This window comes from Halonotius roseus (genome assembly GCF_006861655.1).
GTDB lineage: Archaea > Halobacteriota > Halobacteria > Halobacteriales > Haloferacaceae > Halonotius > Halonotius roseus.
Genome location: NZ_SESI01000002.1, coordinates 334,250 through 387,372, shown reverse-complemented (window position 1 = coordinate 387,372; position 53,123 = coordinate 334,250). Strand labels below are relative to the sequence as shown.

Below are 53,123 nucleotides of genomic sequence, written 5' to 3'. Positions count from 1 at the left end.
TCGACGAGGATGACGGTATCGAGGTCGTCGGCATCGAAGCCGTGTCGCTCTTGGAGGGCGCGGCCGACAGCCGACTGCAGCGGCGCAAACGCGATCTTGCCGGTTGGATCCCGCGGGATAATCTCCTGGACGATCCGATCACAGAGGTTACAGACGCCATCGAACAGCAACACCGGCCGGCCGCCAAGCTCGGCCAGCGGATCGTCGTCGGTTGTCGCCGGTTGGTTGCTCATTGGGTACCTCCAGTCCACCGACTGCTTGTGCCGGCGGTCACATCAACCCCGGGGCTGTAGTACAGAACCGGCTCACCCTCTGGGTGTTTGAACCCGTCAGCGCGGAACAGCGTGTTTGTCTCGATGTCGGCCTCAGCCGGGTACAGCGTCCATGACTCGTGGTCGACGTCGGTGTAGCGCATCGTTCCGTCCGACGCTTCGGTGTAAAACCGGTAGCGTTCCGTGAGAAACCCGGCCAGTGGGTCGTCGCTTGACTCGAAGGCCTCACCGCTGGGCCCGTAGGTCGCGGTGTAGCGAGCCGGCCGCGTGCCGGGATGGCGGCGGCGACTGTCGAACCGGACTCGGTCGCCGTCACCCTCAAGACTGATCTTCGCGTAGTAGTACGGCAGATGTTGGGTCACGCGCGCGCCGATGACGCCGGCGATGCCCTGGGCGTCGAGGCTGAAAAAGTAGACCCCCGGCTCGCCATCGCAGGTGACGTAGGTGCGGAGGTTGATCTCCGGCAGCGGCTGGCCGACCGCGGCCGGCAGCCCCTGTGGTCGGACGGCGACGTTGGTGAACGGCACAACCGAGAGCCAGCCGGCACCGTCGTAGGTGTCGACAGTGAGCCCCTCGGGAAGCCGTTCGGCGATCGACTCGGGGTCGACCCGCCAGTTTTCAAACAGCAGGTGTCGCCACCCCATCGCCAGTGAAATGCCCATACGATCTCTTTGTGCTGTAGCAACATAGGGAATTCGCTCAGGCGATAATCGACTGCCTGCAGTAGGATCACCGGCAGCGTCTGCTGTCGGTGTCGATACATCGATGACGCTACCGAATCATCGACGACGCCACCGCAACCACAGATGACGCCCGGCGCGTGGTGGCGGTGTTCAGATAAGAACGATCAAGCAGGCGGGCCGGCTGACCGACCAGCCGACTTCCTGGTGGACTGAAAGGGCGAAACGCTCTCGACGAACCCGGCCGACGCAAGCACTACAGTGAGCGAAGCGAACGAAGCGCGCAGCGAGGCCTGGGAGTCGAGAGCGTTGAGGGCTTTCTACACCTGTTGCGCTCACACGACTACTTATCTGAACACGACCTATCTGAACACGACCGGTCGCTGACACACAAAACCTATCCGCCGCGCATCGTAGCCCCGAGTATGTTGATTCACTCAGCCCCCTGTGGCTCGAAGCACCTGCCGGCAGCGGCACCGGTACGACGCGTGAGCCCGCCCTCGGACGTATGACCGGGGATCCGTCGCTCGCTCGGCTCCGTTCGTCGGCCGACCGGCTGGCTGCTGCTGGCGGGCCGCTCGCGCCGGCTACCGCCGCGGCTCGTCGTCGACTCCGTGTCGACACCCGCGCGCTGGCGGCCATGCGGATCCTGCTGGGGGCGATTCTCCTCATCGATCTTGCCCACCGCTCCCCAGCGATCGCAAAATACTACACCGACAGCGGGGTCTACCCGCTGGCTGTTCACGAGGCAACCTACACGCAGTTCGCTGGGCTGTCGATCCACGCGCTTTCCGGCTCGCTGTGGTTTCAAGTCCTGCTGTTCGTGTTGGCCGGGCTGTTCGCGCTCGCCTTCGCTGTCGGCTACCGAACGCGGCTCGTCGGCTTCTGTTCGTTCGTCCTGTTGGTCTCTCTCCACGCGCGCAACCCGGCGGTGCTCAACGGCGGCGACATCCTCCTGCGGACGCTGCTGCCGCTCGCGCTGTTGACACCGCTCGGCGAGCGGTGGTCGATCGACGCCGTCCGCCGGGGTGAGTATCGTGAGACGGTGATGAGTGCGGCGACGACCGCCGTGCTCGCCCAACCGCTGATCGTCTTCACCCAGAACGCGGTGCTCAAACACCAGGGAGAGACGTGGTATGCCGGTGAGGCTCTCAAGATCGCCTTTGCCAACGACGAGATGACGGTGCTGCTGGGCAACTATCTGAGTGCCTACCCCACGCTGTTGGAAGTGCTCAACTACGGCTGGGTGACGCTGCTGGCCGGCTCGATTGTCTTCCTCTTTCTGACCGCTGGGCGGCTCCGGGCGGCGGTCGCACTTGTCTACATCGGTGCGTTCCTCGGGATGGTGCCGACGCTGATGGTTGGGCTGTTCCCCTTCGTGTTGACGGCCTCGGTGATCCCGTATCTGACGCCGCAGTTCTGGGACGCCGTCGTCCGCGTGCTGCCGGATGGGGTGACGAGATCACCGCCGGCGGGTCGGCTCGGCTGGTGGTTCGGTGGGGAGCCGATCGAACGCCGGCTTGCTGACACGCTTCGCGGTCGGGGGCGCGGCGATGTCGTTTCCTTCAGTCGAGCCTACGCAGCCTCGCTGCTGACGGTGCTGGGTGTCCTCGCTCTCGTCTTCGTCCTGCTGTATGGTGTCGGCCACGTCGCCGAGTACGATCCGCCATACGAGGATGAGGCGACGGCGATCCTCGATCAGTCGTGGGGGTTGTACGCGCCGAACCCGACTGACTCCTACAGCTGGTTTGTCACCAACGCCACCCTCGACAACGGGTCGACGGTGGCGGCCTTCCGGGACAGCCCCTCGTTCGACCGCCCGCCGGATGCGGCGACGACCTACGAGTCGTTCCGCGAACGGAAGTTCATGTCAGCGGTGAGCAGCGATAATGACGGAGCCATCGGGCGGGGGTACGCCGAGTGGGCCTGCCGAGAGGCGGCCAGTCGCTACGACCAGCCGGTCGAATCGATCACGCTCTACCGGATGATCCAGGATAGCCCCGTTGACGGCGAGTACGATGAGCCGTTCCGTCGCACGCTTATCCGCCACGACTGCAACGCCGGCTGACCGTCCCGATCAACCGCCGCGCCCCGACCTATCGCTCGCGGACGTGTCGTACCGTGGAGGCGACCCCGCGGGTCGAATCGACCATCTCCGGGCCGCTCATCTCCGCGCGGCCGACGGCGAAGGCGGCCGATCCCTCGATGACGACCTCATCGCCCGGCCGGATGTCGTCGCTGGCGTCGACAACGCCCGGTGCGAGCACGCTGCCGTGGGGGACAAAGCCCTCGATATCGACCGTCTTGGTTGGCGCGTCGCTTGCGAGCCAGCGGTCGCCGCCGGCGAGTGTCATCGCTAGCAGGCCGTACTGCGGCACCATCGTCGCCAACTGGTCGCCGTCGTCGGTGCGGATCTGTAGTTTGGGGTAACGGCCGGTCGTTTGGATCTCGATATCGCCAAACAGCGCGTCGCCAGCGGCGTCGCCGAACTGGTAGTCGGCGATGGCCTTGATCGTGTTGTGCTGTCGTTCCCGCTTGGAGAACTTGAGTTCGCCCTCCAACGCGCCAGCAAGGTTCGCCAGCGAGTCTGTATCGGTCGGATGGCCCTTGACGGTGTACTCGAAGTCGAGGTCGATCTCGGGGTCGGCTTCGACGCGCTCGACGATGTCCCGATATCCGTGGTCGGGAACGTGGGCGACGACGCGAGGGTAGTCGTTGCGCCGGAGATACTGCCGGAGCACGCTGGCGACGAACTCCTTTTCGTCTTCCGACCATCGCCCTGTCACAACCGAATCGTAGTGTTGGGCGGGGTAGGTCAGTTCGAGTTCCGGCGGGACGACGCCGATGGGCGAGGTCATCGAGACCGTGTGGCCGCGGTAGCCGATAGCGTCGTGGAACTGGCCGTGGCTCTGGGAATCGCTGTAAGGTTTGCGTGCGGAACACGGAACGAGCACGAGCGGATTATCGAAGCGGTTGCGGTACCGACTCGTCACGCGCTCGGCGAACCGCTGGATCTCGACGCGCCGTAATGTGTCGCTCGTCGCCGCCGAGATCTCGCTGGTTCGCATCACCGGTGTCCGAGTTTCGAGATAGCTGTACTGGTCGTCAAACTCCCGAAACGCGGCGGTCAGCCAGTTGTCGTGGCGCGCTTGGCCTTCGATGTAATCGCGCAATCGGCCGGCACGGATGCGTTCGCGGACGCGCCGCAACTCTGCGTCGAGGGCGGCAACGTTGTGCTCAATGCAGTCCTCGCGGTCGAATGCGTCGCGGGGTTGCTGGCAGGCTGGGCAGCTACAGGGGAGTTCGTCGAGATCCGCAAGAAATGCCTCGTCGTCGCTGGTGAGATATTTCGCCTGGCTGCCTTTGACCTTCGCCAGTTTTGCGTCGACCCCATCAACACCAGCGTACGCAAGCAGGGCGACGTTGCGCGGGGTGGCAACGCCCGACAGCACGAGGGCGGTGTCGGCCGGTAGGGCCTCTTTCGCGCTGATGATCGCATCTTTGAACCCTTCGCCGTGGCCGACAAAGCCCGACGCGTCGCTGAGGATGTAGGCGTCGGCTCCCTGTGGTGTCGGGTCGTCGCTGGCGACGACCGCAGCGGTCGGAAACTCGGTGTCAGCGTGGTCGGTGCTGAAAGCGTCCTGTACTTCCTCGCGGGTGCCGGCCGGCAGCGACCGGTGCGGGAGGATCGTCAGCGACTCATCGTCGCCATCGGGAACCTCGCGGTCTGCGTTCCACAGACTCCCGCTGTCAACGAGTACGTCGTCGAGGCGGGCCGGCGTCGTCACCGACTCGGTGAGTCGGAGCTCACCGATCCGGGCGGCTCCGTCGCGGTCGAGGACTTCAAAATACTCGGTCATTGCCTCTCGTCGACCGCCGACGGGCAACTATCTTGCCTTTGGAATCGACCACACTGGGCGCGTGGGCCGAGTGTTTTTCGCACTGCCGCCCAACAGGTCGGTATGGATCGGCTTGCCGGCGCGTGGAACGAGGCCGAAACCGAAGCCTTCCTGGATTCGGCGACGGTGCCGCTGCGGCTCTCCTGTCACGCCAACGGCGAGTCGCTGTGGATGCTCTCGCTGTGGTTTCTGTATCGGGATGGTGCCTTCTGGTGTGCGACCAGTGCGACCGCCGACGTTGTCGACTATCTCGCCGATGACGACCATGTCGCCTTCGAGATCTCGACCAGCGATCCGCCGTACAAGGGGGTTCGCGGCAACGGGGCCGCCACCGTCGAGGCCGACCCCGAGAAGGCGTTGCTTCGGGAGCTGCTCCAGCGGTATCTCGGCGGTACCGACTCCGACCTCGCCGACCGGCTGCTGTCGCCCGAGCGCGACGAGGTCACAATCCGGATCGACCCCAACCGGCTGTACACGTGGGATTTCAGCGACCGGATGCCGGAAGCCTCTCCCAATGAGTGACTGGGTGCTACCACCACCGCGGTCGGAGCGTTACCGTTAGGCCGCCCGCGCCGCAACCGATCGCATGGCCGACGACCACGGGGGGTTCGAGCACATTCGTGACACCGTCGACGGGCACCCGATGGTCAATCTCATCACCTACGCGTTGCGGTACTGGCCGCGGCTGCTCGTCGGTGTCACGACCGCGGTCATCACCCGGTTTGCCCGACTGGTTCCGGCGTTGATCGTCGCGGCGACCATCGACCGTGTTGTACTCGGCGGGGCCGATCCCGGCTTGCTGACCGACGTGGGGTTGTTGCCGACCGGGGCGATCGTCGGCGAGGCCGCCCGGCTCGAACTCCTTCGGCGACTCGTCGTCATCGCGGCGGTGGCGTATCTCATCAGATCGGTCACCCGGTTTGCCTCGCGGTATCTGCTCCAATCAACCGCCCAGAAGGTACAGCGTGATCTCCGCAACGACGCCTACGACCACCTCCAGCGGCTCTCGATGGATTTTTTCGTCAACCACCAGACCGGCGCGATGCTGTCGGTGCTCAACAGCGACATCAATCGGCTCGAACAGTTTCTCAACTCCGAGTTCCGCCAACTCATCCGCGTCGTCGCCACGGTTTCAGGGATCACGATCATCCTGTGGAGCTACTCGCCGAAGCTTGCCGCGATCGCGCTGCTGCCGGTGCCGCTGATCGGCCTCGCCAGCGCGGGGTTTCTCACGTGGATCGAGCCGCGCTACCAGTCGATCCGCGAGACTGTCTCCCGGCTGAACAGCCGCCTCGAAAACAACATCGCCGGCGTGGATATCATCAAATCCTTTGATCGCTACGAGTTCGAACACGAGCGGGTCGCCACACAGAGCGAGCAGTACCACGACGAACAGATCCGCGCCCTTCGGCTCCGACGCGGCTTTTTCGCCGCCCTCCGGCTGATGACCGGTATCGCCTTTGTCGCCATCCTCTTTGTCGGCGGACGAGATATCATCCTTCTCGGCGACGCCGGTGGGTTGTCGACGGGCTCGTTCGCGCTGTTTTTCCTCTATCTCCGGCGGCTCTACTCGCCGATGCGTCGGATCGGGCGGTCGGCCAACAAATACCAGCAAGCCAAATCGAGTGCCGAACGCGTCTTCGGGCTGCTCGGCCATGCCCCCATGATCGACGATCCCGACGATCCACACGACCCGGCGTTCATCCGCGGCGATATCGACTTCGAGGACGTAACCTTCGGCTACGGCGACCGCGAGCCGGTGCTTTCCGACGTGTCGCTGTCGATCGAGCACGGCGAAACCATCGGACTGGCCGGCGAAACCGGGGCCGGGAAGTCGACGCTGACGAGACTCGTCCCCCGGTTCTACGATGTCGACAGCGGGAGCGTCCGTGTCGACGACGTTGATGTCCGGGAGTATGCCCGCCAGTCGCTCCGACGAGGGATCGCTATCGTCGGCCAATCGCCGTATCTGTTCTCCGGGACGGTTGCCGAAAACATCGCCTACGGGGATCTGGAGACGCTGACCGCGCTCCGCACCGACGGATCGGTTCCGGACGCTGTTGTCGAGGCGGCTGATGCCGCTGAAGCCGATCGATTTATCCAGGATCTCCCGGACGGCTACCGAACCGAGATCGGCGAACGCGGCGTGAAGCTTTCCGGTGGGCAGCGACAGCGGCTTGCTATCGCGCGGGCGATCCTCAACGATCCCGCGATCATCATCCTCGATGAGGCGACCAGCGATGTCGACACCGAAACCGAACAGCACATCCAAGCCAGTCTCTCGCGGCTGATCGCCGACCGCACCGCGCTCGTGATCGCCCATCGGTTGTCGACGATCCAGGATGCTGACCGGATCGTGGTCATGGACGACGGCGAGATCATCGAACAGGGGAGCCACGACGATCTGCTGGCGACAAACGGTGCCTATGCCGATCTGTGGCGGGTACAGGTCGACGAGAACCCGGCGACAGCCGACTAATCCTCGTCGTCGTGGATGGTCGAAAGCGACTCGACGCTCACCCGTTCCGGCACCCGGTCGATCGCATCGTGGTGCCAGTGGTTGATGGCGAGCGTAAACTCGGTGTCGGGGTTGGCCTCGACGAGTGCCCGAACGCCGTCGGCCGCGGCCACCTGGCCCGCGCGGTCGGATCGGTCAGGAACGGCCGCGGTGAATGGATAGCTATCGGAGAGTTCCCGCGGGAAGGGGCCGAACGGCGGGACAACGCGCCACGCTGCATCATAGGTGTCGCCATCGGGCGCGCCACCTTCAGTCAGCAGCAGGCGGTCGGGAACCGCAAGCCGGTCGAGTCGCTCGTGGTGGCGCAGCACCTCGGGTCGCCGCGCGCTCTCGGCGGAGGTATGGAAGAACGTCCCCTTCGAGACCGGATCCTCAGCTTCGAGTTGGTCAGCGTGATCCAACAGCGCGCGGTAGCCGTCGTACATCGCCGGATGGCCGCGGGCGCGGCGGTCAACGAGTTCCAGTAGGTTGCCGCTCCGGATCGCCTGCTTGATCCGCCGGAGCTCCTCGAAGGTCACATGGAGATTGTGCTCGGCGAGCAGTCGGGTTCGGGTGTCGTCGTCCTCGTTTCTGAGGTCGGCGGGCGTTCGCTCACTGCAGATCGGACACGAGCAGGGGAAGTAGTCGAGGTCGTCGAGCTGTTGGGTGCCTGAGACCGTCAGATACCGGCCGGCGCGGGCGTACAGTGCGTAGGCCGCGGAATCGAAGAGATCACAGCCCATGGCGACAGCGAGTGCGAGCATCATCGGGTGGCCCGCGCCGAAGAGATGGACGGGACAGTCCGCGCCAAGGCCGCGTTTCGCGGCGGCGACGGCGGTCACCATATCGTCGTAGCGGTAGCTGTTCATCAGTGGGACGACCGCGCCGACCGGGAACACGTCGAGGTCGGTTGCGGCCGCGTGGGCGGCGGCGTCCTCACGGAGATCGGGATACGTCGACCCCTGTACCGGTGCATTCAGCAGCATCTCGCCAACGTCGATGGCTTCGGCGTCGGCGAGAGCCTGCTGGGTCGTCGCCAACTCTGATTCGGCTTGCTCGCGGCTCACATCCGGCGGTGTCGGGATATCGACCGGCGTCCCGATATCGGATCCGATGGCGTGTTGGAACTCGATGATCTCCTTGGTTGTCACCTCAACATCGCTGTATTCGGAGAGCTGGAAGGAACCCGAGTCGGTCATGATCGCGCCGTCGAAACCGAGCATCTTGTGGAGGCCTTCGTCGAGTGCCTGCTCGCGGAGCGACTCGGTCTCGCGGATGATATAGGAGTTCGTGATCAGGATCTCGACGCCGAACTCGGCTTCGAGGCGGGCGGGCTCGATCGTGAGCCGGTTGGGGTTGATCACCGGCATGAGCGCGGGTGTCTCGATCGTTCGGTCGGCCCGTGGAACCTCCAGTCGGCCGATCCGCCCGGCGGCGTCGGCGTCCCGGATCTCGAAGTGATCGCGCATTGCCCGCGGCTACCGGGGGCTGGGCGGTAAGGATTGCGTTCGCTCTTTCGGTCGATAACCGCAAACAGTCAGTGCGTCAGCTCGTACTGCAACAGCGTCAGTGCCGACCGCCCATCGTTCAGGTCGTCGTTGACAACACTATCGAGATAGTCGTCGTAGTCGACCGTGTCGACGCGGATTGACTCGTTGGCGTCGAGTTGCTGTTCGGCCGTCGGCTCGCAGTCGTAGGCAACGAAATGATGATGCACCGAGTTGGCGATCCCATTTGATGGCTCGGTCGTCAACAGCGGTTCGATGCGGTCGGCCTTGTAACCGGTCTCCTCACGGAGTTCGCGGTGGGCTGCGTCGGCTGGTTCCTCGTCGCCTTCCATCGAGCCAGCAGGCAGTCCGCGGTTGACACGGTCGACAGCCTGCCGCCACTCCTCGATGACGACGATATCGCCGTCGGGTGTCAGCGGCAGAACCACGACCGCGGGCGACTCGTCAACGTAGTGGTAGTCGGTTTCGGTGCCATCTGGCAGCCGAACGTCGTCGCGCCGTACGTCGAAACCCGGGCACGCGTAATCGATGTCGGTATCGAGCGTCTCCCAGCGGAGGGGGTCGTCGGTCATACCGGACTCTCGCTCGGTGGCTGCTAAACGGCACCGGTATCCGGTGTTCGGCGGCGTGTCTCGTCAGTAAGCGTTTACCGCCCCAACGACATCCGGACAGCCATGACAACGTTCGTCGTTGCGACCGATTCGGTACATACCAGCGCGGCCCTCTGTGACTATCTCTTCGACCGTGTCGATGAGGACGACACCGTCTATGCGATCAACTCTCTTCACGACGAAGACGCCGACGCCGAGGCGATCCGCGACGGGAAGGACGCGCTCAACGCCGTCGCCTCGCGGCTGGCGGCGGCCACGACCGTCGAAACCGAGCAGTTCAGCCGCGGCAACGTCCCCGCCGAGGACATCCTCTCGTTTTCCGAGGAAGTCGATGCTGACGAGATTGTCCTCGGCGTCCGGAAGCCAAGCCCCACAAACAAGGCTGCTATCGGGGGCGTCAGCGAACAGGTCTTACTCCACTCTGATCGCCCGATGGCCGTCGTCCCCCGCGAGACCCATCGCTAAACGCCTGCGAGTGTCGGACGACACGAAAGACGCTTGAGGGTCGCCTGCGACCCTTCGGCAAATGGCTACCGCCTTCTTCGATCGCCTCGCCGACCGGATCGCCACCATCGACAGCGTCGTCTCGGTCGGCCTCGACTCCCAGCTGGATCGACTGCCCGAGCACCTCCAAGATCACGACCTCCCGCAGTGGGCGTTCAACCGCCGGATCATCGACGCCACCCACGAGCATGCGGCCTGCTACAAACCGAACGCCGCCTTCTACGAGTCGGCCGACGGCTGGCGCGCGCTCCGGGAGACGATCGCCTACGCCCACGGGAAGGACGTGCCCGTCCTGCTCGATGCCAAACGCGCCGACATCGGCAACACGACCCGCCAGTACGCCGACATTCTCGACGACGTGGACGCGATCACCGTCAACCCATACATGGGCCACGACTCCCTCCAGCCGTTCTTAGATCGCGCCGACAAGGGCGTCTTCGTCCTCTGTCGCACCTCGAATCCCGGCCGAACCGACTTCCAGGATCTCGAACTCGACTCGGGTGGGACGCTCTATGAGCGCGTGGCCGACCGCGCCGTCGCGTGGAATGAGCACAACAACGTCGGCCTCGTCGTCGGCGCGACCGGGCCTGACGAGCTCGAAGCGATCCGCGAGCAGGTGCCCTCCCTGCCCTTCCTCGTCCCCGGCGTCGGCGCGCAGGGCGGCGACGCAAAGGCCGCCGTCGAGCACGGTCTCCGCGACGACGGCGTCGGTCTCGTCAACTCCTCGCGGGGGATCATTTTCGCTGGCGAAGACAAGGGCGAAGACTTCGCCGCCGCTGCGGGGCAGTCAGCCAAACAGCTCAAGCAGCGACTCAATCAGTACCGCGGCGACGACGAATAGGGAGCCCAACCACCGGACGATTCGGAAACTGTTCATCTGCCGCCCCCTGGCGGCCTGCGAAAATCGAAGATTTTCGGGCGACCAGAAGACGGAGTCTTCTGGTAGACTGAAAGGGCGAGGCTCTCTCGGAGAACCCCGACGACGCAAGCACCGCAACGAGCGGAGCGAGTGAGGAGCGCAGCGAGTCGCGGGAGTCGAGAGAGCCGAGGGCTTTCTACATCCAGTTACCGTATTCGATTGGTTGTCCAAATACCACTTAATCGTATAGCCGAGAGATTTTCACCGGTGGAACCCCTACAGCGGGTGTGAACCGAGACGGCCTGCTCATGGGGATCGCGGCGGTGTTTATCGGGATCACCGCGCTCATGCTGATCGCCGGGATCGTCGTCTCCCCGTTTTTCCTGCTTGTCGCCGTCCCCTTCGGCGGCGCGGCCTATCTCATGTGGTATCAGGCCAGCGGCAAACTCGCCGAGCGCATCCGTGCCGACCCGGCCGGCTACGCCCGATCGACCCGCGGCGGTGGCGGCCCGGGTGGCTTCGATGCCGGGCCGTTTGAGGGCCGCTTCACCCGCGAGCGTGCGAACCGTCAGCGAGCACGCGGGCAAGATCGCCGCCGTCGACAGCGCGCTCGCGGTGGTGGAAGCGTCGGCCAGCAGACCGGTCTCTCGAAATCGGCGGCCGCTGACATCCTCGATGTCGACACCGGAGCCGACGCCGAGACGGTGAAATCGGCCTACCGCGAGAAAGTCAAAACCGTCCACCCTGATGCTCCCGAGGGTGACGAAGACGAGTTCAAATCGGTCAAACGGGCCTACGAGACGCTTGGAGAGTAGCCCACGACCACACTCAGTATGGTATCGATCGGTATAGCGTACTCTATTGGCATGTATTGACACGGCACGGAAAGCGTTTTTACCACCCCTTGCTAACGGCTCCCTATGAGCGCGGATCGGGCCGCCTTAGAGCAGGCCCTAGCGCACGGCGAAGAGGAAGGCGGTCACATCGAGTTCAAGGAACGCCTTACTCGCAGCCTCCATCTTGAAGACGGCCGGAAGGAAAGCCTCGTCGCCCAACTCCGCCACCGGGTACTTTCCGGCGACGGCGAGGCCACCTACGTTGTCGGCGTCACCGACGACGGCGGGATCGCCGGAATCTCACAGGACGCCTTTTCGGAAACGATGGACGTACTCTCATTGCTCGCCGAGGAGGCCGATGCCCACATCGACGACGTGGAGACGTGGTCGGCCGGCGATGGCGGCCTCGTCGGCATGGCGACGATCCGCGAGGGCGCGATGCTGGAGGCCGACGACGGCCATATCGTCATCGGCACCGCCGGCCACGTCGATCACGGGAAATCCACGCTCGTCGGCTCGCTGGTGACCGGCGAGGCCGACGACGGCGACGGCGCGACGCGGGGCTTCCTCGACGTGCAGCCCCACGAGGTCGAACGCGGCCTCTCGGCGGATCTCTCGTATGCGGTGTATGGCTTCGATGAGGCCGGCGAGCCGATTCACATGGACAACCCGCACCGGAAAAGTGATCGCGCACGCGTGGTCGAGGAGTCCAATCGGCTCGTATCCTTCGTCGACACCGTCGGCCACGAGCCGTGGCTCCGAACCACGATCCGCGGGCTGGTCGGCCAGAAGCTCGATTACGGCCTGCTCGCGGTTGCCGCCGATGACGGGCCGACAAAAACGACCCGCGAACATCTCGGCATCCTGCTGGCGACCGATCTCCCGACGATTGTGACGATCACGAAGGTTGACGCCGTCAGCGAGGAGCGCGTCGCCGAGGTCGAAAAGGAGGTCGAATCGATGCTCCGGGATGTCCAGCGGAGCCCGCTTCGAACCGATCGCTACAGCATCGAGACCGCCGCCGAGGAGTTGAGCGAGACGGTCGTCCCGATCATCCGGACGAGCGCGGTTCGCGGCGACGGGATGGACGACCTCGATCGCCTCTTCGGCCAACTGCCGAAACGGGCCAGCGACGACCACGGCGAGTTCCGGATGTATATCGACCGCACCTACAGCGTCACCGGCGTCGGCGCGGTCGCCTCGGGGACGATCAACTCCGGCCATGTCGAAGCCGGCGACGAGCTCCTCTTGGGACCGATGGCCGACGGGGCGTTCCGCGAGGTCGAAGTCCGTTCGATCGAGATGCATTACCACCGCGTCGACGCCGCCAAAGCCGGCCGGATCGTCGGGATCGCGCTCAAGGGTGTTGACGAAGCCGAGATCGAACGCGGCATGGTGCTGCTACCGCGACACGCCGAGCCGACAGCGACGCGATCCTTCGAGGCCGAGGTGATGGTGCTCAACCACCCCACTCGGATCCGGGAGGGCTACGAGCCCGTTGTCCATCTCGAAACACTCAGCGAGACGGCGATCTTCGCGCCCGAGGGCGGCAAACTCCTGCCCGGCGACACCGGTACGACGGAGATCGAGTTCAAGTTTCGCCCGTATTTCATCGAGGAAGGCCAGCGGTTCGTCTTCCGGGAAGGCGCGAGCAAGGGGGTCGGAACGGTGGTGTCGACTGACACCGGCGACCAATCGACGCCGGCTGACGACTAATCGGGCGAAGACGCCGTCGCCAACGATTCGAACTCTGCCGCCGAGGTGCGGGTGCCTTTCGTGATCAACACATCGCCGGCCCGCAGTGTTGTGTCCATATCCGGCCCGACGAGCCACCCGTCCTCCGGGCGGCGGATCGCAATCACGCTCGTCGAGACGTCGACAGCCGGCACGCCGCCGACGATCTCGGTGCCCGCAAGCTCGCTGTCGGCGTCGATCTCGACGCGGGCGATGAGCTCATCGCTTTCCTGAACCGCGAGTTCGACGACCGGGTGGACGCCAATGTTGCGCAACACGCCCTCGCTGATCGAGACGGCGGCGTCGCTGATGACCTCGGTGCTGATGCCGAGATGGATCAGCCCGCGCAGCGCGACCGGGTCGTCGGCCTCGGCGGCGGCCTGCAACACCCACGCCTCAAACCGCGACTGCAGGGCGTCGACCTCGACTTCGAGGTTGGCAACCTCTCTGGCCAACGTCTTGTTGTCGAAGAGGATCGCGCCGTAGGCGATATCGACCGCCAGCTCCGAGAGGTTCTTCATCAACACGATGGAGTCGACGGCGCGTTCGAGATCCGCCATCGCCGGCTCGGGTGCCGGCTCGGGGTCGTAGCCCTCGCCGGTCAACCGCTCGTAGACCTCCCCGATCGCCGCCTCGGGGCCCCGGAGCAGCGTCACGTCGCCGGCCTCGATCGTTGTCTCCGGGCCGGGGTTGCGGATCCACTCGTCGCCGCGCCGGACGGCGATAGCGCGGATGCCGGTTTTGGATTCGAGATCGATTTCCTGGAGGGTCTGGCCGACATACGGCGAGTCGTCGGCGACTGTCCCCCGAACCAGCTGTTCGACGGCCGTCGAGAGCGCGCCCCGCATCGACGGCGGGAGGCCGATCTCCTCGATGACGATCTTGGCGATATCGCCGGCGGCGTCGGCGATCGTGTCGGCGGCCTCAACGACGCCCAACACGGGCGCAAGCGCCTCGGCCTCATCGGGGCTGCGGGCCGCCAGCATGAGGCTCATCCGGGCGCGCACCTGCAACACCTGCATCTTCGCTTCGAGCTCCAGCACCTCGTGGGCGATCTGGTCGCTCTGATGGAGCACCGCCGAGTAGGCCAGATCGATGAGGAGTTCGGAGGTATCCTTCATCTCCACGAGCAGCTCCTTGACGCTGACCGGCTCGTAGGAGACCGACTCCTGGAGCCCCTCGGCTTCGAGTGGTTCCATGCGCTACCCCTCCCGTGGCATCGGGTTAAGTGTTCTCACGACCACAGCTATCGTTCCACAGGGGTCGTCTCGCACCGCTCGTCGCTTCGGATCGGGTCGCTACCGCAGCCCGAATGACTCCGCGAGGAGCTCCTCGTCGGTCTCGCCGACGACGTAGGTGTCGCCGTCGACGACATCGATGGTGACCTTCGCGGGCGCGAAGACTGACTCCGGCACCTCGTAGAAATCCCAGTCGGCCTCTTCGAAGATCTCCTCGAAGGGGGTGCCGTACTCCTCGCGGGCGGTTGACGGCACCTCATCGAAGACCGTCGACTCCTCGCCGACCTGGAGATACACCTCGCCACCGTAGGCGAGGGCGTCGTTCGTTCGCGCCATCGCCAGCGACTCGTTGTGGCTAACCGGTGCGACCGGCGCGCGGCCGGTTGCTGTCCGGATCTCGGTTGGTGGATACCCCAGCTCCGAGAGCCGGAACGCCGCCAGCTCGGCGGCGCGGGCGGCCATCGAGACGCTGCCGGCCGTCGAGCCGGCGGCGTAGGTCGGCAGAAAGAGGCTGGGCGGGTCGACGCCCGCGGTTTTGGCGATGTATTCGGCGATCTCATTGCCGGGCAGTTCGTCGCTTTCGACGGTCAACACCGCGAAATCGAACTCGTCGTAGTAGCCGACACGGCCGAACTCAGCCTCGTCGCCGACCAGTGCGCGGGCCGGCCCCGATCCGAGCCCGTCGAAATCGCCGAGATCGAGCTCCCAGCCGGCCTTCTGGGAACACAACAGCGCGATCCCGGGGTGGTCGGTCGTCAACTCGACGTAGGGGATCGGCGCGTCGGCGACCCGATCCATCTGGGTGTACACCGTCGCCATCCCGGCGGTTTGGATATCCGCCAGCATGAGTCCGGCCTCGATCCCGCCGTCGACGTCGACGCCGAAATCGAGGATGGTCGACCCACAGCCGAGCTCTGTCACGTTGAGTCCGAGTTCGTCCGCGAAGTCCAACGCCTCATCGAGGAGTTCGATCGCCGAGCGGTTGATGCTCTCCATACGGGTGGGTTACTCGTCATCTCCTAAAGAGATTCGTCGTCGTCAGAGATTGCTCCTGGCGTATGATCGGTTCGGGCTGGCCGACCCAACTCGGCTTCAACCGCCTCGACCTTCTCGGCGGCCGCCTGGTCGGTGTCGCGTTTGTGATCGATCTTGAGCACCGTACTGACGCGGTCGCCGTCGACGGCCTTGTGAGCGTCGCCGACGGCCGCAAGCAGGGTGTCGATATCGGCTGCCTCGATGACGGTGCCCATCGGGTTCGTCTCGTAGCTCACGTCGTGGTCGTCGAGGGCGTCGACGGCCTTGGCGACCTCGCCGGCCATGCTGTCTTCGATCACCGGGGCGACGCTGAGGAGTGCGATGACGGTCATGGCTGCTATTTCGAACCGGATGCTTCTAACTGTCCTGATGGAAACCGATCAGTGATCGACACGTTGAGGCGCGTTCATGACTAATGGTGTATACGACCGCTTTGCATGACACCGTCTCTCAATGTTGATGAGGAGACGAAAGATCGCCTCGAAGAGCTACAGGCAGAGATCAGGCTGCGAACGGGACGGGAAGTCACACAGACGGAACTCCTCAGACAGATCGTTGACAGGGGTTATGAGTCCCGCGGAGAGATCATCGACTCGTTCAACGAATCGGCAGTGCCGCTCTCCGAGGATGAGAAAGCCGCGATGCAGCGCGGCCGGTTCAGCTCCGGCAACGAAACGACCGAGTCCGATGTCGACGACGTTCTCTACGACTGACTCACTGTAATCGAGCCGTATCGCTCGTGGGCGATGACAGCCTCACACGAAGCGCGAGCGACAGTCGTCGCTCGCAGATATTGTGTTCGACAGAAATGCGTCGGCCGAGATTTGAACTCGCCGAGACGTGCTCACGGCTTCGCCGTTCGCACCCGTGGTGTGGATCACCACGCTCACTGCGTTGCGCGCGTCTCGTCTGCTCAAATCTCGTGAACGCAGACAGCCGGCGACCGTGGTCGCGGCGCGACAAGACGCGCCGCTTGGGGATTGGTCGCCGAAGAAATCATGCGTCGGCCGAGATTTGAACCACGGTCGCTCACTCCGTTCGCTCTCTGATTCAAATCTCGTGGGCGATGACAGCCTCACACGAAGCGCGAGCGACAGTCGTCGCTCGCAGATATTGTGTTCGGCAGAAATGCGTCGGCCGAGATTTGAACTCGGGTTGTAACCATGGCAAGGTTACGTGATACCACTACACTACCGACGCCTTGTGCAACTCAATGTAACCGCCGATGACCCTATAAGGGTTGCGAAACCACCCCACCGAAGGCCCGCGATCTGGCACAGCGACCGCGATCAGTTCGCTGTACGGCCCTCCCGTCGTCGACCTGCTGGACTCCGCTGACGGCCTGTGCCCGGTCGTTATCGCCACTCCTCGGTGTCGGGCCGCGAGCGGAGCTCACCCTTCGCCTGTCGGCTCTTTGGCCAGACTGTGAGCACCAGGACGATCGCGTAGTAGCACCCGACCCCGACGCTCACCACGATTCCCGGCAGTTGGCCGATCGCCGCCGTTTCGATGAGCCCGGCCGGCGTCTCCGCAAAGACGGTCAGCCGGACGAGCCACGCGCCGAACAACACCGAAAACAGGGCAAAGTAGACGCGTTGCAGCCGGCGTGAGACCGCCTCAACGATCGGTGTTTTCACCGCTGGCTTCCGCAGATCCTCGCTCAGTAGCTCCCGCCAGTTGGTCTGTTCGACGCCTTCGGAGTCGAGCGCGTTGGCGAAGACGTTCTCTTCGAGGATCCGCACCCGCGATCGCCAGATGTCGTAAACGCGGTAGCGACGAGTTTCGATCCCCAGAAAGACCGTCACCATCACCACCCCAAGCAGCAGGATGTAGTGTGGCCGAGACGACCCGGAAAACGCCCATGTGAGCAGGCTTGCTGTGAGGACGACCGCCCAGTTGGTCGTTCTGTCGATCCGGGTGCGCCACGCCGTCGCCCGCCCGAGCTCACCACGGTAGGCGTGGCCCATGAGCGATAAAAAATCGGTGCGATCACCGGCTGCCTCACCGGCAACCTCCCGCTCCTCGGGTGACTCCGGATCGAACTCCTCGGATGGCTCTGCCATGCCATTAGATACCGGCAGCCGACAGGTAAATCCCATCGCCGAATCTGGGCCGTTGTCATTGTTGGGTGTCAATTGCTTACACTCGTGTGCGCGCTCGCACACAAAACAAGAAAAAGAGCGACCTGCCAAATTCTACGGCGTCATCACGGCCCGGCCGTCGATCTCACCGTGCTCCAGTTTTCGGCGACCTCGTTGACGGCGTCGAGATCGTCCCGGGTCGTGTGCAGATCGACCGCATCGCGTTCGACCAGCGCGACATGACGCGTCGGAGTGGGAGCCACTCACAAACCAAATTCCGGCGTGTTACGGCCTGAAGAGCGTGTGAACGGCCCACAAGGGGCGGGCTGTTCCGCTATCCTTTTAGGCTCTCGTCGGAAAGCCAGGCTACAGTCTAGCGACGAGACAGACCGATGGACGGACTCACACTACTGATTCCGTCGTCGGTCGTCCGGGAAGCCGAGGACAAACGCGAGGCAACTCGCAAGCTCGGCTACGTTGCCCGTGCGGCAGCGGTCTTCCGGGCCGACCGACTCTGTGTCTTCCCCGATCGGGACGGCGAACGTCGGTGGGGCGAAGACTTCGTCCGCATCGTCCTGCAGTACGCCGCGACGCCGCCGCACCTCAAAGATGAGGTGTGGGGGAAACGCGACGAACTGCAGTTTGCGGGCGTACTTCCGCCCTTGCGGCTCTCGTCGCAGACCACAGCCGATTCGTCCGAGTCGGCTGTCAACCAGGGAATCGTGACCGAGGTCGGACCTGAAGGCCGCGTCCGGGTCACTTGCGGACTGCAACACCCGATCTCTCTCACGGTGCCGCCGTCGATGGCGACACCGGCTGAGGGGGAGCGCGTCACCGTCAGGATCTCTTCGAGAGAACCGGTTCGCGCGCGCCTCGTCGATGAGCCCACACCGGGCTTCGACGTGGCGACTGTGAACCTGTCGGCCGCCCTTGCCGACGCCGCCGGACGACGGATCGCCACCTCCCGTCATGGACAGCGGTTGTCCATCGCGCGACTGGCCGAGTTCCGTCCCGACTACCGGGACGGGCTGACCGTCGCTTTCGGGTCGCCTGGCAGAGGGCTGCCGGAGATACTCGGGATCCCACCCGAGGCAATCTCGGCTGCTGACGCAGCCGGGGCGTCCAAGCCACACGGTTTGGACGACGACCACGTCGACTCCGATCCGGGGTTCGACCGCTGGCTCAATACGATTCCGCGACAGGGCAGCGAGACGGTGCGAACCGAGGAAGCGATGTTCGCGTCGCTCGCCTGTCTCACACTCACGGAGTAAACCACATGCCACAACCAAGCAGACCACGCAAAGGCTCGCTGGGCTTTAGCCCCCGCACGCGTGCGGACTCGGAAGTCCCACGCATCCGCTCGTGGCCTGACGACGACGGTGCACCTGCACCGCAGGGCTTCGCCGGCTACAAGGCCGGAATGACCCACGTTGTCATGGTCAACGACGAGGCGGACTCCTCGCGTGAAGGGATGGAGGAATCCGTTCCCGTCACGGTCGTCGAGGTGCCGCCGATGCGGGCGGTCGCGCTCCGAGCCTACGAAGACACGCCGTACGGACAGAAGCCGGTCAGCGAGGTCTGGGCCACCGAGTTCCACGACGAACTCGATCGCGCCCTTGACCTGCCGGCCGAAGATACCTTCGAGAGCGACTCGGAGGCCCTTCGGAACGAACTCGACGCCGGGAACGTGGACGATCTGCGATTGATCACCCACACCGTCCCCGACGAGAGCCCCAACGTTCCGAAAAAGAAACCCGATATCATGGAGACACGCGTCGGCGGCGGCTCCCTCAGCGACCGCGCCGACTTCGCGCTCGAACTGCTCGAAGACGGCGGCGAACACAGCGTTGACGACGTGTTCCGCGCCGGCGAGTATCTCGATGTCTCCGGGATTACGAAAGGAAAAGGCACCCAAGGCCCCGTCAAGCGATGGGGCGTCCAGAAACGGAAGGGCAAACACGCCCGCCAGGGATGGCGACGCCGGATCGGCAACCTCGGTCCGTGGAACCCCTCCCGGGTCCGTTCGACGGTGCCACAGCAAGGACAGACCGGCTACCAGCAGCGAACCGAGCTCAACAAACGCCTGATCGACATCGGCGACGGCGACGAGGCCAGCGTTGACGGCGGCTTCGTCAACCACGGCGAGGTCGATGGCAACTACGTGCTCATCAAAGGTTCGCTGCCGGGGCCGAACCAACGGCTGCTGCGGTTCCGCCCGGCCATCCGGCCGAACGACCAGCCGCGCCTCGATCCCGAGGTTCGGTACGTCTCAACCGCATCCAATCAGGGCTAACTATGCAGGCAACAGTACGCGACCTGAACGGTGACGACGCCGGCTCGGTCGAGCTTCCGGAGATCTTTGAGACACACTTCCGTCCGGATCTCATCCAGCAGGCCGTCGTCGCCGCACAGGCAAACCGGAAACAGGCCTACGGTGCCGACGAGTTCGCCGGGCTGCGAACGCCCGCCGAATCGATGGGCAGCGGCCGCGGTATGTCTCACGATCCCCGACAGGACGGCGTCGTGAAACGCGTCCCCCACGCCGTTGGGGGCCGCCGTGCACACCCACCGAAGGCCGAGAAGGAACAGGGCAAATCGATCAACAAACAGACACGACAGCTGGCGACGCGCTCCGCGCTTGCCGCCACGGCTGACGCCGACCGCGTCGCCGACCGCGGCCACGAGTTCGACGACGATATCGACCTCCCGCTCGTTGTCGACGACGAGTTCGAGGATCTTGTCAAAACCCAGGAGGTCGTCTCCCTGCTCGAAGCCCTCGGTGTCGCCGACGACATCGAGCGCGCCGACGAGGGGAAGACGATCCGTGCCGGCCAGGGAACGACCCGTGGCCGCAAGTACCAGGAGCCAAAATCGATCCTCTTCGTGACCAGCGAGGAGCCATCGAAGGCCGCCCGCAACCTTGCGGGGGCTGACGTGGCGACCGCCCACGATGTCAACGTCGAGGATCTGGCGCCCGGTACCCACGCCGGCCGACTCACGATCTACACCGAAAGCGCGATCGCGGAGGTGGCCGACCGATGAACTCGATTCTCGAACATCCGCTGGTCACCGAGAAGGCGATGGACGAGATGGACTTCGACAACAAGCTCCAGTTCATCACCCACATCGACGCCGACAAGCCGGCGATCAGCGATGAGATCGAAGAACGCTACGACGTGACCGTCGTCGACATCAACACGCAGATCACGCCGGATGCCGAAAAGAAGGCGACGATCACGCTGAGCGAGGACGACGACGCAACCGAGATCGCCTCCAGAATCGGGGTGTTCTAAGATGGGACGACGAATTCAGGGACAACGACGCGGCCGTGGTGGCCCAACCTTCCGCGCGCCATCACACCGCTACAAAGCCGAACTGTCGCACAAGAAATCCGAAGAGACCGACACGATCTCCGGCGAGATCGTCGACATCGAGCACGATCCCGCCCGGAGTGCCCCCCTCGCAGACGTGGAGTTCGAGGATGGCGACCGACGGCTCATCCTCGCCCCCGAGGGTGTCACCGTCGGCGAGACGATCCAGGTCGGCGTCAGCGCGGAGATCAAACCCGGCAACACGCTGCCGCTGGGCGAGATCCCCGAGGGTGTCCTCGTCTGCAACGTCGAGAGCTCCCCCGGTGACGGCGGGAAGTTCGCCCGCGCGACGGGCGTCTCCGCCCAGCTGATGACCCACGACCGCAACGTTGCGGTCATCCAACTGCCGAGCGGCGAGGTCAAACGGCTCAACCCCGACTGCCGCGCTACCATCGGCGTCGTTGCCGGCGGTGGCCGCACCGAAAAGCCGTTTGTCAAAGCCGGCAACAAATATCACAAGATGAAGTCTCGCGGGACGAAGTACCCGCGAGTCCGTGGTGTTGCGATGAACGCCATCGACCACCCCTTCGGTGGCGGTGGCCGCCAACACCCCGGCAAGCCGAAATCGGTCTCGCGGGACGCCCCGCCGGGACGAAAGGTCGGCGATATCGCCTCGAAACGCACCGGACGTGGCAGCACGGGTGGTAACTAATGAGTACTGAATACCGAACCGGCCGTGAAGGTGAGTTCACCTACCGCGGTCACACACTCGACGAGCTCCAAGCGATGGAGCTTGATGAGGTTGCGGAACTGCTTCCCGCTCGACAGCGGCGCACTATTACCCGTGGACTGTCCGCGGAACACCAGAAGCTGCTGGCAAAAGCCAGAGACAGCACCGAGGAGGAGACGGCGGACAACCCCCTCCGAACCCACCTGCGGGACATGCCCGTCCTGCCGGAGTTCGTTGGGCTGACGTTCGCTGTCTACACCGGACAGAGCTTCGAGCGCGTCGAGGTCAAACCCGAGATGATCGGGCACTACCTCGGCGAGTTCCAGCTCACCCGGAGCTCGGTCGAGCACGGACAGGCCGGGATTGGCGCGACCCGCTCCTCAAAGTTCGTGCCGCTCAAATAACTATGGGAATCAACTACAGCGTCGAGGCCGACCCCGACACCACCGCGAAAGCGATGCTTCGGGAGCGGCCCATCAGCCTGAAGCACAGCAAGGCCATCGCCCGCGCGATCAAGGGGATGCCCGTCAGCGAGGCCCTGGAGTACCTCGATGCGGTCATCGCCGAGGAGCGGTCGGTGCCGTTCAAACAACACAACACCGGTGTCGGTCATCGCTCGGATATCGACGGCTGGGATGCCGGTCGCTACCCCGAGAAGGCCGCCAAGGACTTCAAGAAGCTCCTGATCAACGCCCGCAACAACGGCACCGAACAGGGCTTCGATGGCCCAGCCATGGAGATCGCCCACGTCGCCCCCCACAAGGTGGGCGAACAGCAGGGCCGCACCTCCCGGGCCTTTGGCCGTGCCAGCCCTTCGAACACCACGCTCTGTGATGTTGAGCTGGTGCTTGAAGCACCGGAGGAGGAGAACTGATGGCCGACGAACAGCAGTTCATCGAAAACGGCCTCCAGCGCGCCCAGATTGACGAGTTCTTCACCGAAGAGCTCGACCGGGCGGGCTACGGCGGGATGGATATCGCCAAAACGCCGATGGGCACCCAGATCGTCCTCAAAGCCGAGAAACCAGGGATGGTCATCGGCAAGGGTGGGAAGAATATTCGGAAAATCACCACCACCCTCACCGAGGAGTTCGGGATGGACGATCCACAGGTCGACGTGCAGGAAGTCGACGAGCCGGATCTCAACGCCCGGATCGTCGCCGACCGCCTCGCCAACGCGCTCGAACGCGGCTGGTACTTCCGGAAAGCCGGTCACACCACGATCGACCGGATCATGGAAGCCGGCGCGCTCGGCGCGGAGATCGTCCTCAGCGGCAAGGTCACGGGCGCACGCTCACGCGTGGAGAAGTTCAACCGTGGCTACATCAAACACAACGGCGAACCCGCCCAAGACGTGGTCGACGAAGGCCAGGGTGTCGCCGTGATGAAGCTCGGCACCATCGGCGTGACGGTGAAGATCATCCCGCCGGGAGCAACGCTGCCCGACGACTTCGCCATCCACGAGGATGTCGAGTTCGAGCCTGTCGAGCAGGCGGTCGTCGACGCCGACGATGACGAGAGCGTCGAGGAGCTGCTTGCCGGCGAGCCAGAGGAGGCCGCCCCCGGCGACGACGAGGAGGTAGAGGTTCCCGACGAGGATCCCGCCGAGGCGATCGACGAGGAGATTGTCGAGGAAGTCATCGAGGAGGAGACCGGCGACGACGCGGATGGCGACGACGCCGACGACGAGTCGGCTGCTGACGACGCCGACGACGCCGACGAATCAGCTGACGCCGACGATGGCGACGCTGACGGCGACTCCGTTGCCGACGAGGATCTCGACGAGGACGTGGCCGAGGAGGCCGCCGATCTCGTCGAGGAGATGGAAGACGGTGACGACGCAGACGACAAGGAGGAAGATAACTGATGGCGATCATCCGACCCGAGGAGCTCCGCGACATGACGGCCGCCGAGCGCGATGTCGAGCTCGAAGAGCTCGAAACCGAGCTGCTCAACACGAAGGCCCTGCAGGCCGCCGGTGGCGTGCCTGAGGATCCGACCAAGCTCAAAAAGCTTCGGCGGGCCATCGCGCGGATCAAGACGATCCAGCGCGAAGAGGGCGATCTCGACGCGGACGACGCAGATAGCGAGAACTAACGATGCCACTCACACCCGAGACACTCACGCGACACGAACTCATCGGCGTCCCGATCCGGGTCGCCGACGCGCCCAACCCCGACCTTGTCGGGCTCAGCGGCCGCGTTGTCAGCGAGACGATGCAGACGTTCGTTGTTGCGACTGACTCGGGTGAGAAACGCGTCCCCAAGGCGGGGACGACATTCGAGATGGCAGTTGTACCGACCGCTGACCAGACTGCAGGCGACACAGATGAAGCCGCTGCGGCCGGCGTGGCTGAGGCCACACCGGACACCCAGTCGGGTGTTCGGCCGACCGCAGGGTCTCCGTTCGAACTCGGCGAGGATACTGCGGGGGTTCGCCCCCGTCAGTCTTGGCCGTCGGGATGTTCCGCAAACCCCTTCGCGGGTGGATGCGAGGGCGGAGTCTACGTGACGGTGGATGGACACACCTTGTGTGCGCGACCTGCAGCGCGGACTGAACGCACAGGAGATTCGAAATGGCGATAGGACTTGACGTACCCATGCCCCCGGAACCCGAAAACCCGGAGGCGTATGACTACGAGACGTGTCCGTTCTACGGACAGCTACCCGTTCGAGGCCAGACCCGCAGTGGGACTGTTGTCTCGACGGATATGGCAAAGACCGTCATCGTCGAGCAGGAGTACGACGTGTTCGTGCCCAAATACGATCGGTATATGAAACGCCGATCCCGTATTCCGGCCCACGTACCCGGCGTACTCGACGGACTCGATGTTGGTGACGAAGTAACAATCGCGGAGACCCGCCCGCTGTCGAAGACGAAATCCCACGTTGTCGTCGCAACCGGAGGCGATGCCTGATGGAGGCCCTCAAAGCTGACGTGACCCAAGGCCTCGAAAAGGGCTCGCTGATCACGTGTGCCGACAACAGTGGGGCGCGCGAACTGCGCGTCATCAGCGTGGCTGGCTACTCCGGCACGAAGAATCGACACCCCAAAGCCGGGCTTGCCGACAAGGTGACTGTCTCGGTCACCAAGGGCACGCCCGAAATGCGGCGGCAGGTGCTGGAGGCGGTCGTCGTCCGCCAGCGCAAGCCGATCCGCAGACCCGACGGCATTCGCATGAAGTTCGAGGACAACGCGGCCGTCCTCATCGACGAAAACGAGGAGCCCCGCGGCACCGACATCAAGGGGCCCATCGCACGCGAAGTCGCCGAACGCTTCGGGAGCATCGCATCCACGGCGAGTATGATCGTATGACGACACAACCACACAAACAGCGACAGGCCGACGCGACCGCGTCGCTCCACGAGCGACACAAGCAGGTCATGGCCCCGTTGTCGAGCGACCTCCGCGAGGAGTACGAGCGCCGCAGCGTCCGCGTCAACGCGGGCGACACCGTCGAGGTGCAGCGCGGCGATTTCGCCGGCACCGAGGGTGAAGTTCTCACTGTCGACCTCAAGGACGCCGTCATTCACGTCGAAGACGTGACCATCGAGAAAGCCGACGGGGAGGAGGTTCCCCGGCCGCTCGATGCCAGCAACGTCACCGTGACCACGCTGGATCTTGAGGACGAACGCCGTGAGGCGCGGCTCCGCGGCGAGGAGGATAGCGAATGAGCAACCACCAGAAACGGCTCTCAGTGCCGAACTCGTGGCCGGTCGAGCGGAAGACCGAGAAGTACACGGTCAAAGCAGGGGCTGGCCCCCACGGCGAAGACGGGGTGCCGCTGCTCGTGTTGCTGCGGGACGTGCTGGGCTACGTTGACTCGAAGAAGGAAGCGCGCTACGCGCTCAACCAGGATTCGATCCTCGTCAACGGCGATGCGATCAGCGACGAACGCCGACCGATCGGCATGTTCGACATCATCGCCTTCACCGAACGCGAGGAGTATTACCGGGTCTTCCCCGATGAGGGTGGCCGGCTCGCGCTGACGCCGATCGACGGCGACGCAGCCGGTAGCCGCCTCGGAAAGATCGACCGCAAGGAGCAGGTCACCGGTGGCGACTTCCAGCTGACGCTCCACGACGGCACCAACATCCGCGTCGAGGATGCCGGCGAGTACGCGACGAACGATTCGCTTGTCATCGACAACGACGACAAATCGATCGTCGCCCACTTCACCTACGAGGAGGGCGCGCTCGTCACCGCTGTCGACGGCCAACACGCCGGCGACATCGGCGAGATCGACGAGATCGTTGTCACGCAGGGTAGCGGCTCCAACACGGTGTACGCGAACAACGAGAGCGGCGGCTTCGAGACGGTCGAGGAGTACGTCGTCGTCATCGACGAGAACTTCGTCGACGCCGACAGCGAGTTCGCCGCCGGCAGCGACGCTGCTGCTGGCGCGGACGATGCTGACGACGCAGCCGACGATGAGGCTGCCGACGAGGCCGACGACGCAGACGAGGAGGCTGATGCTGAATGAGCGAGTCAGCAGCAGAGTTCCACCCGATGCGCCAGCCGCGGATCGAGAAGGTCGTCGTCCACATGGGCGTCGGCGAGGGCGGGCGTGAACTGCAGAACGCCCAGGAGATCCTCGAAGAGATCACCGGTCAGGAGAGCGTTCGCACGCTCGCCAAACAGACCGTCCAGGCCTACGACATCCGCGAGGGCGATCCGATCGGCGCGAAGACGACGCTCCGCGACGAGGACGCCGAGGCCTTCCTGGAGACCGCGTTGCCGCTGGCTGATCTCTCCGCAAGTCAGTTCGACGACACCGGCAACGTCAGCTTCGGGATCGCCGAACACACGGAGTTCCCGAGCCAGGAGTACGATCCACAGATCGGCATCTACGGGCTTGACGTGACCGTCACGCTCGTCCGGCCGGGCTACCGGATCTCGAAACGTGATCGGGAGACGCGGTCGATCCCGTCCAACCATCGGATGACCCCCGAGGACGCAGTGGCGTACCTCGAATCCGAATACAGCGTGGAGGTCGACGAATGAGCCAGAGCGAACAGACAAGCGACGACAGCGAGGAGACCACGGAGGTCGCCGACACCGAGACCGGCCAGCAGCTCGAATGCCGGCGGTGTGAGCGCAAACAGGGGCTTGTCGGGAAGTACGACATCAACCTCTGTCGGCAGTGTTTCCGTGAGGTCGCCCGCGATATGGGATTCAGGAAGTACAGCTAACTATGGCAGGCAACGATCCACTGGCCAGCGCGCTTTCCGGCATCGATAACGCCGAAAGTGTCGGCCATCTCGGTATCACCGTACAGCCCGCCTCGAACACGATCGGCTCGATCCTTGAGGTCTTCTACGACCGAGGATACATCGACGGCTTCGAGTTCGTCGACAACGGCAAAGCCGGCGAGTTCGAGGTCGAACTGAAAGGCGCGATCAACGAGTGTGGCATCGTCAAGCCCCGGTATTCGGTTGGGGCAGACGGCTATGAGAAATGGGAGAAGCGGTTCCTCCCGGCCCGCGATTACGGCTCTCTCATCGTCACAACGAGCCACGGCGTCATGAGCCACTACGAGGCCCGCGAACAGGGCATCGGTGGCCAGGTGATCGCATACGTCTACTAACAATGACCAGTACAACAATCACACTTCCGGACGAGGTTTCGGCGACGGTCGATCATCTCGACCTCACCGTCGAGGGGCCGGACGGCAGCGTCTCACGCCGCCTCTGGTACCCCGATATCGACGTTAGCGTCGATGACGGCGAAGTCGTCATCTCGACCGACGCCGAGGACGCCAAGACCACCGCGACGGTCGGCACCTTCGAGAGCCACGTTCGCAACATGGTTCACGGCGTCACCGACGGCTGGGAGTACAAGATGGAAGTCCACTACGCTCACTTCCCGATGCAGGTCGATGTCGAAGGCGACGAAGTCGTCATCGAGAACTTCCTCGGGGAGAAGGCAGCCCGACGGACGCCGATCCGCGGCGACACGGACGTACAGATCGACGGCGAGGAGATCACCCTGACGGGCTCTGACAAGGAGGCTGTCGGGCAGACCGCCGCCGATATCGAACAGCTCACCAAGGTCACCGACAAGGACAACCGCGTCTTCCAGGACGGGGTTTACATCGTCGAGAAGCCGGCGAAGGCAGGAGGTGCCTGAGATGGCTGACGACACCCCCGAAACACTGGAGGACATCAGCGGTGTCGGCCCCTCGAAGGCCGACGCGCTGCGTGCGGCCGGCTACGAGTCCGTCGAGGACATCCAGGCCGCCAGCCAGGGCGAGCTCAGCGAGGTCGACGGCGTTGGCAACGCGCTTGCGGCGCGGATCAAAGCCGGCGTCGGCGACCTTGAGGTCAGCGAGGAGACCGAGGCCGAGGTCGAAGACGACACCGAGGAAGAGGCCGAGGAGGCCGAACCCGACGAGGATGTCGAAACCGAGCTTCGGGCCCGCGGTCACGCCGACAAGACACCCGAGCTCGACGAGGAGACCGAATCGGCCCTACAGCAAAAACGACGCGAGGGCAAACCCGCCTTCAAGCGACAGGACTACCACATGAAAAAGCGCACGCCGGAATCCTGGCGTCGCCCGCGTGGTACCCTCTCGAAACAGCGACGCGGCATGAAGAGCCGCGGGCCGAAGGTCGCCCCCGGGTTCCGATCGCCGAAAGCCGCCCGCGGGCTCCACCCCAGCGGCTTCGAGGAAGTCCGTGTCCACAACACCGACGACCTCGACGATGTTGATGGCGACACCCAAGCGGTGCGGATCGCCAGCAAGGTCGGCGAGCGAAAGCGCGAACGGATCGAGGAGATCTGTGAAGACGAGGAGATCCGCGTGCTGAACCCAACCTACATCGAAGTGGAGGTCGAATCCGATGACTGATCTTGGTTCCCAGAAGCGGCTGGCCGCTGACATCCTCGATGTCGGCGAAAACCGCGTCTGGCTCGATCCCGGCGAACAAGAAGAGATCGCCGAAGCGATCACCCGCGACGACATCCGCGAGCTCGTCGACGAGGGGATCATTCGTGCGAAAGACGCAAAGACGAACTCCCGTGGCCGAGCCCGCGAACGCGCCGAAAAGCGTTCCTACGGCCACCAGACCGGGGCCGGCTCCCGCAAAGGGAAATCCGGGGCCCGCGAGGCACGGAAGGACGACTGGGTTGCACGGATTCGCGCCCAGCGCGCCCGCCTCAAGGAGCTTCGTGAGGAGGGAACGATCGATCGAACACAGTACCGCGAGCTGTACAACAAAGCCAGCGGTGGCGAGTTTGAGAGTGTCGACCGGCTGGAAGCGTACGTGCGAACGAATTACGGCATTGAGGTGAACGCATAATGGCAACTGGACCACGATACAGCGTGCCGATGCGCCGCCGCCGTGAGGGCCGCACTGATTACCACCAACGGTTGCGCCTGTTGAAATCCGGTGATCCCCGTCTGGTCGCCCGGACGAGCAACAGCCACGTCAGGGCGCAGCTGATCACGACCGGCCCCAACGGCGATATCACCCACGTCGCCGCCACAAGCGAGGAGCTCGACGACTACGGCTGGGAGGCCCCCACGGGAAACGTTCCCAGCGCGTATCTGACCGGCTTTTTGCTTGGTAGCCGCGCTGTCGCGGAGGGCCACGACGAGGCCGTCCTCGACATCGGGCTGCGAACGGCGACGCCGGGTAACAAGGTGTTTTCGGTACAGGAAGGAGCGATCGACGCGGGTCTCGAAATCCCCCACAGCGACGACGTGTTGGCCGACTGGTCGCGTAATCGCGGCGAGCATATCGCCGACTACGCCGAGCAGCTCGACGAGCCGCTGTACAGCGGGGAGTTCGACGCCACGGAACTACCCGAGCACTTCGACGATGTGCTTGAGACACTGCAGGAGGACGTATGAGCCAAAGTAACAACGACGGCTGGGAACCGCGCACGCGGCTCGGCCGCAAGGTACAGGACGGCGATATCACGACGATGGATCAGGCCATGGAGTCCGGGCTTCCGCTGAAGGAGCCCGAACTCGTCGACCAGCTCCTCCCGGGGCTGGAAGATGAGGTGCTTGACATCAACATGGTTCAGCGGATGACCGACTCGGGTCGCCGGGTCAAGTTCCGCTGTGTCTGTGTCATCGGCAACCGCGACGGCTATCTCGGCTACGCCCAGGCCCGCGACGAGCAGGTCGGCGGCGCGATCGAGAAGGCCATCGACGTTGCCAAACTGAACATCATCAAGGTCGACCGCGGCTCGGGATCCTGGGAGGACTCCGCCGGTGGCGTCAACTCCCTGACCCGCAACGCCGAAGGGAAGGCCGGCTCGGTGACCGTCCAGATCAAGCCCGCCCCACAGGGCCTCGGGCTGGCGGCAGCCGAAACCGTCCGGAACATCCTTGAGCTGGCCGGCGTCCAGGACGCCTGGACACAGTCTCACGGCAACACCCGGACGACGCTCAATCTCGCCAAGGCAACCTACAACGCCTTGGAGAACGCCGGCGAGGCGCGGACACCACAGCGCGCGCAAGCCGTCCAACAGGAGGCCAACGAATAATGCAGGCGATCGTTCAGCTCCGCGGCGAGGTCAACATGTCTCAGGACGTGCGTGACACCCTGAAGATGCTGAATCTTCACAGCACGAACCACGTCACGTTTGTCCCGGAGACCGACACCTACCGCGGCATGATCACGAAGGTCAACGATTACGTTGCCTTCGGCGAACCGAGCGTCGAGACGGTGGCCACGCTGCTCAGTCGCCGCGGCGAGCCCGCCGAGGGCGACGGTGACGTTGACGACGCGTGGGTCGCCGACAACACCGACTACGCCGATGTCGACGCGCTTGCCGAGGCTCTCGTCGCCGAGGAGACGACACTCCGCGACGAAGGCCTGGCACCGGTTGTCCGTCTCCACCCGCCACGCGGCGGTCACGACGGGATCAAACACCCGGTCGTCGAGGGCGGCCAGCTCGGTACGCATGAGACCGAGGATATCGACGCGCTCCTGGAGGCGATGCGATAATGGGATCGAAAAAACGCAGACAGCGCGGCTCCCGCACCCACAGCGGCGGCTCCCACAAAAACCGGCGCGGTGCCGGCCACCGTGGCGGCCGCGGTCGCGCGGGCCGTGACAAACACGAGTTCCACAACTACGAGCCGATCGGCAAACACGGCTTCACGCGGCCGGATTCGCTGCAAGATTCGGTTGCGGAGATCAGCGTCCAGAAGCTCGATGAGGACGCCGCACTGCTGGCGGCCGACGACGTCGCGGAGACCGACGGTGACGCCTACGTCATCGACGCCCGCGATGTTGCCGATGCCGGCCACGACGTTGACGTGGTGAAGGTGCTCGGCGACGGCCAGGTTCGCAACGAGCTGGTCGTCACCGCCGACGCCTTCAGTGCCGACGCGGTCGCGCTCATCGAGGACGCCGGCGGCGCGGCGGAGCTCACCGAGGCAGGCCAGAAAGCGGAAGATGTAAACGACGACTCTGACGAGGACTAATACATGGGTTGGAAGGAGGCCGCCGAACCGGTTCTCACCCGCATGCCGACAGTGGCACGGCCGGAAGGCCACGTGCCGTTCAAACGGAAGCTCCTGTGGACCGCGAGTGTCCTCATGGTGTACTTCTTCCTGACGAACATCCAGCTGTTCGGCTTGGGTGGCCAAGGCAGCGACATCTTTGGACAGTTCCGCTCGATTATCGCCGGCGGGCAGGGCTCGATCCTGCAGGTCGGGATCGGCCCGATTGTCACCGCCTCGATTGTCCTGCAACTGCTTGGCGGGGCGAACCTCCTGGGCCTGGATACGGATAATGATCCACGCGATCAGATCCTCTATCAGGGCCTCCAGAAGTTCCTTGTCGTCGTGATGACCGCGCTGACCGCCGCGCCGATGGTGTTCAGTGGTGGCTTCCTCCCGGCGAACCAAGCCCTCGGCCAGTCGCTGGGCGTCGGCACCTTCGGGGTGCAGCTGATCATCTTCGCGCAGGTGTTCGTTGGCGGGATTCTCATCCTGTTTTTGGATGAGATCGTCAGCAAATGGGGGGTCGGCTCCGGTGTCGGCCTCTTCATTATCGCCGGCGTGAGCCAACAGCTGATCGGCGGGATCCTCAGCTGGCCGGGTCTCGGCACGACAACCGGGATCATTGCGAGCTGGTATGGGATCCTCTTTGGTGACCTCACGCTTGGCCCGACGTTTACGGGCCAGTGGTTCCAGAGTCTCCTGTTCGATCCGGGGAGTATTCTGGCGATCTTCACGACGCTGTTGATCTTCGTGATCGTCGTCTACGCCGAATCGGTTCGGGTCGAGATCCCGCTGAGCCACACCCGCGTCCGCGGGGCGCGTGGCCGGTTCCCGGTGAAGCTGATCTACGCCAGCGTCCTGCCGATGATCCTCGTGCGGGCCCTGCAGGCGAACATCCAGTTCATCGGTCAGATCCTCTACAGTCAGCTCGGAGAGCTCCCGGCGTGGCTGGGACAGTACCAGACCACCGAAACCGGGAGTCAGGTCATCGGCGGGCTGTTCTACTACATGGCACCGGTTCAGTCCAGACAGGACTGGATGTGGTTTGCCTTCGCAGTCCCCAACGAGCCCTGGCAGATCGGTCTCCGTGTTGCCGTTGATCTGACGTTCATGATCATCGGCGGCGCGATCTTTGCGATCTTCTGGGTCGAAACCACCGGGATGGGCCCGGAGGCAACGGCCGAGCAGATTCAAGACTCTGGGATGCAGATCCCCGGCTTCCGGCGGAACCCGCAGGTCGTCGAGAAGGTCATGGAGCGGTACATCCCGCAGGTGACCGTCATCGGCGGCGCGCTGGTCGGGCTGCTTGCGGTGATGGCGAACATGCTCGGCACCATCGGGAACGTCTCTGGTACTGGGCTGCTGCTGACGGTCTCAATCACGTACAAGCTGTACGAGGAGATCGCCGAGGAGCAGCTGATGGAGATGCATCCGATGATGCGCCAGATGTTCGGCAACGAGTAGGAAATCCTCTCTCGCGGCGGTTTTATTTTCTCTCACAGTGTGGAGCGGTGCGTCTCGGGGGTTGTTTATCAGCTGTTTGAACCAAACACCGCTCTCGTGGTCTCTCAGAGAATCAATATACTGGCCCGCAGATTATTATGCTTCGCCCACATTGGGAGAACCATCATGACCGAGGCCCCAGCCCCGTCTTCCCGAATCCGTCTTGATGGCGGCACCGACCAGCGTGACGTGAACGATGTCGTCGTTGACGACTGGGTTGCGGAGACGACACCCTTCGAGCGCGTCTATGAGAGCATCCGCCGGGTCTACGATCCGGTGTCTGCGGCACAGATCGCCGACCGGGCTCGCGTCTCGCCGACGACAGCACGAAAGCACCTACGAACGCTCGTGAATACTGGGGCGGTGACAACATCGCAGGACGGACAGACGACGCAGTATCGACGATCGGAAACGGCCATTGTCACCGACCACGCACAGTCGCTGCTTTCGGAACAGACCCCCGAGGAGATCGCCGCCGGGATCGCCGACATGAAGCGACAGATACAGCAGTGGCGCGAGGAACACGGTGTCGATTCCCCCGAGGAATTTGCCCGTGACCTGTCTGTTGATGACGCAGACAGCGACGACGGCGCGCTCCTCACGGAGTGGCAAACGACGCGCCGCAATCTCGCACTCGCCCAAGCAGCACTCGCAATCGGTGAAGCGAGTCATACCGGGCAGCTTACCAGCACGGACAGCGGCGACGATGGCAACGACGACACCTCAGCCATCGTATGACCACTGACGAGGAACGCTCTCAGCCTTCTCAGCCAGCCGAGCAGTCCGAGGTGTTTGGCCCCACCGACGCGGGAGCGTTACGCGAGATCCGAGACCTGTTCGTTGAACAGGAGCCGCTGGTCACGACAGCGACACTGGATGATCCACTGAATCCACAGACACTCTCGGTCGCGCTGTCAGATGGCGTCGGGGACGCAGCAACTGCTCGGATCGATATCCGGTGGAGTCTGACCGGAAACTACGCAGCGCACTACACCGACGATCTGGATCGAAACTTCCGGTTTGATTGCCACCCGAAACCCGACGCGCCGAAACGACACTTCCATCCACCACCTGACGCTCCCAGCCGACCCGTTGTGCCGTCCTGTATTACGGTTTCTGAGATCGGCCTTGTCACGCGAGCGATTCTCCAACGCTGGCGATACGCCTACGCCAACGACACCTTCGACGGCCTCAACGACGCGACAAATCCGCCCTGAGATCTTGTTACCGCTACGAGAGATCATCTGAAAACGACCGGCTTCTGTTTGGACTATTACTTCCTGTCTGCCTCGCTACCTGCAAAAAAACACCCGTTAAGTGCGTTCGTCCCCAACCACATATATGACAGAGGCAACCGATTTAGAGACGCTGCGGCGTGGCACGTCGCTGGTCAAACGCGGCTTCGCACAGATGCAGAAAGGCGGCGTCATCATGGATGTCGTCAACCGCGAACAGGCCCGGATCGCCGAGGACGCCGGCGCGGTCGCGGTGATGCATCTCGAATCCGTCCCCGCCGACATCCGCAAACGCGGCGGCGTCGCCCGGATGGCCGACCCCGGCGCGCTCGAAGCGGTCGCCGAGGAGGTCTCGATCCCGGTGATGGGCAAATGCCGGATCGGCCACACCGCCGAGGCACAGATTCTCGAAGCGGCGGGCGCGGATATGATCGACGAAAGCGAGGTGCTCACCCAAGCCGACGACCGCTACCACATCGACAAGGAGGAGTTCACCGCACCGTTCGTCTGCGGAGCCCGAAATCTCCCAGAAGCTCTCCGCCGGATCGATGAGGGCGCGGCGATGATCCGCACCAAGGGCGAGGCCGGCACCGGCGACGTGAACCAGGCGGTCACCCACCAGCGCAACATCCAGCGATCGATCGGCAAGCTCACCGGGATGGCCTACGAGGAGCGCGACGAGTGGGCCCGCGAACACGGCGCGCCGCGGGAGCTCGTCCACGAGACCGCCGAGATGGGCCGGCTCCCCGTGGTCAACTTTGCCGCCGGCGGGATCGCCACGCCCGCTGACGCCGCGCTGATGATGCAGCTCGGCTGTGACGGCATCTTCGTCGGCTCCGGCATCTTCGGTGCGGAAAACCCGCCGGCGATGGGCTCGTCGATCGTTGAGGCGGTCACCAACTACGACGACCCCGAGACGCTGAAGGAGATTGCCAAAGATCCCGGCAAGGGGATGCGCGGGCAGGCGAATGTCGATCTCGACGAGGATGAAAAGCTGCAGGGCCGCGGCGTCTGAATTGCAACAGCAACATTGTTGACGTGCTGTTTTTCGTCGTGCTGTTCGCTTTGTTCTCTCCTTCGCTTCTGTTACTCGCCTCTGAGTGACAACGAGTCCACGAGTTACAGAATCGTCGCGCCGTCGCTGACCTGCGTCTGATAGACGCGGGCGTCGACCTCGTGGTCGTCGAAGGCTGTCAACATCGCCCCGCCGACGGCTCGCCGATCGCCCTCGTGACAGACCGCCAGCACCGACGGGCCGGCCCCGCTGACGGTCACGCCGGTCGCGCCGGCGTCGATGGCGGCCTCCCGCACCGTGTCGTAGCCGGTGATCAACTCGGCGCGAGCGGGCGTCACCAGCGGATCATCCATCCCGCGGCCGACGAGATCAGGGTCGCCGCGACACATCCCGACGGTCAGCGTCGCCGCGTTGCCGACGGTCTCGACGACCTCCGACATCTGTGCGGTTTCGGGGACGACCCGGCGGGCATCCCGCGTCGAGACGGCGATCTCCGGCAGGCAGGCGACAAGCGAGATGTCGGTGCTGACGGATTCGACCCCGTCGGCGGTGGCGATGGTAAACCCGCCGAGGATCGAGGGGGCGACGTTGTCGGCGTGGGCCGTCCCGGAGACGACGGCCTCGCCCTCGGCAGCGATGGGGACAAGCTCGGCGCGGCTGAGCCCCCGGTCGTAGAGCTCGTTGAGCGCGACCGCTGCCCCGGCTGCCGACGCCGCCGACGAGCCCAGCCCCGAGGCCGGCCGGACGCCCTTGTCGATCTCGATGTGGGCCGGCGCGTCCAAGGCCTCAACGACCGCGCCGACCGTGTTCTTCTCGGGATCGGTCGGGATATACTGGCTGCCGACCCCGGTGATGTCGATGGTCGTTCGTTCGGCGCGTTCGACCCGGATGATGTCGGCCGGCCGGTCGAAGGCGACGCCGAAGACGTCGAAGCCGCTGCCGAGGTTCGCGCTCGTCGCCGGTGCCCGAACCGTAATCATGCGTTGGGGTTATCGCAGTCGCCCGAAAAAGGTAGCGAAGCCGGCCGCCGCCGGCCGGTGGCTGCCGTCGTGTGCATCGGCCCGTCACTCGCGGGCGGTAACGTAGACCATCGGTCCGATGACCAACAGCGTCAACCCCAAAAAGAGGTAGACGTTTGGCAGCAGCGACGCCGGCGTCAACACGAAGATCACGCCAAACAGCATCGTGTTGGCACCGATCACCTGTTGTGATTTCAGGGGGAGTGCACCGAGTGTCGTTAGGACGAACCCGAGCAGCAGGATCTGCCCGATGTTGTAGTTGATCAGGATCGCGTCGATGAATAACGGCAGCATGCCTAGTAGGAGGTGTCGCTGAAACGCGCATTAAAGTTCCGTTCTTCGTCGCCGTGCTCCCCGGTGTGTCGGTCGCAAACCTGTGTTGGAACTGTCATCCCTCCGGGCCGGTGATATCCAGTGGCCGGATCCAGCCGTACCAGACGACGACAACCATCCCGCCGTAGCCGGCGATGTAGACGAACTCGCCCAGCGTCGTGAACCCGAGCTGGCCGAGGCTCCACCGGGCGACCCCGGAGCCGGCGACGCCGACGAGCAACACCGTCGCCAACAGCAGGGCATCCGTGCTGAGAAACTCTCGCAACGTCGTCTCTGCCATACCACCTGTTGGGTCGCCAGCCTACTCAACCTCTCGGTTATCGTCGACACCGAACCCCTTCGGCGATCGACTACGGCACCGTCGACACCAACCCTTTTCGGCGATCGACTACGGAACCGGTGTCACCGACAGATCGCGGTTCTCGATCGCTTCGATGATCCCCTCGTGATCCGCGGTCGCCTCGTAGTAGAATATGAGATGAAACCGACCGTCCCGCAGCAGCTGCTGGCACTCCCAGACAAACTCGTCGTCCGCTAAGGTACGCCCGTGGAACTGATTGGAGGCGAACTCGGGGTCGTCGTTGCCGGCGTAGATGTAGCTTTCGCCCTTGTTGGTGTGGTCGGCGATCACGTCGTTGAGATCGACGGTGAGCTCCTGCATTTCGAGATCCTCCTCACCCGACAGCTCGGTGTGGACAATCACACCAACCAATTCGATGTCGCCGGGCTCAAGCAGTGCCTTGGTTCGCTCGTAGAGATCCTGATCGAGGATGTCCGCCATGCTGTCGGCAACTCGGGAGGGGAACAGTAAACGACTGCCGATCTTCGCCGCTCGTTCGACGCCGCGCCTCAGTCGGCGGTGACGGCCGACTGCGTGTCGACCATCGCCAACACGTCGTCGAAGAAGCCAAGCGAGTCGTGTGGGCCGGGGTTGGCCTCAGGATGGTACTGGCGGGTGATGATCCCGCGCTCGTCGTCGGCCAGCCCCTCGGCGGTGTCGTCGTTGACGTTGCGCTGGGTGACCTCAAGATCGCCCGGGTCGGAGACGGTGTACCCATGGTTCTGGGTCGTCATCACGACCTGTTTTGTGTCGAGGTCGATCACCGGTTGGTTGACGCCGCGGTGGCCGAAGGCCATCTTCTCGGTGTCGCCGCCGAAGGCGCGGGCGACGATCTGTTGGCCGAGACAGATGCCCGCGATCGGGAGCTCGCCGGCGAACTCCTCGACCAGCGACTGGGTGTTCTGGAAGTTCGCGGGGTCGCCCGGGCCGTTCGAGATGAACAGCACGTCAGGGTCGAGCTCGCGGATCTCCTCGGCGGCGGTCTGACACGACAGCACGTGAACATCCGCGCCGCGCTCGGTGAGCGAGTCGATGATCGACCCCTTCGCGCCACAGTCGATGAGGGCCACGTCGGCCTCGCCGCCGCCGCGGTGGACGGTCGTTTCGGTCGTCGTCACCTGCTGGCCGATCTCGGTGTGGTCGCTCATCTCCTTGCACTCCGCGAGTTCGGCTTTGGCGTCCTCGGGGGTCACGTCCTCGCCGGCGGCGATCCCGCATTTCATCGCGCCATCCTCACGGATGGAGGTAACGAGATCCCGCGTTTCGATGTGGTCGATGGCGGGGACACCCTCAGATTCAAACCACGTCGCCATCTCGTCGGTGAACTCGCGGGCGATAGCGGCACGCGGGTGGATGCGACTGGACTCAAAGCGGTCGGCCCGTACGCCGTAGTTGCCGATCAACGTGTAGGAGAAGGTGAGCACCTGCTCCTCGTAGGAGGGATCGGTGAGGCTTTCCTCATAGCCTGTATAGGCGGTCGTAAACACCAGTTCGCCGCGGGTGGTGCCCGGTGCGCGACAGCGCGCCTCCAGCACGCGACCGTCGGCCAAGGCGATGTAGGCGTCTGACATTACGAGATACGTATCGACCGTCGCTAATAAGTGCGTCGTTCGAAGGTTCGTTACGAAATTCGTAATCGGTAAGGGGCTGCCGGCGCATCTCACGGCATGGACGATCTCGACCGGCAGATCCTCTCGATCCTGCGGCGGGACGCCCGGACGCCCTACACCGAGATCGCCGACGAGATCGGCACCTCGGAGGGCACCGTGCGCAACCGCGTCGATCGACTCACGGGCGAGGGGATCATCGAGCGGTTCACCGTCACCACGCGAACCGGGAACGTGAAGGCGATGATCGAGGTCTCGGTCGATATGAACGTCACCACCAGCGAGGTCTCCGAGCGGATGGCCGACTGGGAGGAGGTCGATTTCGTTTGGCAGGTCTCAGGGGAAGACGATATCGTTCTCGTCGTCGACTGTGTCGACACCCAAGCCGTCAACGACCTCATTAGCCAGGCCCGCGAGTTAGACGAGGTCAAAGGGACGAAAACACGGCTGATCCTCGATGAACGACTCGGGTAGCGACACGAAAGAATCTTGTCAGCTTCCGGTTATCTCGTGTTATGAGCGATGAGGAAACCGACGACAGCGAGTCGCGGTCGTGGTACGAATGGGTGTTCGATGCGATTCTCGAACTGCTGAGTCTGTTTTGAGCCGGCAGCAATGGGTTCCGACGCGGTATCGAACCCTTATTGACCCCGCTGTGTGCATACAAACCTATGAGTGCTGACGACGCCGGCGACGACCGCCACGAAAACGCCGGCCAGGACGTGATCGCCGTCGACGCCGACGACACCGAACAGGAGCTGGTCAACCGCCTTGCGGCCCACACCGGCGATGGGATCCGCCATCGGGCGTTTACCTGCCTCGTCTTCGACGGCGAGGGCCGACTCCTGCTCGCCCAGCGCAGCCCTGAAAAACGCCTCTGGGATACCCACTGGGACGGCACCGTCGCCTCCCATCCTGTCGAGGGCCAAAGCCAGGTCGACGCCACGGTTCAGCGACTCGAAGAGGAACTCGGCGTGACCCCGGATCAGTACGACGAGGTTGAGCTCACCGATCGCTTCGAGTACAAACGCTACTACGAGAACGCCGGCGTCGAGTGGGAGGTCTGTGCAGTCCTGCAGGTGACCCTCGACGATACGACGCTCGATCCCGACGAGGAGGAGATCGGCGGACTACTGTGGGTCGACTACGACCATCTCCACGAACACCCTGAGTGGTACCGCCAACTGCGGCTCTGTCCGTGGTTCGAGATCGCTATGCGCCGGGATTTTGCGGCCGAGTAACGCTCTTGAGGCCCGCCCGTCTGTGATCGGTATGGATCGCCGCGGTCGATCGCTGCTCGTCGTCGCCCTCGCTGTTCTCGCCATCGGTGCGCTCGTTCCAGCAACAGCAGCGGCAACGACACCCGCGACAGCAGCAACGTCGACAGCGGCAGCGACAACCACAGCAGCAACGACAACAGCAGCAACATCGGCAGCGACACCAGCGACAACGACAACAGCAGCAACGTCGACAGCGACACCAACGCCGCCGGCGACAACGCCGACCAACCACTCCACAAACACCAGCCTCGGCTGTGTCGATGGGATCTGTCATGACGATCCGATCAACGTCACCCAGGTCGACGGGCTGGATGCCGCCGAACGCGACCGCCTGCTCGCCCGCTCGATGGCCCGCGTCGAGTACCTCCGCGGCGAGCCGTTCACCGAGTCGGTACCGGTTCAGGTCGTCGACAGCGAGACCTTCGGCCGCGAACAGTTGACACCCAACAGCTCCGACCCGCGATACACCCGCTGGAACGATCAGGTCTGGAAGGCCCTGTTCATCGTCGGCGACAACACCAGCACGCAGACGGCGATCACCGAGACGCTGACCGGCTCGGTCAACGGGCTCTACAGCCCGAGGCGGGATGAGATCGTCATCGTCGCCGACGACCCCGAGTCCCCGCGGATCAGCGAGGCGACATTGATCCACGAGCTAACCCACGCCCTCCAGGATCAACGCCACGATCTCACCAGCCCGCGGTTCAGCGGCGACACACAGGATGCCGATCTGGCCGTGACCGGCCTCTATGAGGGCGAGGCCGGCTACATCGAAGCCCTGTACAGACAACGCTGTGACGACGACCGCTGGCGGTGCCAGCGAGCCTCGCCGACCAGCGGCGACGGCGGGGCGACCAACCGCGGAATCCTGACGGTCGTCCTCCAGCCGTACTCCGACGGCCCGGGGTACGTCCACGAGATCGTCACCACGGAAGGCTGGGCGGGTGTCGACGAGCGGATGGCCGACCCCCCGACGACGACAAGCGAGATCATCCACCGCGAACCGATCGATCCCCACTCGGTCGACCCGCCGTCGACGGCGACCGCCGGCTGGCAACGCTACACCGAGCCGGGCCGCAACGGCACGGAGGTTGCCGGCGAGGCGTCGATCTTCGTCATGTTCTGGTATCAGGCGACGACCGCCCGAGCCGACACCGTCGATCCGGGCACCCTCTATGAATCTGAGGGCGAGTATGACAGTCGAACCTACAGCGCGCCACCCTCCGACGGCTGGGCTGGCGACGCGCTCGTCCCCTACCGCCGCGGCGACGATGACGGCTACGTCTGGACGACCGAATGGGGCACCCCGGGCGATGCCGCCGAGTTCCACCGCGCCTATACAGCGATTCTCACGGCGCGCAACGCAACTGCAACCGACCCCGGGATCTACGAGCTTGACGACGCTTTCGCCGGGGCTTACGGGATCGAACGCGACGGCACCCGGGTGCGGATCGTCCACGCGCCGACGACCGACGGGCTTCGAGAACTCGATCCTGGGCTCGAACCGTCGGCGACAAGCGATCAGATCCCCGGCTTCGGCATCGCTGGCGCGCTCCTCGCGCTGCTCGCTGCCGGGTGGGCCCTCGCGTGGCCGGCCACGAGACAGCGGGAGTGACGACAGCGGCCCGCGGGCCACCGGGCTTTTTGTGACCGCCGCCGAAGCCGGGCTATGCGCGACCTCGATTTCGATATCATCTCGCCCGAGGCGATCCAGCGCGGCCGGGCGACCGACGCCTACTTCGAGCGCACCGACGCCGCGCTCAACCATGCTGATCGCAACCCTCGGGTCGTCGCCGAGGTGACCGCCGACCAGTTCCCGACCGGCGAGTTCGAGCTGCTCGCGGGTGTGAAAGACGTCGCCGCGCTGCTGGCCGACCACGCGATCGATGTCGACGCGATCCCGCCGGGCCGCTGTTTCGACGGCGGGCCGGTCATGCGAATCGAGGGGTCGTATCTCGATTTTGCCCGGCTGGAGACCGCGCTGCTCGGCTTTCTGTCGCATGCCTCGGGGATCGCCACCGCCGCCCGACGCGTCCGGGAGGCCGCCCCTGATTCGCCGGTGTTGTCGTTCGGGGCGCGTCACGTCCACCCCTCGATCGCGGCGGTCGTCGAGCGATCCGCGCTGCTAGCCGGCCTTGACGGGTTTTCCCACGTTGCTGCCGGCGACCAGATCGACCGTGAGGCCAGCGGGACGATGCCGCACGCCCTCCTGCTGTGTTTCGGCCGCGGCCAGCAGGAAGCCGCCTGGCAGGCCTTCGATGCCGCGGCCGGCGACGATGTCCAGCGGATCGCGCTCTGTGACACGTTCAGCGACGAGGTTGACGAGTCGCTCCGGGCGGCCGACGCCCTCGGCGACGCCCTCGATGGGGTGCGGCTCGACACCACCGGCTCCCGTCGCGGCGACTTCCGGCATATCATCCGCGAGGTTCGGTGGGAACTCGACGCTGCCGGCCACGAAGATGTTGATATCTTCCTCAGCGGCGGGCTCGGCGTCGACGACCTTCGGGCGTTGCGCGACGTTGCCGATGGGTTTGGGGTCGGGAGCACGATCTCGAATGCTGATCCTGTCGATTTCGCGCTCGACATTGTCGAAGTCGACGGCGAGGCGATCGCCAAACGCGGGAAGCTCTCGGGCGTGAAATCGGTGTACCGGACAGCCGACGGCGGCCACCATATCGGCCACCGCGCGGGCGACCCGCCGGTCGACGGCGAGCCGCTGTTGGAGCCGCTCATCCGCGATGGCGACGTTGTCGACGACTTCGACCTATCCTTATCGGGGGCCACCGAGCGGGCGGCGCGCGACGCGTCGCTGGTCGGAGTTGGTCGGACAGACCGTCCGTAGAACGCTCGCGTCGTGCAGTTAGAGTGCTTCGACGCTGCCGCCGTCAGGTCGCTCGCGGAAGACTTGGCCTTCGAAAAGAGTGATCATCGTATCGTCGTCCTGCCAGGCAACCGGGGAGACATTCGCCTTCTTGCAGACTAAGGAGAGATATTTTTCCTTGCTCCAGTTTTGCTCGACGGGGAGTGTCGGGTAGAGCCACGCGTGGTCGTTGCCGGTGTCGAGGGCGACGCCGTGGGTGCCGAGCTCGATATCCTCGATCGGATCGTTTGTCAGCAGCGTGTTGCTGACGACACAGACCGAAATCGAGAGGTCGGAGAGCTCCTTCGCGCCGATCTCCGAGCCCGCCGAATCCGACGAGGCGGCCTGGATCGCCGCGTCGACGATGGCGTGGCCGAGCTGGTCGTCGGTGCGATACGCGCCGGCACAGCCGCGGAGTTGCCCTCGTCCACGTGTTGATTGGATGCGGACGAAGGCTCCCGTTCGGGCATAGAAGGCATCGCGCATGCTCCCTGGGTGTTCGCGTTGGCCATGAAGAACGTACGATTCGACTGCTTCCCGTGCAAGCTCGACCGCTCGTGCACCGTCATCATAACTCAGCTGAACGGTCTGTGCCTCGGACATAGACGTATGCATGAGGGCTGCCGACTTCAATTCTTCCCATTCGTTGTGGATGGATCGGGATCGACGACCAACCGCCCCACCGAACCGTTTATCCGACCGCTGAGCCCATATCAATCGGGTAGAGAGAGCCCGATCCCCGTGGGCGCGGTGCCAGCGGGCACCCATGTGGTGCCGGCGGGCACCCCCATGAGGAAAGTCCCCCCACCGTTCGGACAGGTGACCGGGCGCAAGCCCGGAGTTGGAGACGGCTGGCTCTGAAACAGCAACGAGACCCCCTGCCCCGACCGATGAGGTGCGCGAACCGATCCGTAAGGAAAGGGAGTTAATCCACCGAGGAATGCGGTGTTTCACCGCGCGACGGGCAGGAACGGATGGAACGGTGAATCCTCACCGGTGCAAGGTCGCGTCAGGCGGCCGATCGGCCACGCGGTGTGGTCGCCGGCCGCCGAGGTAGTCCGAACACGACGCGGCTGCTTAGCCGAATGTCGGGTCGAAACAGAAGGGGGCTTACTCCTCTCAACCCGGATAACTTCGTGAGCGACAGGTGAACCCTTTTCGCTGCCGCGCCGAAACGAACAGCCGATGCGAGCGTTCCGCCTCGCCTACGACGGCCGGCCGTTCTACGGCTTCCAGCGACAGCCGTCGGTGCCGACCGTTGAGGGCGCGCTGTTCGACGCGCTCCGGGAGCTGTCGATTCTGCCGCCGGAAGCCGACAAACCGACCGGCTACGCCGCGGCGGGCCGCACCGACGCCGGTGTGTCGGCGCTCACCCAGACGGTCGCTTTCGAGCCCCCTGACTGGCTGACGCCCCGCGCGCTCAACAGCGAGCTGCCGGCGACGATCCGGGCGTGGGCCAGTACCGATGTTGCCGACGACTTCCATGCGACCCACGACCCGACCCGGCGCGAGTATGTTTACCACCTCTATGCACCGCAAGAGATCGGCGACGACGGCCGAACGCTCGACGGCCGACCGACCATCGACGACGACCGCGCGGCCAACGCGGTCGACGCGCTCAACGGCCGCCACGATTTTCACAACTTGACACCGGACGAGGCCGGCACCGAACGCGACCTCACCGCCACGCTCGACCGCGATGGCGACGTGCTGGTGCTCACCGTCGCCGCCGGCGGCTTTCCGCGCCATTTCGTCCGCCGATTTGTCGCCGTCGTGCAGGCCGTCGGTGGTGGCACCAAGTCGCTATCGTGGATCGAGCAACTGCTCGGCGACGATCCGGTCGACCCGCGGCCGCCAACAGCGTCGCCGGAACCACTGGTGTTGTCGGCGGTCGACTACCCGGGTGTCGATTTCGAGCGCGACCCACAAGCCGCCGCCAGCGGTGTCGATGCCTTTGGTGAGCGCGCGCTGGATGCGTTTGTCGGCCACCGTGTCAGTACGATCTTGGCTGATCACCTCAACGATACGGCCGTGTTCAGATAATCCGAGGAAACTGGAACCGTCTCGAAAGCCCCCGGCGTCTCGACTCCCGGGACTCGCTGCGCTCCTCGTCGTTCGCGTTGCTCACTCCTGCGGTGTCTGCTCACGGCTTCGCCGTTCGCATGGGCCGAGGCGCGCCGCGCCTCGCGGCTTGCATCGTCCGGGTTCGCCGACCCGCCGGCCCCTTTCAGTCCCACCCAACTGCGGCTGCTTGGCCAACCGATGTGGGCGGGACTGAAAGGGGCGACGCGCTGGAGGAAGGCGGGCGACGCAAGCACCACAGCGAACGCAGTGAGCGAGGAGCGCAGCGAGCCCCCCGACTCCAGCGCGTCGGGGCTTTCGAGGTGTTTTCAATCCAATCGCACTACGCTGAACAGTACCAACGAGACGGAGGACAACCTTTAGGCGCGCTGTCGGCCACCCTCCTGTATGAGTACGGTGCCCGAACGCGGCGAGATCGACGAGCAACACAAGTGGCAGCTGGATTCGATTTTTGACTCCGACGACGCGTGGGCCGAACACTTCGAGACGGTCTCCGGGCGGATCGAGGAGTTGGCCGCCTACGAGGGCCGGGTCACCGAGAGCCCCGAGACCCTGCTGGAACTGCTCGAACTCCGTGAGGAGATCATGCGCGAGGTCGCCCAGCTGTCGGTCTATGCGAGCCTTCGATCCAGTGAGGATACTCGAAATCAGGAGTATCAGGCACTCTCGGGGAAATCTGAAGCCCTTTCTTCGGAGGCCTCCAGTGCAACCTCCTACATCGAACCTGAGCTGCAGGAGTTGACCGCGGACGACATCGAGGCGTTCATCCATGAGGAGCCAGCCCTCGCCGAGTACGAACAGTTCTTCGACGACGTGCTTCGGGGCAAGCCACACACGCGCTCGAAGGAGGTCGAAGAGCTGCTGGCGGAGCTGGGTGAGGTCACGTCGTCGCCGAGTGAGATCTATTCGATGTTGTCGAACGCCGACATGGAGTTTCCGACCGTCGAGGATCCCGACGGCGAAGACATCGAAATCAGCCAGGCCAACTTCACGACGCTCCAGAAACACGAGAATCGCGCCTTTCGCCAGCGCGTCCATGAGGCCTACTACGACGAGTGGGAGACCGTCCGCAACACCGTCGGCACGTCGCTGAAAAAACAGGTTCGCAAGGACGTGAAAGTTGCCCGCGCCCGGAACTACGAGACCGCCCGGGAGGCCGCTCTCGATGGGCCGAACGTTCCGGTCGCCGTCTACGACACGCTCGTCGAGACGGTTCACGACAATCTCGATTCCCTCCACCGCCATGCCGAGATCAAACGCGACGCCCTCGGCGTCGACGACCTCCAGATGTGGGATCTCTACACCTCGATCACCGGCGAGGAGGGGCCAGATGTCGAATACGAACAGGCGAAGGAGTGGATCATCGAGGCGGTCGAGCCGTTAGGCGAACCTTACCGCGACCGACTCGCCGAGGGCCTCGATAGTCGCTGGGTCGACGTGTATGAGAACCGCGGCAAACGCTCCGGCGCGTTCTCCTCGGGCACCTACGACACCCAGCCGTTCATCCTGATGAACTACCAGGACGACATTTCCTCGATGTTTACGCTGGCCCACGAACTGGGCCACTCGATGCACTCGGAGTTGGCACAGGAGGCCCAGCCGTGGCACGACGCCGGCTACGAGATCTTTGTCGCCGAGGTCGCCTCGACGGTCAACGAGACGCTGCTCACCCAGCACCTGCTGGATACTGTCGACGACGATGAACTCCGGCTGCACGTCCTCGACGAATATCTCGAACGATTCCGCTCGACGCTCTACCGGCAGACGATGTTTGCGGAGTTCGAACAACAGATCCACGAACGCGCCGAGAACGATGAGCCGTTGACGCCGGACGTGTTCGACGAGATCTACGGTGGGCTCAAAGCCGACTACTACGAGCCGGCCGTCATCGATGATCGGATTCAACGCGAATGGCAGCGGATCCCCCATTTCTACTACAACTTCTATGTCTACCAGTATGCGACCGGGATCTCCGCGGCAGTCGCTATCGTTGACGGGATTCTCGGCGATACAGATACCCACGCAGTGAACGAGTCGGCTGCTGCCGACTACCGCGAGATGCTGGCCGCCGGTGGCAGCGTCTATCCGATCGAGGCGCTCGAACTCGCTGGCATCGATATGACGGCCGCCGACCCCATCGAGTCGGCTCTCGGCGTCTACGACACGTATCTCGACCGGATCGACGAGCTTCGCTGAGCGGGCTCTCGACGATACTCGCCACCAACATGAATCGTGGTACCACGGCACATTCCCCGCGACCCAAAGGCACATTTACCGGCAGACCAAATCGGATGATGAATGTCACGTAGCCCGTCGATTCCCGACCGCCCACGGCTGGATCTGGATCCCGAGATGTCGCCCGCCGAGCGGCTGTCGGCACTCAAGAAACATTTTAAGCGGCTCATGGCTGTCAACGAGGAGCTGGAAACCCGGCTCTCGGAAGCCACCGATCAACGCACCGATCTCCACGAGGAGGTCAGCCGGCTCAAGGATCGCAACGAGGCGTTGAAGACGGCCGCCCTCTACATCGCCAGCGTCGAGGAGCTGACCGACGACGGCAACGTCGTCATCAAACAGCACGGCAACAACCAGGAGGTACTCACCGAGGTCACCCCGGAGCTGGAGGATGAGCTCGAATCCGGTGACCGCGTCGCTATCAACGAATCGTTCGGCATCCAGCAGGTGCTCGACGACGAGACCGATGCCCGCGCTCAGGCGATGGAGGTCACCGAATCCCCCGACGTAACCTACGACGACATCGGTGGGATCGACGACCAGGTCACCGAGGTACGGGAAGCTGTCGAGGACGCTATCGAGAACCCCGAGCGGTTCGACGCCGTCGGCATCGATCCGCCGTCCGGTGTTCTGCTGCACGGCCCACCCGGTACCGGCAAAACGATGTTGGCGAAGGCTGTCGCCAACGAGAGCGACGCCACGTTCATCAAGATGACCGGCTCCGAACTCGTCCAGAAGTTCATCGGCGAGGGCGCGCGCCTCGTCCGCGATCTGTTCTCGCTTGCGGCCGAGCGCGAGCCCGCCGTGGTCTTCATCGACGAGATCGACGCCGTTGCCTCCCGGCGAACCGACTCAAAAACGTCGGGCGACGCCGAGGTGCAGCGAACGATGATGCAGCTGCTCTCAGAGATGGACGGCTTCGATGAGCGCGGCGAGATCCAGCTGATGGCTGCGACCAACCGCTTCGATATGTTGGATGAGGCGATCCTCCGGCCGGGTCGGTTCGACCGACTCATCGAGGTGCCGAAGCCGAACGCCGAGGGCCGAGAGCGCATCCTTGAGATCCACAGCGAGGCAATCAATGTCGACAGCGATGTCGACTTTGCCGATCTCGCGGCCGACCTCAACGATTACAGCGGCGCGGACATCGAGAGCCTCATCACCGAGGCCGGGATGTTCGCCATCCGCGACGACCGGACGACCGTCACCCGCGCGGATATCGACGACGCCAGCGAGAAACTCGACGCCAACGAAACCGACGACGGCGTCGTGCGCTACCGCCACTGACGCCGCCACCGACGCCAGCGGGCGGTATCACCCCCATGGCTACGTGACCTATTTCGAAGCGAACGTTCGATTTCGCCGGTTCCCGCCCGATCCGTAACCGATTACCCGCCGGGCCGCCGCGGTATGGTAATGACGACGATCCACGTCGCCGGCGGGATCGGCCGCGCCCCCACGGCGATGGCTGCCTACGACGCTGCACTCGCCGATGCCAACCTCCATAACTACAATCTGGTTGCTGTTTCCTCTGTCATCCCGGCCGACGCCGAGATCAAGGCTGTCGAGCGCGCCCCGGATCTCGGGCCGGCCGGCAATCGGTTGACCGTCGTCGAGGGGCGATCGGTCGTCGGCCCCGAGGAGTCGACCGAGACGGCGGCGACCGCCATCGCGTGGGCGACCGGGCCGGGGCCAGGGCTGTTCTACGAGGCCTCCGGCACCGATCCCGCCGCCGTCGAGGACGCTGCTCGTCGCGGCCTTGATGCCGGCTGTGAGCTCCGCGAGTGGGAGTTCACCGACCGCGACGCTCTCGTTTCCACCGTCGACGCCGAGGGTGGCGGCCACACCGCCGCGGTCGTGCTCGCGGCCTACGGCGACAGCGAGCCGATCTGCTGACGCCGATTGCCGCACCACACCGGCCGAAGGATCGCCGTCGCCGACGCCTTTTTATTACGGCCGCACCTACTCTGTTTGACTCTCTAATGAACGGAAACTATCCGGGGGCAGGTGCCGGAATGGGCATCGATGATCAGTCGACAGCTGATGTCGAACTCTCGGGCGGCCAACGGCAGGCACTCCGCCACGCGGTCGCCGCGATCGTCGCCGAAACGGAGTCCTATCTCCCCGACGGCTACCATGTCGGCTCGGAGCTTCAGGATGGCGGCCCCGCAGCCACCGTCGCGGTCGATCCGCCCGCGGGCCACCCGGTAACCGCCGGCTACACGCCGGATCTCGATGAGCTCGACGACCTCGAAGCCGGCCTTGACGACGAGACTCAACGCGAGGTCGCCCAAGGGCTGGCTGCCAGTGCTGTCCTCCAGGTGATGGATGCCGTCGGCGACGGGATCACACAGACTGCCCGATAGCGATCGCGTTTTTCTGGCCGGTCGCAGTGTTGCGGTACGTATTTGTCGCTCACGCCACCAGCCTCGCGTATGCTGCCGGAGGTCGGGAGCTACTGGCTCGCCCGCTTTGTCTTCCAGCGCGGACTGGCCCTGATCTACCTGCTGGCGTTTCTCGTCGCCGCGACGCAGTTCCGCCCGCTGGCTGGCGAGGATGGGTTGCTGCCGATTTCGGAGTACGTCGCGGGAACCACGTTCCGCGAGCGACCCAGTCTGTTCTACTTTTTTCCGAGCGACCGCGCCATCGGCCTGGCGGCGTGGAGTGGCGTCGTCCTCTCAGCTATCGCCCTCATTGCTGGACCCTACTGGCTACCCGCGCCCTACGCCGTTCCGGCGTCGATGCTGCTGTGGCTGGTGCTGTGGGGCCTGTATCAGTCGTTCGTCAACGCCGGCCGCGTCTTCTACGGCTATGGCTGGGAGTCGATGCTGCTGGAAACTGGTTTTCTTGCCGTCTTTCTCGGCGCGGGGCCGAGCCAGCCGCCGGTCGTCGTGATCTGGCTGCTGAAGTGGCTGCTGTTCCGCAATATGTTCGGCGCGGGCCTGATCAAGATCCGCGGCGACGACTGCTGGCGCGACCTTACGTGTCTCGACTACCACTACGAAACCCAACCGATCCCGAACCCGCTGAGTTGGTTCGCCCATCGGTTGCCGGATCGGTTTCATCGGGTGGAAACGCTGGGCAACCACGTTGTTGAGCTCGCGGTGCCCTTTCTCTATTTTGCCCCGCAGCCGTTCGCCGCGGCTGCCGGCGTCGCCACTATCGGGTTTCAGGGCTGGCTCATGCTGACCGGCAACTTCGCGTTCCTGAACGCGCTCACTATCGTCCAGTCGGTCGCGCTGTTCAGCGACGGCGTCCTTACATCCCTGTTGCCGATCGCCGCACCCGCGACGACGGCGACGCCCGGGTGGCTCTCGGCGGTGTCGATCCTGTTGGCTATCCTCGTCGTCGCGCTCAGCATCCGCCCGACGACGAACATGCTCTCGCGCTCGCAGGTGATGAACTCCTCGTTCGATCCGCTCAAACTCGTCAACACCTACGGCGCGTTCGGCTCGGTGACGACCGACCGCTTCCAACTCGTGATCGAGGGCACCGACGCGACGAACCCAACCGAGGACGACTGGCAGGCCTACGAGTTCAAGGGCCAGCCCGTTCGCACCGACGAGCGACCGCCGCAGTGGGCTCCCTACCATCTGCGATTGGACTGGCAACTCTGGTTCGCCGCGATGCGACCGCAACCCGGGCCGCGACAGCGGTGGTTCAAATCCTTCCTCGCGGCTCTTTTCGAAAACGACGCGGCGACGCTGTCGCTGCTGGAGTCGAACCCGTTTCCCGGTGAGCCGCCGAGCCAACTCAGAGTGCTTCGCTATCGCTATCGGTTCACGACCCGCGAGGAGCGCGCCGACACCGGCGACTGGTGGCGACGCGAACGGGTCGGCACCTACGTCATGCCGGTGTCAGCAGCCGATTTGCGTGAGGGCGGAATCGGGCGTCGCCGCCGTGTGTTCTGAATCGGCTTTGCGTGGCTGCGCAAACGGTAATTTCTCGTCGGTGCCGCGGCAACGACGACGCAACCGATGGAACGGTTTGTCCAGATCATCGTCGCTGGCGGGCTCGCGCTCGTCGCCGGGCTCTGGGGGAGTCAGATCGTCGCGCCGTCTTCGCAAGCGTGGCTCGGTAGCGTTGCTGTCGCCCTCGTCGGTGTCGCCGCGCTCGTAGTCGGGATCAACAGTCAGATCGAGTACTGAGCGTTGTCGTCGCCGTCGGTCAGGCCAACTCGCGCAGATCCGCGAGGGCGTCCTCGAGGTCACGGGTCGAGGTCGCCAGCGAGAAGCCGTCGATCTCGGCGAGTGCGGGAGCGTGTTCCCAGAGGTCGTCGGCGTCGATCCCGTGGAGGACGACCGCATTCGGGGTCGGGGTGACGACGCGCATGGCGACCAGCGGCCCCTCGCCGCGGCTGACGTTCGTAAACACGAGCCCGCGGTCGGTGCTTTGGCCGTAGAGACGGTAGAATTCCTCGTTGCTCAGCCGCGTGATCGTTTGGATGCTGTTGATGACGGTGTGGCCGTTGACGTAGTCCCACTTGCCCTCGCTGACCTCGGTGGCATCGAGGGCGTCGTAGAACTCATCGAGCGGGAGGGCGGCCGGATACTCCCGGAGGTCGTGAACGATGTCGCTCTCGAAGCCGGCCGACAGCACGCGGCCGTACTGCCGGATGTGGCTGCCGCCGCGGGATTCGTCCACGTCGAGCAGGGCGGTGACCATCCGCCGGACGATACCGATCCCGGGGCTCTCACGGCGGCCGCTCTCGTAGTCGGAGATCACGGAGGACGAAACGTCGATCTGGGCGGCTAACTCGGTTTGGGAGATATTGAAATCGGTGCGCCACTTCTTCAGCGTCGCGCCGGGGTCGTCGCTCAGCGTGATCTCGCCGGCGATCCGGTGGGCGAGATCCTCGCGGACAGTTGTCGTCATCGCGTACGCACGTCCCGAGTCATACCGGTTCTACCGGCGGTCGTCGCAAAAGACTACTGCTCCTTGCGGCCGGTGAGCGTGTCGGGATCGAGCCGGTAGAGTTCGAACTCCAACTCCGCGGCCGGCCGGTCGTAGATCGTCACGAACGGGATGTTCATCTTCCGGATGCTTTGGACGATGCTGCCGTCGAGCGTCGGCTCGGAAACCTCCGTCAGCTGCCCGCGGGCGACGACGCTGCGCCAGCCGCGGGTGTCGTCGTCGGTGACAACCAGCGAGGCAGTCGCGCCGTCGTCGACGAACCGGCGTTTGTCGCTTTCGGGCGCGAAGCCGAAGCGGACGTAGACCGCGCGGCTGTCGCTGTCGTAGCCGTAGGAGATCGGCACCGAGTAGGGTTCGTCGCCGTCGGCAAAGGAGATCACGCCGACGCCGCCCGTATCGAGGAGGGTGTCGATCTCGGCGGCGGTCATCTCGACTGATTTAGGCTGTGGCATACAAACGAGTTCGGCTGGTAGTCGTATGAATGCACCGGCGGAGTATTCGACGCGCCGCTGTCGCGGTGTTCGACGCGCGATCACACGGAGGTTTATGTCCGATCCCGCCGTAGTTCGCTGTAATGACTGCTATCGTCCGAACCGAGGACGTACTCGGTGGCGATCCTCGTATCGAGGACACGCGTGTCAGCGTGCTCCACGTCTACGAACTCGTCGCCGAGGGCGACCACGAACCGGTCGATGTCGCCGACCAACTTGCCCTCTCGCTCGCCGAGGTGTATTCGGCGTTGGCGTACTACCACGAGCATCCCGACGAAATGCGTGAGGTTCGCCGCAGCCACGATGATGCTCTGTCCACGCTCGCTGAGGAATCGTTGTCGCCGCCGGAACCCGCCACATCGTCGTGACACTGCTTACTGACGAACACGTCCCGCGCGTCTTCGTCACGACGCTTCGCTCCAACGGCCACGATGTCGTCGAAGCCAAAGCCGCGGTCGGGGCGTCGACAACCGATGAACGACTACTCCAGTACTGTGCTGAGAACGATACCGTCCTCATCACGCACGATCAGAAGGATTTCGCTGGCGAACTGGCGGAGGCGGTTTCGCATGCTGGCATCGTCATCTACACCGATGGGGAGTTCCTGCGTGACGCTCCCGAAGCCGCTGTTCGAACGCTCGAACGTGTTTTCGCTGCCTATCCGACAGCCGAGTTGGCCGACGAGATCGTCTGGCTCGATCAGTGGCGACGATAGACGCAACCACTAAGCGGAGTTCGGGTCAAAGGGGGATAATGAGCGATTGGACTGAAGTCTACCGGCCCACCACTCTCTCGGAGGTTCGCGGCAACGACAAGGCCCGCGATGCCTTCCACGAGTGGGCCACGACGTGGGACGACCACGGGCAGGCGGTCGTTCTCTACGGCTCCCCCGGCGTCGGCAAGACCTCCGCGGCCCACGCACTCGCCAACGACATGGGCTGGGAGACGG

At 64.3% G+C, this 53,123-nt stretch carries 68 protein-coding genes, 1 tRNA gene and 1 other RNA gene (2 of these 70 running past the window's edge); 51 read left to right on the top strand and 19 right to left on the bottom strand.

Annotated elements, in window-relative coordinates; translation table 11 throughout:
* Together EWF95_RS08065 and EWF95_RS08060 are read right to left on the bottom strand one after the other, a co-directional pair.
* Nucleotides 1-233: the 5' portion of a thiol-disulfide oxidoreductase DCC family protein gene (locus EWF95_RS08065; RefSeq protein ID WP_142443550.1), read on the bottom strand. The gene continues 214 nt to the left of window position 1, outside the view; only the first 233 of its 447 coding nucleotides appear in the window; its start codon is at nucleotides 231-233; its stop codon lies off the left edge, out of view.
* Nucleotides 230-934 (bottom strand): YqjF family protein, encoded by a 705-nt coding sequence (locus EWF95_RS08060; RefSeq protein ID WP_142443549.1) that lies wholly within the window; start codon nucleotides 932-934, stop codon nucleotides 230-232. Before EWF95_RS08060 ends, EWF95_RS08065 begins: the two co-directional genes overlap by 4 nt.
* Before the next feature lie 526 nt (nucleotides 935-1,460).
* Between EWF95_RS08060 and EWF95_RS08055 the strand changes: the two genes are divergently transcribed.
* Nucleotides 1,461-3,020 (top strand): HTTM domain-containing protein, encoded by a 1,560-nt coding sequence (locus tag EWF95_RS08055; RefSeq protein ID WP_142443548.1) that lies wholly within the window; start codon nucleotides 1,461-1,463, stop codon nucleotides 3,018-3,020.
* 28 nt (nucleotides 3,021-3,048) lie between these two features.
* Here EWF95_RS08055 and arcS read toward each other — a convergent pair whose 3' ends face one another.
* Entirely contained in the window at nucleotides 3,049-4,812 is a 1,764-nt protein-coding gene (gene arcS / locus EWF95_RS08050) for an archaeosine synthase subunit alpha (protein WP_142443547.1), read from the bottom strand.
* Between the two features lie 102 nt (nucleotides 4,813-4,914).
* Between arcS and EWF95_RS08045 the strand changes: the two genes are divergently transcribed.
* Nucleotides 4,915-5,373: a pyridoxamine 5'-phosphate oxidase family protein gene (locus tag EWF95_RS08045; RefSeq protein WP_142443546.1), complete on the top strand. Its 459-nt coding sequence runs from the start codon at nucleotides 4,915-4,917 to the stop codon at nucleotides 5,371-5,373.
* Between the two features lie 64 nt (nucleotides 5,374-5,437).
* Nucleotides 5,438-7,330: an ABC transporter ATP-binding protein gene (locus tag EWF95_RS08040; protein WP_142443545.1), complete on the top strand. Its 1,893-nt coding sequence runs from the start codon at nucleotides 5,438-5,440 to the stop codon at nucleotides 7,328-7,330.
* Here EWF95_RS08040 and tgtA read toward each other — a convergent pair.
* The gene (gene tgtA / locus EWF95_RS08035) at nucleotides 7,327-8,817 is read right to left on the bottom strand and encodes a tRNA guanosine(15) transglycosylase TgtA (RefSeq protein WP_142443544.1); all 1,491 of its coding nucleotides are present in this window, start codon (nucleotides 8,815-8,817) and stop codon (nucleotides 7,327-7,329) included. The two genes, EWF95_RS08040 and tgtA, sit on opposite strands and share 4 nt — an antisense overlap.
* A gap of 68 nt (nucleotides 8,818-8,885) precedes the next feature.
* Complete coding sequence (locus EWF95_RS08030; RefSeq protein WP_142443543.1) at nucleotides 8,886-9,428, bottom strand: NUDIX hydrolase; 543 nt, start codon at nucleotides 9,426-9,428, stop codon at nucleotides 8,886-8,888.
* Between the two features lie 102 nt (nucleotides 9,429-9,530).
* Between EWF95_RS08030 and EWF95_RS08025 the strand changes: the two genes are divergently transcribed.
* The 4 genes from EWF95_RS08025 (at nucleotide 9,531) to EWF95_RS08010 (ending at nucleotide 13,382) form a co-directional block, all read left to right on the top strand.
* Nucleotides 9,531-9,932: a universal stress protein gene (locus EWF95_RS08025; protein ID WP_142443542.1), complete on the top strand. Its 402-nt coding sequence runs from the start codon at nucleotides 9,531-9,533 to the stop codon at nucleotides 9,930-9,932.
* Between the two features lie 61 nt (nucleotides 9,933-9,993).
* Complete coding sequence (gene pyrF, locus EWF95_RS08020) at nucleotides 9,994-10,812, top strand: orotidine-5'-phosphate decarboxylase (protein ID WP_142443541.1); 819 nt, start codon at nucleotides 9,994-9,996, stop codon at nucleotides 10,810-10,812.
* Nucleotides 10,813-11,117: 305 nt separating this feature from the next.
* The gene (locus EWF95_RS08015; RefSeq protein ID WP_142443540.1) at nucleotides 11,118-11,645 is read left to right on the top strand and encodes a J domain-containing protein; all 528 of its coding nucleotides are present in this window, start codon (nucleotides 11,118-11,120) and stop codon (nucleotides 11,643-11,645) included.
* Between the two features lie 105 nt (nucleotides 11,646-11,750).
* Nucleotides 11,751-13,382: a GTPBP1 family GTP-binding protein gene (locus tag EWF95_RS08010; RefSeq protein ID WP_142443539.1), complete on the top strand. Its 1,632-nt coding sequence runs from the start codon at nucleotides 11,751-11,753 to the stop codon at nucleotides 13,380-13,382.
* On the opposite strand, the gene EWF95_RS08005 is transcribed toward EWF95_RS08010, so the two are convergent.
* From EWF95_RS08005 to EWF95_RS07995, 3 genes are all read right to left on the bottom strand, one after another.
* A complete protein-coding gene (locus EWF95_RS08005) occupies nucleotides 13,379-14,599 on the bottom strand; it encodes a potassium channel family protein (RefSeq protein ID WP_142443538.1) in 1,221 nt (406 codons plus the stop codon). The genes EWF95_RS08010 and EWF95_RS08005 overlap by 4 nt on opposite strands.
* Before the next feature lie 99 nt (nucleotides 14,600-14,698).
* Nucleotides 14,699-15,634, bottom strand: a complete 936-nt coding sequence (gene mch / locus EWF95_RS08000; protein ID WP_142443537.1) for a methenyltetrahydromethanopterin cyclohydrolase — start codon at nucleotides 15,632-15,634, stop codon at nucleotides 14,699-14,701.
* Between the two features lie 23 nt (nucleotides 15,635-15,657).
* Nucleotides 15,658-16,005: an MTH1187 family thiamine-binding protein gene (locus EWF95_RS07995; protein WP_142443536.1), complete on the bottom strand. Its 348-nt coding sequence runs from the start codon at nucleotides 16,003-16,005 to the stop codon at nucleotides 15,658-15,660.
* Between the two features lie 105 nt (nucleotides 16,006-16,110).
* On the opposite strand from EWF95_RS07995, the gene EWF95_RS07990 reads away from it, so the two are divergent.
* Nucleotides 16,111-16,386, top strand: a complete 276-nt coding sequence (locus EWF95_RS07990; RefSeq protein WP_142443535.1) for a hypothetical protein — start codon at nucleotides 16,111-16,113, stop codon at nucleotides 16,384-16,386.
* A 416-nt stretch (nucleotides 16,387-16,802) separates the two neighbouring features.
* Here EWF95_RS07990 and EWF95_RS07985 read toward each other — a convergent pair.
* From EWF95_RS07985 to EWF95_RS07975, 3 genes are all read right to left on the bottom strand, one after another.
* Nucleotides 16,803-16,873, bottom strand: a tRNA-Gly gene (locus tag EWF95_RS07985).
* Nucleotides 16,874-17,028: 155 nt separating this feature from the next.
* Entirely contained in the window at nucleotides 17,029-17,736 is a 708-nt protein-coding gene (locus EWF95_RS07980) for a DUF2270 domain-containing protein (RefSeq protein WP_142443534.1), read from the bottom strand.
* A 143-nt stretch (nucleotides 17,737-17,879) separates the two neighbouring features.
* On the bottom strand, nucleotides 17,880-18,017 hold the full coding sequence (locus EWF95_RS07975) for a hypothetical protein (RefSeq protein WP_246055659.1): 138 nt from the start codon (nucleotides 18,015-18,017) through the stop codon (nucleotides 17,880-17,882).
* 129 nt (nucleotides 18,018-18,146) lie between these two features.
* Here EWF95_RS07975 and EWF95_RS07970 point away from each other — a divergent pair, with 129 nt between their 5' ends.
* The 28 genes from EWF95_RS07970 (at nucleotide 18,147) to pdxS (ending at nucleotide 35,013) form a co-directional block, all read left to right on the top strand.
* Nucleotides 18,147-19,025: a putative RNA uridine N3 methyltransferase gene (locus EWF95_RS07970; protein ID WP_142443533.1), complete on the top strand. Its 879-nt coding sequence runs from the start codon at nucleotides 18,147-18,149 to the stop codon at nucleotides 19,023-19,025.
* A gap of 5 nt (nucleotides 19,026-19,030) precedes the next feature.
* Entirely contained in the window at nucleotides 19,031-20,047 is a 1,017-nt protein-coding gene (locus EWF95_RS07965; RefSeq protein WP_142443532.1) for a 50S ribosomal protein L3, read from the top strand.
* Nucleotides 20,048-20,049: 2 nt separating this feature from the next.
* Nucleotides 20,050-20,796, top strand: a complete 747-nt coding sequence (gene rpl4p / locus EWF95_RS07960; protein ID WP_142443531.1) for a 50S ribosomal protein L4 — start codon at nucleotides 20,050-20,052, stop codon at nucleotides 20,794-20,796.
* The gene (locus EWF95_RS07955) at nucleotides 20,793-21,047 is read left to right on the top strand and encodes a 50S ribosomal protein L23 (protein WP_120103463.1); all 255 of its coding nucleotides are present in this window, start codon (nucleotides 20,793-20,795) and stop codon (nucleotides 21,045-21,047) included. The genes rpl4p and EWF95_RS07955 overlap by 4 nt, the downstream gene beginning before the upstream one ends.
* Before the next feature lies 1 nt (nucleotide 21,048).
* On the top strand, nucleotides 21,049-21,777 hold the full coding sequence (locus tag EWF95_RS07950) for a 50S ribosomal protein L2 (RefSeq protein ID WP_142443530.1): 729 nt from the start codon (nucleotides 21,049-21,051) through the stop codon (nucleotides 21,775-21,777).
* Entirely contained in the window at nucleotides 21,777-22,199 is a 423-nt protein-coding gene (locus tag EWF95_RS07945) for a 30S ribosomal protein S19 (RefSeq protein ID WP_120103461.1), read from the top strand. The genes EWF95_RS07950 and EWF95_RS07945 overlap by 1 nt, the downstream gene beginning before the upstream one ends.
* Before the next feature lie 2 nt (nucleotides 22,200-22,201).
* Entirely contained in the window at nucleotides 22,202-22,669 is a 468-nt protein-coding gene (locus EWF95_RS07940) for a 50S ribosomal protein L22 (RefSeq protein WP_142443529.1), read from the top strand.
* Nucleotides 22,669-23,661 (top strand): 30S ribosomal protein S3, encoded by a 993-nt coding sequence (locus EWF95_RS07935; RefSeq protein ID WP_142443528.1) that lies wholly within the window; start codon nucleotides 22,669-22,671, stop codon nucleotides 23,659-23,661. The genes EWF95_RS07940 and EWF95_RS07935 overlap by 1 nt, the downstream gene beginning before the upstream one ends.
* Nucleotides 23,661-23,891, top strand: a complete 231-nt coding sequence (rpmC, locus tag EWF95_RS07930; protein ID WP_142443527.1) for a 50S ribosomal protein L29 — start codon at nucleotides 23,661-23,663, stop codon at nucleotides 23,889-23,891. The genes EWF95_RS07935 and rpmC overlap by 1 nt, the downstream gene beginning before the upstream one ends.
* A gap of 2 nt (nucleotides 23,892-23,893) precedes the next feature.
* Nucleotides 23,894-24,379, top strand: coding sequence for a ribonuclease P protein component 1 (locus tag EWF95_RS07925; RefSeq protein ID WP_142443526.1), 486 nt, complete (start codon nucleotides 23,894-23,896; stop codon nucleotides 24,377-24,379).
* The gene (locus tag EWF95_RS07920) at nucleotides 24,370-24,711 is read left to right on the top strand and encodes a 30S ribosomal protein S17 (protein WP_120103456.1); all 342 of its coding nucleotides are present in this window, start codon (nucleotides 24,370-24,372) and stop codon (nucleotides 24,709-24,711) included. The genes EWF95_RS07925 and EWF95_RS07920 overlap by 10 nt, the downstream gene beginning before the upstream one ends.
* Nucleotides 24,711-25,109: a 50S ribosomal protein L14 gene (locus EWF95_RS07915; protein ID WP_120084042.1), complete on the top strand. Its 399-nt coding sequence runs from the start codon at nucleotides 24,711-24,713 to the stop codon at nucleotides 25,107-25,109. Before EWF95_RS07920 ends, EWF95_RS07915 begins: the two co-directional genes overlap by 1 nt.
* The gene (gene rplX, locus EWF95_RS07910; RefSeq protein WP_142443525.1) at nucleotides 25,106-25,468 is read left to right on the top strand and encodes a 50S ribosomal protein L24; all 363 of its coding nucleotides are present in this window, start codon (nucleotides 25,106-25,108) and stop codon (nucleotides 25,466-25,468) included. Before EWF95_RS07915 ends, rplX begins: the two co-directional genes overlap by 4 nt.
* A complete protein-coding gene (locus tag EWF95_RS07905; protein ID WP_142443524.1) occupies nucleotides 25,465-26,277 on the top strand; it encodes a 30S ribosomal protein S4e in 813 nt (270 codons plus the stop codon). The genes rplX and EWF95_RS07905 overlap by 4 nt, the downstream gene beginning before the upstream one ends.
* Nucleotides 26,274-26,798 (top strand): 50S ribosomal protein L5, encoded by a 525-nt coding sequence (locus EWF95_RS07900; RefSeq protein ID WP_142443523.1) that lies wholly within the window; start codon nucleotides 26,274-26,276, stop codon nucleotides 26,796-26,798. Before EWF95_RS07905 ends, EWF95_RS07900 begins: the two co-directional genes overlap by 4 nt.
* A complete protein-coding gene (locus EWF95_RS07895) occupies nucleotides 26,795-26,986 on the top strand; it encodes a 30S ribosomal protein S14 (protein WP_142443522.1) in 192 nt (63 codons plus the stop codon). Before EWF95_RS07900 ends, EWF95_RS07895 begins: the two co-directional genes overlap by 4 nt.
* Nucleotides 26,987-26,988: 2 nt before the next feature.
* Entirely contained in the window at nucleotides 26,989-27,381 is a 393-nt protein-coding gene (locus EWF95_RS07890) for a 30S ribosomal protein S8 (RefSeq protein ID WP_120103451.1), read from the top strand.
* A gap of 2 nt (nucleotides 27,382-27,383) precedes the next feature.
* The gene (locus EWF95_RS07885; RefSeq protein ID WP_142443521.1) at nucleotides 27,384-27,923 is read left to right on the top strand and encodes a 50S ribosomal protein L6; all 540 of its coding nucleotides are present in this window, start codon (nucleotides 27,384-27,386) and stop codon (nucleotides 27,921-27,923) included.
* Nucleotide 27,924: 1 nt separating this feature from the next.
* Nucleotides 27,925-28,644: a 50S ribosomal protein L32e gene (locus tag EWF95_RS07880; protein WP_142443520.1), complete on the top strand. Its 720-nt coding sequence runs from the start codon at nucleotides 27,925-27,927 to the stop codon at nucleotides 28,642-28,644.
* Nucleotides 28,637-29,095: a 50S ribosomal protein L19e gene (locus tag EWF95_RS07875; protein ID WP_142443519.1), complete on the top strand. Its 459-nt coding sequence runs from the start codon at nucleotides 28,637-28,639 to the stop codon at nucleotides 29,093-29,095. Before EWF95_RS07880 ends, EWF95_RS07875 begins: the two co-directional genes overlap by 8 nt.
* A complete protein-coding gene (locus EWF95_RS07870; protein WP_142443518.1) occupies nucleotides 29,095-29,649 on the top strand; it encodes a 50S ribosomal protein L18 in 555 nt (184 codons plus the stop codon). The genes EWF95_RS07875 and EWF95_RS07870 overlap by 1 nt, the downstream gene beginning before the upstream one ends.
* Entirely contained in the window at nucleotides 29,646-30,293 is a 648-nt protein-coding gene (locus EWF95_RS07865; protein WP_142443517.1) for a 30S ribosomal protein S5, read from the top strand. The genes EWF95_RS07870 and EWF95_RS07865 overlap by 4 nt, the downstream gene beginning before the upstream one ends.
* On the top strand, nucleotides 30,293-30,757 hold the full coding sequence (gene rpmD / locus EWF95_RS07860; RefSeq protein WP_142443516.1) for a 50S ribosomal protein L30: 465 nt from the start codon (nucleotides 30,293-30,295) through the stop codon (nucleotides 30,755-30,757). The genes EWF95_RS07865 and rpmD overlap by 1 nt, the downstream gene beginning before the upstream one ends.
* On the top strand, nucleotides 30,757-31,239 hold the full coding sequence (locus tag EWF95_RS07855; protein WP_142443515.1) for an uL15m family ribosomal protein: 483 nt from the start codon (nucleotides 30,757-30,759) through the stop codon (nucleotides 31,237-31,239). Before rpmD ends, EWF95_RS07855 begins: the two co-directional genes overlap by 1 nt.
* A gap of 3 nt (nucleotides 31,240-31,242) precedes the next feature.
* Nucleotides 31,243-32,724, top strand: coding sequence for a preprotein translocase subunit SecY (gene secY / locus EWF95_RS07850; RefSeq protein ID WP_142443514.1), 1,482 nt, complete (start codon nucleotides 31,243-31,245; stop codon nucleotides 32,722-32,724).
* Nucleotides 32,725-32,952: 228 nt separating this feature from the next.
* Nucleotides 32,953-33,501 carry a winged helix-turn-helix domain-containing protein gene (locus EWF95_RS07845; RefSeq protein WP_142443925.1) on the top strand — a complete coding sequence of 183 codons (549 nt, stop codon included), beginning with the start codon at nucleotides 32,953-32,955 and terminating at the stop codon, nucleotides 33,499-33,501.
* A complete protein-coding gene (locus EWF95_RS07840; RefSeq protein WP_142443513.1) occupies nucleotides 33,498-33,980 on the top strand; it encodes a hypothetical protein in 483 nt (160 codons plus the stop codon). The genes EWF95_RS07845 and EWF95_RS07840 overlap by 4 nt, the downstream gene beginning before the upstream one ends.
* A 124-nt stretch (nucleotides 33,981-34,104) precedes the next feature.
* Nucleotides 34,105-35,013, top strand: coding sequence for a pyridoxal 5'-phosphate synthase lyase subunit PdxS (gene pdxS / locus EWF95_RS07835; RefSeq protein ID WP_142443512.1), 909 nt, complete (start codon nucleotides 34,105-34,107; stop codon nucleotides 35,011-35,013).
* Between the two features lie 104 nt (nucleotides 35,014-35,117).
* Here the strand turns inward: pdxS and EWF95_RS07830 are convergent, their stop codons facing one another.
* From EWF95_RS07830 to carA, 5 genes are all read right to left on the bottom strand, one after another.
* Entirely contained in the window at nucleotides 35,118-35,993 is an 876-nt protein-coding gene (locus EWF95_RS07830; protein ID WP_142443511.1) for a homoserine kinase, read from the bottom strand.
* An 84-nt stretch (nucleotides 35,994-36,077) separates the two neighbouring features.
* Nucleotides 36,078-36,326, bottom strand: a complete 249-nt coding sequence (locus EWF95_RS07825; RefSeq protein ID WP_142443510.1) for a hypothetical protein — start codon at nucleotides 36,324-36,326, stop codon at nucleotides 36,078-36,080.
* 94 nt (nucleotides 36,327-36,420) lie between these two features.
* Nucleotides 36,421-36,645: a hypothetical protein gene (locus tag EWF95_RS07820; RefSeq protein ID WP_142443509.1), complete on the bottom strand. Its 225-nt coding sequence runs from the start codon at nucleotides 36,643-36,645 to the stop codon at nucleotides 36,421-36,423.
* A 108-nt stretch (nucleotides 36,646-36,753) separates the two neighbouring features.
* A complete protein-coding gene (locus EWF95_RS07815) occupies nucleotides 36,754-37,146 on the bottom strand; it encodes a DUF5778 family protein (RefSeq protein WP_142443508.1) in 393 nt (130 codons plus the stop codon).
* Between the two features lie 68 nt (nucleotides 37,147-37,214).
* Nucleotides 37,215-38,276: a glutamine-hydrolyzing carbamoyl-phosphate synthase small subunit gene (gene carA / locus EWF95_RS07810; RefSeq protein ID WP_142443507.1), complete on the bottom strand. Its 1,062-nt coding sequence runs from the start codon at nucleotides 38,274-38,276 to the stop codon at nucleotides 37,215-37,217.
* Nucleotides 38,277-38,372: 96 nt separating this feature from the next.
* On the opposite strand from carA, the gene EWF95_RS07805 reads away from it, so the two are divergent.
* The 4 genes from EWF95_RS07805 (at nucleotide 38,373) to EWF95_RS07790 (ending at nucleotide 42,434) form a co-directional block, all read left to right on the top strand.
* Nucleotides 38,373-38,786: an Lrp/AsnC family transcriptional regulator gene (locus EWF95_RS07805; protein WP_142443506.1), complete on the top strand. Its 414-nt coding sequence runs from the start codon at nucleotides 38,373-38,375 to the stop codon at nucleotides 38,784-38,786.
* A 197-nt stretch (nucleotides 38,787-38,983) separates the two neighbouring features.
* Entirely contained in the window at nucleotides 38,984-39,553 is a 570-nt protein-coding gene (locus EWF95_RS07800; protein WP_142443505.1) for an NUDIX hydrolase, read from the top strand.
* A 31-nt stretch (nucleotides 39,554-39,584) separates the two neighbouring features.
* Nucleotides 39,585-41,207, top strand: coding sequence for an Hvo_1808 family surface protein (locus EWF95_RS07795; protein WP_142443504.1), 1,623 nt, complete (start codon nucleotides 39,585-39,587; stop codon nucleotides 41,205-41,207).
* 54 nt (nucleotides 41,208-41,261) lie between these two features.
* Nucleotides 41,262-42,434, top strand: coding sequence for a nicotinate phosphoribosyltransferase (locus tag EWF95_RS07790; RefSeq protein WP_142443503.1), 1,173 nt, complete (start codon nucleotides 41,262-41,264; stop codon nucleotides 42,432-42,434).
* Between the two features lie 18 nt (nucleotides 42,435-42,452).
* On the opposite strand, the gene EWF95_RS07785 is transcribed toward EWF95_RS07790, so the two are convergent.
* Complete coding sequence (locus EWF95_RS07785) at nucleotides 42,453-43,055, bottom strand: TIGR00296 family protein (RefSeq protein ID WP_120103433.1); 603 nt, start codon at nucleotides 43,053-43,055, stop codon at nucleotides 42,453-42,455.
* 146 nt (nucleotides 43,056-43,201) lie between these two features.
* Between EWF95_RS07785 and rnpB the strand changes: the two genes are divergently transcribed.
* From rnpB to EWF95_RS13535, 8 genes are all read left to right on the top strand, one after another.
* Nucleotides 43,202-43,577, top strand: an RNA gene (gene rnpB, locus EWF95_RS07780) — RNase P RNA component.
* 60 nt (nucleotides 43,578-43,637) lie between these two features.
* Nucleotides 43,638-44,495 (top strand): tRNA pseudouridine(38-40) synthase TruA, encoded by an 858-nt coding sequence (gene truA / locus EWF95_RS07775; protein WP_142443502.1) that lies wholly within the window; start codon nucleotides 43,638-43,640, stop codon nucleotides 44,493-44,495.
* Nucleotides 44,496-44,921: 426 nt separating this feature from the next.
* Nucleotides 44,922-46,730, top strand: a complete 1,809-nt coding sequence (gene pepF, locus EWF95_RS07770) for an oligoendopeptidase F (protein WP_142443501.1) — start codon at nucleotides 44,922-44,924, stop codon at nucleotides 46,728-46,730.
* 102 nt (nucleotides 46,731-46,832) lie between these two features.
* Nucleotides 46,833-48,056 (top strand): proteasome-activating nucleotidase Pan2, encoded by a 1,224-nt coding sequence (gene pan2 / locus EWF95_RS07765; protein WP_142443500.1) that lies wholly within the window; start codon nucleotides 46,833-46,835, stop codon nucleotides 48,054-48,056.
* 129 nt (nucleotides 48,057-48,185) lie between these two features.
* Nucleotides 48,186-48,665, top strand: coding sequence for a pyruvoyl-dependent arginine decarboxylase (locus EWF95_RS07760; protein WP_142443499.1), 480 nt, complete (start codon nucleotides 48,186-48,188; stop codon nucleotides 48,663-48,665).
* 86 nt (nucleotides 48,666-48,751) lie between these two features.
* On the top strand, nucleotides 48,752-49,135 hold the full coding sequence (locus EWF95_RS07755; RefSeq protein WP_142443498.1) for a DUF5811 family protein: 384 nt from the start codon (nucleotides 48,752-48,754) through the stop codon (nucleotides 49,133-49,135).
* A gap of 69 nt (nucleotides 49,136-49,204) precedes the next feature.
* Complete coding sequence (locus EWF95_RS07750; RefSeq protein WP_142443497.1) at nucleotides 49,205-50,680, top strand: lipase maturation factor family protein; 1,476 nt, start codon at nucleotides 49,205-49,207, stop codon at nucleotides 50,678-50,680.
* 66 nt (nucleotides 50,681-50,746) lie between these two features.
* Nucleotides 50,747-50,917: a hypothetical protein gene (locus EWF95_RS13535; protein WP_185911736.1), complete on the top strand. Its 171-nt coding sequence runs from the start codon at nucleotides 50,747-50,749 to the stop codon at nucleotides 50,915-50,917.
* 19 nt (nucleotides 50,918-50,936) lie between these two features.
* On the opposite strand, the gene EWF95_RS07745 is transcribed toward EWF95_RS13535, so the two are convergent.
* Both EWF95_RS07745 and EWF95_RS07740 read right to left on the bottom strand, forming a co-directional pair.
* A complete protein-coding gene (locus tag EWF95_RS07745) occupies nucleotides 50,937-51,644 on the bottom strand; it encodes a helix-turn-helix domain-containing protein (RefSeq protein ID WP_142443496.1) in 708 nt (235 codons plus the stop codon).
* Nucleotides 51,645-51,697: 53 nt separating this feature from the next.
* The gene (locus tag EWF95_RS07740) at nucleotides 51,698-52,135 is read right to left on the bottom strand and encodes a pyridoxamine 5'-phosphate oxidase family protein (protein WP_246055655.1); all 438 of its coding nucleotides are present in this window, start codon (nucleotides 52,133-52,135) and stop codon (nucleotides 51,698-51,700) included.
* Between the two features lie 122 nt (nucleotides 52,136-52,257).
* Here EWF95_RS07740 and EWF95_RS07735 point away from each other — a divergent pair, with 122 nt between their 5' ends.
* The 3 genes in view from EWF95_RS07735 to EWF95_RS07725 are tightly spaced (at most 38 nt apart) and all read left to right on the top strand, a layout consistent with a single transcriptional unit that may run on beyond the window.
* Complete coding sequence (locus EWF95_RS07735; RefSeq protein WP_142443495.1) at nucleotides 52,258-52,542, top strand: DUF433 domain-containing protein; 285 nt, start codon at nucleotides 52,258-52,260, stop codon at nucleotides 52,540-52,542.
* Nucleotides 52,539-52,889, top strand: coding sequence for a DUF5615 family PIN-like protein (locus tag EWF95_RS07730; RefSeq protein WP_142443494.1), 351 nt, complete (start codon nucleotides 52,539-52,541; stop codon nucleotides 52,887-52,889). Before EWF95_RS07735 ends, EWF95_RS07730 begins: the two co-directional genes overlap by 4 nt.
* Before the next feature lie 38 nt (nucleotides 52,890-52,927).
* Nucleotides 52,928-53,123, top strand: the beginning of a protein-coding gene (locus EWF95_RS07725) for a replication factor C large subunit (RefSeq protein WP_142443493.1). It continues 1,313 nt past the right edge of the window; only the first 196 of its 1,509 coding nucleotides appear in the window; it begins with the start codon at nucleotides 52,928-52,930; its stop codon lies beyond the right edge, outside the window.

Coding starts and splice junctions, on each gene's coding strand:
- EWF95_RS07735 (WP_142443495.1), top strand. CDS start 52,258: ATGACTGCTATCGTCCGAACCGAGGACGTACTCGGTGGCGATCCTCGT.
- rplX (WP_142443525.1), top strand. CDS start 25,106: ATGACGACACAACCACACAAACAGCGACAGGCCGACGCGACCGCGTCG.
- EWF95_RS08030 (WP_142443543.1), bottom strand. CDS start 9,428: ATGACCGACGACCCCCTCCGCTGGGAGACGCTCGATACCGACATCGAT.
- EWF95_RS08010 (WP_142443539.1), top strand. CDS start 11,751: ATGAGCGCGGATCGGGCCGCCTTAGAGCAGGCCCTAGCGCACGGCGAA.
- EWF95_RS08045 (WP_142443546.1), top strand. CDS start 4,915: ATGGATCGGCTTGCCGGCGCGTGGAACGAGGCCGAAACCGAAGCCTTC.
- EWF95_RS07875 (WP_142443519.1), top strand. CDS start 28,637: ATGACTGATCTTGGTTCCCAGAAGCGGCTGGCCGCTGACATCCTCGAT.
- EWF95_RS07745 (WP_142443496.1), bottom strand. CDS start 51,644: ATGACGACAACTGTCCGCGAGGATCTCGCCCACCGGATCGCCGGCGAG.
- rpmC (WP_142443527.1), top strand. CDS start 23,661: ATGGCGATCATCCGACCCGAGGAGCTCCGCGACATGACGGCCGCCGAG.
- EWF95_RS07855 (WP_142443515.1), top strand. CDS start 30,757: ATGGGATCGAAAAAACGCAGACAGCGCGGCTCCCGCACCCACAGCGGC.
- EWF95_RS07870 (WP_142443518.1), top strand. CDS start 29,095: ATGGCAACTGGACCACGATACAGCGTGCCGATGCGCCGCCGCCGTGAG.
- EWF95_RS07805 (WP_142443506.1), top strand. CDS start 38,373: ATGGACGATCTCGACCGGCAGATCCTCTCGATCCTGCGGCGGGACGCC.
- EWF95_RS07785 (WP_120103433.1), bottom strand. CDS start 43,055: ATGTCCGAGGCACAGACCGTTCAGCTGAGTTATGATGACGGTGCACGA.
- EWF95_RS07950 (WP_142443530.1), top strand. CDS start 21,049: ATGGGACGACGAATTCAGGGACAACGACGCGGCCGTGGTGGCCCAACC.
- EWF95_RS08005 (WP_142443538.1), bottom strand. CDS start 14,599: ATGGAACCACTCGAAGCCGAGGGGCTCCAGGAGTCGGTCTCCTACGAG.
- pyrF (WP_142443541.1), top strand. CDS start 9,994: ATGGCTACCGCCTTCTTCGATCGCCTCGCCGACCGGATCGCCACCATC.
- EWF95_RS07825 (WP_142443510.1), bottom strand. CDS start 36,326: ATGCTGCCGTTATTCATCGACGCGATCCTGATCAACTACAACATCGGG.
- EWF95_RS07760 (WP_142443499.1), top strand. CDS start 48,186: ATGACGACGATCCACGTCGCCGGCGGGATCGGCCGCGCCCCCACGGCG.
- EWF95_RS08025 (WP_142443542.1), top strand. CDS start 9,531: ATGACAACGTTCGTCGTTGCGACCGATTCGGTACATACCAGCGCGGCC.
- EWF95_RS07750 (WP_142443497.1), top strand. CDS start 49,205: ATGCTGCCGGAGGTCGGGAGCTACTGGCTCGCCCGCTTTGTCTTCCAG.
- truA (WP_142443502.1), top strand. CDS start 43,638: ATGCGAGCGTTCCGCCTCGCCTACGACGGCCGGCCGTTCTACGGCTTC.
- rpl4p (WP_142443531.1), top strand. CDS start 20,050: ATGCAGGCAACAGTACGCGACCTGAACGGTGACGACGCCGGCTCGGTC.
- EWF95_RS07790 (WP_142443503.1), top strand. CDS start 41,262: ATGCGCGACCTCGATTTCGATATCATCTCGCCCGAGGCGATCCAGCGC.
- EWF95_RS07815 (WP_142443508.1), bottom strand. CDS start 37,146: ATGGCGGACATCCTCGATCAGGATCTCTACGAGCGAACCAAGGCACTG.
- EWF95_RS07990 (WP_142443535.1), top strand. CDS start 16,111: ATGACACCGTCTCTCAATGTTGATGAGGAGACGAAAGATCGCCTCGAA.
- EWF95_RS07840 (WP_142443513.1), top strand. CDS start 33,498: ATGACCACTGACGAGGAACGCTCTCAGCCTTCTCAGCCAGCCGAGCAG.
- EWF95_RS07740 (WP_246055655.1), bottom strand. CDS start 52,135: ATGCCACAGCCTAAATCAGTCGAGATGACCGCCGCCGAGATCGACACC.
- EWF95_RS07965 (WP_142443532.1), top strand. CDS start 19,031: ATGCCACAACCAAGCAGACCACGCAAAGGCTCGCTGGGCTTTAGCCCC.
- mch (WP_142443537.1), bottom strand. CDS start 15,634: ATGGAGAGCATCAACCGCTCGGCGATCGAACTCCTCGATGAGGCGTTG.
- EWF95_RS08055 (WP_142443548.1), top strand. CDS start 1,461: ATGACCGGGGATCCGTCGCTCGCTCGGCTCCGTTCGTCGGCCGACCGG.
- EWF95_RS07955 (WP_120103463.1), top strand. CDS start 20,793: ATGAACTCGATTCTCGAACATCCGCTGGTCACCGAGAAGGCGATGGAC.
- EWF95_RS07925 (WP_142443526.1), top strand. CDS start 23,894: ATGCCACTCACACCCGAGACACTCACGCGACACGAACTCATCGGCGTC.
- EWF95_RS13535 (WP_185911736.1), top strand. CDS start 50,747: ATGGAACGGTTTGTCCAGATCATCGTCGCTGGCGGGCTCGCGCTCGTC.
- EWF95_RS08040 (WP_142443545.1), top strand. CDS start 5,438: ATGGCCGACGACCACGGGGGGTTCGAGCACATTCGTGACACCGTCGAC.
- EWF95_RS07905 (WP_142443524.1), top strand. CDS start 25,465: ATGAGCAACCACCAGAAACGGCTCTCAGTGCCGAACTCGTGGCCGGTC.
- EWF95_RS07915 (WP_120084042.1), top strand. CDS start 24,711: ATGGAGGCCCTCAAAGCTGACGTGACCCAAGGCCTCGAAAAGGGCTCG.
- EWF95_RS07800 (WP_142443505.1), top strand. CDS start 38,984: ATGAGTGCTGACGACGCCGGCGACGACCGCCACGAAAACGCCGGCCAG.
- EWF95_RS07900 (WP_142443523.1), top strand. CDS start 26,274: ATGAGCGAGTCAGCAGCAGAGTTCCACCCGATGCGCCAGCCGCGGATC.
- EWF95_RS07830 (WP_142443511.1), bottom strand. CDS start 35,993: ATGATTACGGTTCGGGCACCGGCGACGAGCGCGAACCTCGGCAGCGGC.
- arcS (WP_142443547.1), bottom strand. CDS start 4,812: ATGACCGAGTATTTTGAAGTCCTCGACCGCGACGGAGCCGCCCGGATC.
- EWF95_RS07935 (WP_142443528.1), top strand. CDS start 22,669: ATGGCCGACGAACAGCAGTTCATCGAAAACGGCCTCCAGCGCGCCCAG.
- EWF95_RS07920 (WP_120103456.1), top strand. CDS start 24,370: ATGGCGATAGGACTTGACGTACCCATGCCCCCGGAACCCGAAAACCCG.
- secY (WP_142443514.1), top strand. CDS start 31,243: ATGGGTTGGAAGGAGGCCGCCGAACCGGTTCTCACCCGCATGCCGACA.
- EWF95_RS07755 (WP_142443498.1), top strand. CDS start 48,752: ATGAACGGAAACTATCCGGGGGCAGGTGCCGGAATGGGCATCGATGAT.
- EWF95_RS07940 (WP_142443529.1), top strand. CDS start 22,202: ATGGGAATCAACTACAGCGTCGAGGCCGACCCCGACACCACCGCGAAA.
- pepF (WP_142443501.1), top strand. CDS start 44,922: ATGAGTACGGTGCCCGAACGCGGCGAGATCGACGAGCAACACAAGTGG.
- EWF95_RS07890 (WP_120103451.1), top strand. CDS start 26,989: ATGGCAGGCAACGATCCACTGGCCAGCGCGCTTTCCGGCATCGATAAC.
- EWF95_RS07945 (WP_120103461.1), top strand. CDS start 21,777: ATGAGTACTGAATACCGAACCGGCCGTGAAGGTGAGTTCACCTACCGC.
- rpmD (WP_142443516.1), top strand. CDS start 30,293: ATGCAGGCGATCGTTCAGCTCCGCGGCGAGGTCAACATGTCTCAGGAC.
- EWF95_RS07795 (WP_142443504.1), top strand. CDS start 39,585: ATGGATCGCCGCGGTCGATCGCTGCTCGTCGTCGCCCTCGCTGTTCTC.
- tgtA (WP_142443544.1), bottom strand. CDS start 8,817: ATGCGCGATCACTTCGAGATCCGGGACGCCGACGCCGCCGGGCGGATC.
- pdxS (WP_142443512.1), top strand. CDS start 34,105: ATGACAGAGGCAACCGATTTAGAGACGCTGCGGCGTGGCACGTCGCTG.
- EWF95_RS07865 (WP_142443517.1), top strand. CDS start 29,646: ATGAGCCAAAGTAACAACGACGGCTGGGAACCGCGCACGCGGCTCGGC.
- EWF95_RS07980 (WP_142443534.1), bottom strand. CDS start 17,736: ATGGCAGAGCCATCCGAGGAGTTCGATCCGGAGTCACCCGAGGAGCGG.
- EWF95_RS07895 (WP_142443522.1), top strand. CDS start 26,795: ATGAGCCAGAGCGAACAGACAAGCGACGACAGCGAGGAGACCACGGAG.
- EWF95_RS07820 (WP_142443509.1), bottom strand. CDS start 36,645: ATGGCAGAGACGACGTTGCGAGAGTTTCTCAGCACGGATGCCCTGCTG.
- carA (WP_142443507.1), bottom strand. CDS start 38,276: ATGTCAGACGCCTACATCGCCTTGGCCGACGGTCGCGTGCTGGAGGCG.
- EWF95_RS07995 (WP_142443536.1), bottom strand. CDS start 16,005: ATGACCGTCATCGCACTCCTCAGCGTCGCCCCGGTGATCGAAGACAGC.
- EWF95_RS07880 (WP_142443520.1), top strand. CDS start 27,925: ATGGCTGACGACACCCCCGAAACACTGGAGGACATCAGCGGTGTCGGC.
- pan2 (WP_142443500.1), top strand. CDS start 46,833: ATGTCACGTAGCCCGTCGATTCCCGACCGCCCACGGCTGGATCTGGAT.
- EWF95_RS08060 (WP_142443549.1), bottom strand. CDS start 934: ATGGGCATTTCACTGGCGATGGGGTGGCGACACCTGCTGTTTGAAAAC.
- EWF95_RS07970 (WP_142443533.1), top strand. CDS start 18,147: ATGGACGGACTCACACTACTGATTCCGTCGTCGGTCGTCCGGGAAGCC.
- EWF95_RS07885 (WP_142443521.1), top strand. CDS start 27,384: ATGACCAGTACAACAATCACACTTCCGGACGAGGTTTCGGCGACGGTC.